General features: G+C 66.6%; 54 protein-coding genes and 3 pseudogenes (1 of these 57 cut by a window edge). 19 read left to right on the top strand and 38 right to left on the bottom strand.

What is annotated here, in order from left to right; translation table 11 throughout:
• Positions 1–677: the 5' portion of a ferritin-like fold-containing protein gene (locus AWC07_RS05515; protein WP_036416012.1), read on the bottom strand. The gene continues 19 nt to the left of window position 1, outside the view; the window shows 677 of its 696 coding nt (coding positions 1–677); its start codon is at positions 675–677; its stop codon lies beyond the left edge, outside the window.
• Between the two features lie 257 nt (positions 678–934).
• Here AWC07_RS05515 and AWC07_RS05510 point away from each other — a divergent pair, with 257 nt between their 5' ends.
• On the top strand, positions 935–2,449 hold the full coding sequence (locus tag AWC07_RS05510; protein ID WP_036416013.1) for a DEAD/DEAH box helicase: 1,515 nt from the start codon (positions 935–937) through the stop codon (positions 2,447–2,449).
• A gap of 15 nt (positions 2,450–2,464) precedes the next feature.
• Positions 2,465–3,688, top strand: a complete 1,224-nt coding sequence (locus AWC07_RS05505) for an Rv3212 family protein (protein WP_036416014.1) — start codon at positions 2,465–2,467, stop codon at positions 3,686–3,688.
• A 22-nt stretch (positions 3,689–3,710) separates the two neighbouring features.
• On the opposite strand, the gene AWC07_RS05500 is transcribed toward AWC07_RS05505, so the two are convergent.
• Positions 3,711–4,511, bottom strand: coding sequence for a ParA family protein (locus AWC07_RS05500; protein ID WP_036416015.1), 801 nt, complete (start codon positions 4,509–4,511; stop codon positions 3,711–3,713).
• Positions 4,512–4,587: 76 nt separating this feature from the next.
• On the opposite strand from AWC07_RS05500, the gene AWC07_RS05495 reads away from it, so the two are divergent.
• Genes AWC07_RS05495 through AWC07_RS05485 form a run of 3 tightly spaced genes read left to right on the top strand, consistent with a single transcriptional unit; the run spans position 4,588 to position 6,772 of the window.
• Positions 4,588–5,187, top strand: coding sequence for an acid phosphatase (locus AWC07_RS05495; RefSeq protein ID WP_085104985.1), 600 nt, complete (start codon positions 4,588–4,590; stop codon positions 5,185–5,187).
• Complete coding sequence (locus tag AWC07_RS05490; RefSeq protein ID WP_051507971.1) at positions 5,151–6,284, top strand: isochorismate synthase; 1,134 nt, start codon at positions 5,151–5,153, stop codon at positions 6,282–6,284. Before AWC07_RS05495 ends, AWC07_RS05490 begins: the two co-directional genes overlap by 37 nt.
• Positions 6,281–6,772 carry a GNAT family N-acetyltransferase gene (locus tag AWC07_RS05485; RefSeq protein ID WP_036412953.1) on the top strand — a complete coding sequence of 164 codons (492 nt, stop codon included), beginning with the start codon at positions 6,281–6,283 and terminating at the stop codon, positions 6,770–6,772. The genes AWC07_RS05490 and AWC07_RS05485 overlap by 4 nt, the downstream gene beginning before the upstream one ends.
• Here the strand turns inward: AWC07_RS05485 and AWC07_RS05480 are convergent.
• Positions 6,724–7,104 (bottom strand): hypothetical protein, encoded by a 381-nt coding sequence (locus AWC07_RS05480; RefSeq protein ID WP_051507970.1) that lies wholly within the window; start codon positions 7,102–7,104, stop codon positions 6,724–6,726. The genes AWC07_RS05485 and AWC07_RS05480 overlap by 49 nt on opposite strands.
• A 382-nt stretch (positions 7,105–7,486) precedes the next feature.
• Between AWC07_RS05480 and AWC07_RS05475 the strand changes: the two genes are divergently transcribed.
• Complete coding sequence (locus AWC07_RS05475) at positions 7,487–8,452, top strand: diacylglycerol/lipid kinase family protein (protein ID WP_036412948.1); 966 nt, start codon at positions 7,487–7,489, stop codon at positions 8,450–8,452.
• 275 nt (positions 8,453–8,727) lie between these two features.
• Positions 8,728–8,982 carry a transcriptional regulator WhiB1 gene (whiB1, locus tag AWC07_RS05470; RefSeq protein WP_023371700.1) on the top strand — a complete coding sequence of 85 codons (255 nt, stop codon included), beginning with the start codon at positions 8,728–8,730 and terminating at the stop codon, positions 8,980–8,982.
• Between the two features lie 58 nt (positions 8,983–9,040).
• On the opposite strand, the gene AWC07_RS05465 is transcribed toward whiB1, so the two are convergent.
• Together AWC07_RS05465 and AWC07_RS05460 are read right to left on the bottom strand one after the other, a co-directional pair.
• Positions 9,041–10,537, bottom strand: coding sequence for a sensor histidine kinase (locus tag AWC07_RS05465; RefSeq protein WP_085104984.1), 1,497 nt, complete (start codon positions 10,535–10,537; stop codon positions 9,041–9,043).
• Between the two features lie 46 nt (positions 10,538–10,583).
• Positions 10,584–10,799 carry a biotin/lipoyl-binding carrier protein gene (locus AWC07_RS05460; protein WP_036391739.1) on the bottom strand — a complete coding sequence of 72 codons (216 nt, stop codon included), beginning with the start codon at positions 10,797–10,799 and terminating at the stop codon, positions 10,584–10,586.
• A gap of 200 nt (positions 10,800–10,999) precedes the next feature.
• On the opposite strand from AWC07_RS05460, the gene AWC07_RS29700 reads away from it, so the two are divergent.
• A complete protein-coding gene (locus AWC07_RS29700; RefSeq protein WP_085976515.1) occupies positions 11,000–11,074 on the top strand; it encodes a 50S ribosomal protein bL37 in 75 nt (24 codons plus the stop codon).
• A 70-nt stretch (positions 11,075–11,144) separates the two neighbouring features.
• Here AWC07_RS29700 and rsrA read toward each other — a convergent pair whose 3' ends face one another.
• Together rsrA and AWC07_RS05445 are read right to left on the bottom strand one after the other, a co-directional pair.
• Positions 11,145–11,450 (bottom strand): mycothiol system anti-sigma-R factor, encoded by a 306-nt coding sequence (gene rsrA / locus AWC07_RS05450; RefSeq protein ID WP_036416178.1) that lies wholly within the window; start codon positions 11,448–11,450, stop codon positions 11,145–11,147.
• Entirely contained in the window at positions 11,447–12,097 is a 651-nt protein-coding gene (locus AWC07_RS05445) for a sigma-70 family RNA polymerase sigma factor (RefSeq protein ID WP_167380018.1), read from the bottom strand. The genes rsrA and AWC07_RS05445 overlap by 4 nt, the downstream gene beginning before the upstream one ends.
• Positions 12,098–12,416: 319 nt before the next feature.
• Between AWC07_RS05445 and AWC07_RS05440 the strand changes: the two genes are divergently transcribed.
• Positions 12,417–13,265 (top strand): SDR family oxidoreductase, encoded by an 849-nt coding sequence (locus AWC07_RS05440; protein ID WP_036416176.1) that lies wholly within the window; start codon positions 12,417–12,419, stop codon positions 13,263–13,265.
• Positions 13,266–13,393: 128 nt separating this feature from the next.
• On the opposite strand, the gene AWC07_RS05435 is transcribed toward AWC07_RS05440, so the two are convergent.
• From AWC07_RS05435 to AWC07_RS05425, 3 genes are read right to left on the bottom strand one after another with little or no spacing between them, the layout of a single operon-like run.
• A complete protein-coding gene (locus AWC07_RS05435; RefSeq protein ID WP_036416174.1) occupies positions 13,394–14,206 on the bottom strand; it encodes an alpha/beta fold hydrolase in 813 nt (270 codons plus the stop codon).
• A 3-nt stretch (positions 14,207–14,209) separates the two neighbouring features.
• Positions 14,210–15,910: a PHA/PHB synthase family protein gene (locus AWC07_RS05430; RefSeq protein ID WP_036416172.1), complete on the bottom strand. Its 1,701-nt coding sequence runs from the start codon at positions 15,908–15,910 to the stop codon at positions 14,210–14,212.
• A gap of 2 nt (positions 15,911–15,912) precedes the next feature.
• Positions 15,913–17,424, bottom strand: a complete 1,512-nt coding sequence (locus AWC07_RS05425; RefSeq protein ID WP_036416170.1) for a long-chain-fatty-acid--CoA ligase — start codon at positions 17,422–17,424, stop codon at positions 15,913–15,915.
• A gap of 142 nt (positions 17,425–17,566) precedes the next feature.
• Between AWC07_RS05425 and AWC07_RS05420 the strand changes: the two genes are divergently transcribed.
• Positions 17,567–18,790 carry a PucR family transcriptional regulator gene (locus AWC07_RS05420; RefSeq protein ID WP_051508115.1) on the top strand — a complete coding sequence of 408 codons (1,224 nt, stop codon included), beginning with the start codon at positions 17,567–17,569 and terminating at the stop codon, positions 18,788–18,790.
• Between the two features lie 146 nt (positions 18,791–18,936).
• Here the strand turns inward: AWC07_RS05420 and AWC07_RS28440 are convergent, their stop codons facing one another.
• The 3 genes from AWC07_RS28440 to AWC07_RS05410 are packed head-to-tail and all read right to left on the bottom strand — an operon-like array spanning position 18,937 to position 20,457.
• Positions 18,937–19,344, bottom strand: a complete 408-nt coding sequence (locus tag AWC07_RS28440) for a helix-turn-helix domain-containing protein (protein ID WP_244187496.1) — start codon at positions 19,342–19,344, stop codon at positions 18,937–18,939.
• Between the two features lie 5 nt (positions 19,345–19,349).
• Positions 19,350–19,664 (bottom strand): hypothetical protein, encoded by a 315-nt coding sequence (locus AWC07_RS28435; RefSeq protein ID WP_051508120.1) that lies wholly within the window; start codon positions 19,662–19,664, stop codon positions 19,350–19,352.
• A 28-nt stretch (positions 19,665–19,692) separates the two neighbouring features.
• Positions 19,693–20,457, bottom strand: coding sequence for an SOS response-associated peptidase (locus tag AWC07_RS05410; RefSeq protein ID WP_085104983.1), 765 nt, complete (start codon positions 20,455–20,457; stop codon positions 19,693–19,695).
• 72 nt (positions 20,458–20,529) lie between these two features.
• Here AWC07_RS05410 and aroA point away from each other — a divergent pair, with 72 nt between their 5' ends.
• Together aroA and rsgA are read left to right on the top strand one after the other, a co-directional pair.
• The gene (aroA, locus tag AWC07_RS05405) at positions 20,530–21,816 is read left to right on the top strand and encodes a 3-phosphoshikimate 1-carboxyvinyltransferase (RefSeq protein ID WP_139829557.1); all 1,287 of its coding nucleotides are present in this window, start codon (positions 20,530–20,532) and stop codon (positions 21,814–21,816) included.
• The gene (rsgA, locus tag AWC07_RS05400; RefSeq protein WP_036410765.1) at positions 21,813–22,805 is read left to right on the top strand and encodes a ribosome small subunit-dependent GTPase A; all 993 of its coding nucleotides are present in this window, start codon (positions 21,813–21,815) and stop codon (positions 22,803–22,805) included. The genes aroA and rsgA overlap by 4 nt, the downstream gene beginning before the upstream one ends.
• On the opposite strand, the gene AWC07_RS05395 is transcribed toward rsgA, so the two are convergent.
• The 9 genes from AWC07_RS05395 to AWC07_RS05355 all read right to left on the bottom strand — a co-directional run bounded on the left by AWC07_RS05395 (position 22,792) and on the right by AWC07_RS05355 (position 30,967).
• Entirely contained in the window at positions 22,792–23,295 is a 504-nt protein-coding gene (locus tag AWC07_RS05395) for a winged helix-turn-helix transcriptional regulator (protein WP_051507848.1), read from the bottom strand. The two genes, rsgA and AWC07_RS05395, sit on opposite strands and share 14 nt — an antisense overlap.
• Positions 23,296–23,318: 23 nt before the next feature.
• Positions 23,319–24,599, bottom strand: a complete 1,281-nt coding sequence (locus AWC07_RS05390; protein WP_036410750.1) for a fatty acid desaturase family protein — start codon at positions 24,597–24,599, stop codon at positions 23,319–23,321.
• Positions 24,600–24,689: 90 nt separating this feature from the next.
• On the bottom strand, positions 24,690–25,835 hold the full coding sequence (locus AWC07_RS05385) for a ferredoxin reductase (protein WP_036410749.1): 1,146 nt from the start codon (positions 25,833–25,835) through the stop codon (positions 24,690–24,692).
• Positions 25,836–26,037: 202 nt separating this feature from the next.
• Positions 26,038–26,400, bottom strand: a complete 363-nt coding sequence (locus tag AWC07_RS05380; RefSeq protein ID WP_051507846.1) for a hypothetical protein — start codon at positions 26,398–26,400, stop codon at positions 26,038–26,040.
• Positions 26,401–26,419: 19 nt separating this feature from the next.
• Positions 26,420–27,133 (bottom strand): thiocyanate hydrolase subunit gamma, encoded by a 714-nt coding sequence (gene scnC, locus AWC07_RS05375; protein WP_036410747.1) that lies wholly within the window; start codon positions 27,131–27,133, stop codon positions 26,420–26,422.
• Positions 27,134–27,149: 16 nt separating this feature from the next.
• Positions 27,150–27,986, bottom strand: a complete 837-nt coding sequence (locus tag AWC07_RS05370; RefSeq protein WP_036410745.1) for a nitrile hydratase subunit beta — start codon at positions 27,984–27,986, stop codon at positions 27,150–27,152.
• A 104-nt stretch (positions 27,987–28,090) separates the two neighbouring features.
• On the bottom strand, positions 28,091–28,603 hold the full coding sequence (locus tag AWC07_RS05365; protein WP_036410743.1) for a DUF6912 family protein: 513 nt from the start codon (positions 28,601–28,603) through the stop codon (positions 28,091–28,093).
• A 33-nt stretch (positions 28,604–28,636) separates the two neighbouring features.
• Positions 28,637–29,515: a polyphosphate kinase 2 gene (ppk2, locus tag AWC07_RS05360; RefSeq protein ID WP_036410742.1), complete on the bottom strand. Its 879-nt coding sequence runs from the start codon at positions 29,513–29,515 to the stop codon at positions 28,637–28,639.
• Between the two features lie 42 nt (positions 29,516–29,557).
• On the bottom strand, positions 29,558–30,967 hold the full coding sequence (locus AWC07_RS05355) for a WS/DGAT/MGAT family O-acyltransferase (RefSeq protein ID WP_036410740.1): 1,410 nt from the start codon (positions 30,965–30,967) through the stop codon (positions 29,558–29,560).
• A 217-nt stretch (positions 30,968–31,184) separates the two neighbouring features.
• Here AWC07_RS05355 and AWC07_RS05350 point away from each other — a divergent pair, with 217 nt between their 5' ends.
• Positions 31,185–31,709 carry an Rv3235 family protein gene (locus AWC07_RS05350; RefSeq protein ID WP_036410738.1) on the top strand — a complete coding sequence of 175 codons (525 nt, stop codon included), beginning with the start codon at positions 31,185–31,187 and terminating at the stop codon, positions 31,707–31,709.
• A gap of 17 nt (positions 31,710–31,726) precedes the next feature.
• Here the strand turns inward: AWC07_RS05350 and AWC07_RS05345 are convergent, their stop codons facing one another.
• Together AWC07_RS05345 and AWC07_RS05340 are read right to left on the bottom strand one after the other, a co-directional pair.
• Positions 31,727–32,872: a cation:proton antiporter gene (locus tag AWC07_RS05345; protein WP_036410736.1), complete on the bottom strand. Its 1,146-nt coding sequence runs from the start codon at positions 32,870–32,872 to the stop codon at positions 31,727–31,729.
• Positions 32,873–32,876: 4 nt separating this feature from the next.
• A complete protein-coding gene (locus AWC07_RS05340) occupies positions 32,877–33,359 on the bottom strand; it encodes a cation:proton antiporter regulatory subunit (RefSeq protein ID WP_036410735.1) in 483 nt (160 codons plus the stop codon).
• Between the two features lie 228 nt (positions 33,360–33,587).
• On the opposite strand from AWC07_RS05340, the pseudogene AWC07_RS05335 reads away from it, so the two are divergent.
• Positions 33,588–33,755 (top strand): annotated as a pseudogene (locus AWC07_RS05335) (methanethiol S-methyltransferase); the annotation flags it as partial.
• Between the two features lie 42 nt (positions 33,756–33,797).
• On the opposite strand, the gene AWC07_RS05330 reads toward AWC07_RS05335, so the two are convergent.
• The 4 genes and pseudogenes from AWC07_RS05330 to AWC07_RS05315 form a co-directional block, all read right to left on the bottom strand.
• The gene (locus AWC07_RS05330; protein ID WP_036410761.1) at positions 33,798–35,333 is read right to left on the bottom strand and encodes an HD domain-containing phosphohydrolase; all 1,536 of its coding nucleotides are present in this window, start codon (positions 35,331–35,333) and stop codon (positions 33,798–33,800) included.
• Between the two features lie 230 nt (positions 35,334–35,563).
• On the bottom strand, positions 35,564–36,145 hold the full coding sequence (locus tag AWC07_RS05325) for a DUF6431 domain-containing protein (protein ID WP_036410732.1): 582 nt from the start codon (positions 36,143–36,145) through the stop codon (positions 35,564–35,566).
• Positions 36,146–36,455: 310 nt separating this feature from the next.
• Positions 36,456–37,237: pseudogene (locus AWC07_RS05320) on the bottom strand (hypothetical protein).
• 110 nt (positions 37,238–37,347) lie between these two features.
• The gene (locus tag AWC07_RS05315; RefSeq protein ID WP_036410731.1) at positions 37,348–38,595 is read right to left on the bottom strand and encodes a PucR family transcriptional regulator; all 1,248 of its coding nucleotides are present in this window, start codon (positions 38,593–38,595) and stop codon (positions 37,348–37,350) included.
• A gap of 117 nt (positions 38,596–38,712) precedes the next feature.
• On the opposite strand from AWC07_RS05315, the gene AWC07_RS05310 reads away from it, so the two are divergent.
• Entirely contained in the window at positions 38,713–40,194 is a 1,482-nt protein-coding gene (locus tag AWC07_RS05310; RefSeq protein ID WP_139829552.1) for a flavin-containing monooxygenase, read from the top strand.
• A gap of 14 nt (positions 40,195–40,208) precedes the next feature.
• A complete protein-coding gene (locus tag AWC07_RS05305) occupies positions 40,209–41,111 on the top strand; it encodes an alpha/beta hydrolase (protein WP_036410759.1) in 903 nt (300 codons plus the stop codon).
• Here AWC07_RS05305 and secA read toward each other — a convergent pair.
• The 3 genes from secA to AWC07_RS05290 form a co-directional block, all read right to left on the bottom strand.
• Complete coding sequence (gene secA / locus AWC07_RS05300) at positions 41,108–43,957, bottom strand: preprotein translocase subunit SecA (RefSeq protein WP_036410728.1); 2,850 nt, start codon at positions 43,955–43,957, stop codon at positions 41,108–41,110. The two genes, AWC07_RS05305 and secA, sit on opposite strands and share 4 nt — an antisense overlap.
• Before the next feature lie 126 nt (positions 43,958–44,083).
• A complete protein-coding gene (gene hpf, locus AWC07_RS05295) occupies positions 44,084–44,758 on the bottom strand; it encodes a ribosome hibernation-promoting factor, HPF/YfiA family (RefSeq protein ID WP_425271218.1) in 675 nt (224 codons plus the stop codon).
• Positions 44,759–45,062: 304 nt separating this feature from the next.
• Positions 45,063–45,695 (bottom strand): ComF family protein, encoded by a 633-nt coding sequence (locus AWC07_RS05290; protein ID WP_036410725.1) that lies wholly within the window; start codon positions 45,693–45,695, stop codon positions 45,063–45,065.
• A 166-nt stretch (positions 45,696–45,861) separates the two neighbouring features.
• Between AWC07_RS05290 and AWC07_RS05285 the strand changes: the two genes are divergently transcribed.
• Together AWC07_RS05285 and AWC07_RS05280 are read left to right on the top strand one after the other, a co-directional pair.
• Positions 45,862–46,770 carry a L,D-transpeptidase gene (locus tag AWC07_RS05285; protein WP_051507847.1) on the top strand — a complete coding sequence of 303 codons (909 nt, stop codon included), beginning with the start codon at positions 45,862–45,864 and terminating at the stop codon, positions 46,768–46,770.
• A gap of 323 nt (positions 46,771–47,093) precedes the next feature.
• A pseudogene (locus tag AWC07_RS05280) lies at positions 47,094–47,207 on the top strand (IS21-like element ISAau2 family helper ATPase IstB); the annotation flags it as partial.
• A 253-nt stretch (positions 47,208–47,460) separates the two neighbouring features.
• Here AWC07_RS05280 and AWC07_RS05275 read toward each other — a convergent pair.
• From AWC07_RS05275 to AWC07_RS05245, 7 genes are all read right to left on the bottom strand, one after another.
• Positions 47,461–48,348 (bottom strand): alpha/beta fold hydrolase, encoded by an 888-nt coding sequence (locus AWC07_RS05275; protein WP_051507845.1) that lies wholly within the window; start codon positions 48,346–48,348, stop codon positions 47,461–47,463.
• Positions 48,349–48,843: 495 nt separating this feature from the next.
• Entirely contained in the window at positions 48,844–49,011 is a 168-nt protein-coding gene (locus AWC07_RS28430; RefSeq protein ID WP_167380017.1) for a hypothetical protein, read from the bottom strand.
• Positions 49,012–49,744: 733 nt separating this feature from the next.
• The gene (locus AWC07_RS05265) at positions 49,745–50,575 is read right to left on the bottom strand and encodes an LmeA family phospholipid-binding protein (protein ID WP_036410723.1); all 831 of its coding nucleotides are present in this window, start codon (positions 50,573–50,575) and stop codon (positions 49,745–49,747) included.
• Between the two features lie 60 nt (positions 50,576–50,635).
• On the bottom strand, positions 50,636–52,411 hold the full coding sequence (gene lpqB / locus AWC07_RS05260) for an MtrAB system accessory lipoprotein LpqB (RefSeq protein WP_085104990.1): 1,776 nt from the start codon (positions 52,409–52,411) through the stop codon (positions 50,636–50,638).
• Positions 52,411–54,090, bottom strand: coding sequence for an MtrAB system histidine kinase MtrB (mtrB, locus tag AWC07_RS05255; protein WP_036417862.1), 1,680 nt, complete (start codon positions 54,088–54,090; stop codon positions 52,411–52,413). Before mtrB ends, lpqB begins: the two co-directional genes overlap by 1 nt.
• Positions 54,091–54,151: 61 nt before the next feature.
• Positions 54,152–54,838, bottom strand: a complete 687-nt coding sequence (mtrA, locus tag AWC07_RS05250; RefSeq protein ID WP_036417860.1) for a two-component system response regulator MtrA — start codon at positions 54,836–54,838, stop codon at positions 54,152–54,154.
• 69 nt (positions 54,839–54,907) lie between these two features.
• On the bottom strand, positions 54,908–55,552 hold the full coding sequence (locus tag AWC07_RS05245) for a dTMP kinase (protein ID WP_036417858.1): 645 nt from the start codon (positions 55,550–55,552) through the stop codon (positions 54,908–54,910).
• Between the two features lie 223 nt (positions 55,553–55,775).
• Here AWC07_RS05245 and AWC07_RS05240 point away from each other — a divergent pair.
• A partial coding sequence (locus AWC07_RS05240; RefSeq protein ID WP_085104989.1) for a PE family protein occupies positions 55,776–56,773 on the top strand: 998 nt, incomplete at its 3' end.

Genomic DNA, 56,773 nt, shown 5'->3' with positions numbered 1-56,773 from the left:
CGCATCCGTTGGTCGTGTGTCTGCTGCAGACGCTCGAAGAAGGCGCTGAGCTGGCCCAGGCCACCGGAGCCCGCTACCACCAAGTCGACTAGCTCGTCGTGGTCGGCCAGCAATAGTTGAGCTTGCGTGATTGCCTCGCCCAGCAGTCGGCGTGACCACAGCGCAAGCCGGCTGCGCTGTTTGCCGCTGGCGGTGACCGCCGCACGTACCTCGGCGACCACGAACTGGGAGTGCCCGGTCTCCGCCAATGCCGCCCGCACTATGTCGGCAACCTCGTCGGGTAGTGCGTCGGCGATCTGTAGGTACAAGTCCGCGGCCAGCGCGTCACCGACGTAGGTCTTCACTAGGGCTTCCAGCCAGGTACTCGGCATCGTCAGCCGGTGGTAATTCTCCAGTGCCGACACGTACTTCGATATCGCCGGCACCACGTCGACACCCCGACATTCCAACGCGTCGCGCAAGAGCTCGTAGTGAGCCATTTCGGCGGCCGCGATGCTGGCCATCGAGATCCGCCCTTGCAGATTCGGCGCCATCCGCGCCTCGTCGGTCAGCCGGTAAAAGGCCGCCACCTCGCCATAGGCCAGCAGCGCGAACAACTCGTTGACGCCGGGATGGTCCGCCGGTAACCGTGGCCTGGTCGAATCGGCCACCTGATCGGCGGATGTGGGCGAAGTCATGGCAACACTCTAGTCGCCGGAACCACTCGCATACCGGTGGCAGTTGGCCAACCGGCTATCATGGGATTTGGTAGTGGCTGGATCTGTGCTGCTGCTACCGGAAATGTGCGTGCACGTAGCTGCGCCCGCCCAGATCGAGCAGCGGGCCGGCCTCTCGGCGACATATCGGAGTCGGAACTCGTGCGCGCGATGAACCGCGACAAAGAAGTACCGACACCAGACCGATACTCGTCACCGAAAGGCTCTTCACCCCCCTAATGACCGCACTCAAAAGCACAACCGAACACAGCTTTGCCCAACTTGGAGTCCGCGACGAAATTGTGCGCGCACTGCGGGAAAAGGGCATTGAGCATCCCTTTGCCATCCAAGAACTCACCCTGCCGTTGGCGCTGGCCGGCGATGACGTGATCGGCCAAGCGCGAACCGGCATGGGCAAGACCTTCGCGTTCGGCGTACCACTGCTGCAGCGCATCACCTCCGACACCGCGGTGCGGCCGCTCACCGGCACCCCCCGGGCCTTGGTGGTGGTGCCCACCCGCGAGTTGTGCCTGCAGGTCACCGATGACCTCGCCACCGCGGCCAAGTACCTCACCGCCGAGGAAACCCGTCGCTTGGCGGTGGTTTCCATTTACGGGGGGCGGGCCTACGAGCCCCAGGTCGAGGCGCTGCGCGCCGGCGCCGACGTCGTCGTGGGCACCCCGGGCCGGCTGCTGGACCTGTCCCAGCAGGGCCACCTGCAGCTGGGCGGACTGTCGGTGCTGGTGCTCGACGAAGCCGACGAGATGCTGGACCTGGGCTTTCTACCCGACATCGAGCGCATCCTGCGGCAGATCCCGGCCGAGCGGCAATCGATGCTGTTCTCGGCGACCATGCCGGACCCGATCATCACCCTGGCCCGCACCTTCATGGTCCAGCCGACACATATCCGAGCCGAGGCACCGCACTCCCTGGCCGTGCACGACACCACCGAGCAGTTCGTCTATCGCGCCCACGCCCTGGACAAGGTGGAGCTGGTCAGCCGGATTCTGCAGGCCCGGGACCGCGGCGCGACGATGGTCTTCACCCGCACCAAGCGCACCGCCCAGAAGGTTGCCGACGAGCTGAACGAACGCGGTTTTGCGGTGGGCGCCGTGCACGGTGATCTCGGGCAGGTGGCCCGCGAGAAGGCGCTCAAATCCTTCCGCGCGGGCGAGATCGACGTGCTGGTCGCCACGGACGTGGCCGCGCGCGGCATCGACATCGACGACGTCACCCACGTCATCAACTACCAGTGCCCCGAAGACGAGAAGATGTACGTCCACCGCATCGGGCGCACCGGCCGGGCCGGACGCACCGGCGTCGCGGTCACCCTCGTGGACTGGGACGAGCTGGACCGCTGGACGATGATCGACAAGGCACTGGGGCTGGGCTCTCCCGACCCCGCCGAAACCTACTCCAGCTCACCGCACTTGTATGCCGAGCTGTCCATCCCGGCTGAGGCCGCGGCCGCCGTCGGTCCCCCGCGCGGATCGCAGCCCAAGCGCCGCGCCACCGATCAGGAAGGCCGGCAGTCGGTAGCCGCTCGCTCCGGCGCGAGGCGTCGGCAGCGCACCCGCGGCGGCAAACCGATCACCGGGCATCCCGCCACCAGCCCGGCGAATGAGGCCGCGGCAGAGCCGGGTTCCGGTTCCGCGTCGAGCTCTCCCGCAGCGAACGGCGGGGCCACCCGGCGCCGGCGCCGGCGCCGCAAGCCCGCCTGCGTGGCCGACAACGCCGCCGCCTCGGCCAACTGAGGCCGACGCTCGAGCATGGTCAAACCGGAGCGGCGCACCAGGGGCGATATCCTGGCCGCCGCGGCCATCGTCGTGGTGGTTGCCGTGGCTGCGGCATTGATCTGGTGGACCAGCGACGCCCGGGCCACCATCAGCCGGCCGGCTGCGACTCCGGTGCCCAACCCCACGCCGGCCCGGGAAGTCCCGGCCGCACTGAAGCAGCTCTGGAGCGCCCCCAGTCCGGCCAGTCGCGTCCCCGTCGTGGTCGGCGGGACCGTCGTCACCGGCGACGGACGCCAAGTGGACGGGCGAGATCCGGCCACCGGTGAGACGCTCTGGAGCTACGCCCGCGACACCGGCCTGTGCGGGGTGACCTGGGTCTACCGCTACGCCGTCGCCGTCTACCGCGACGACCGCGGCTGCGGCCAGGTCAGCACAATCGACGGGTCGACCGGACGCCGCGGACCCGCCCGCAGCAGCTACGCCGACCCGCGGGTACGCCTGTCCTCTGACGGCACGACGGTGTTGTCGGCCGGCAATACCCGCCTGGAACTGTGGCGATCCGACATGGTCCGGATGCTGTCCTACGGCGAGACCGACGCCCGGGTGAAACCGTCGAACCGGGGTCTGCACTCGGGATGCACGCTGGAATCGGCCGCGGCCAGTTCGTCATCGGTGGCGGTTCTCGAGGCTTGCGCCAACCAGGCCGATCTGCGGCTGGTCCTGCTGCGCCCGGGCAAGGAAGAGGACGAACCGGAACAGCGGATCGTGCCCGAACCCGGGATTCGGCCGGGATCGGGCGCTCGGGTGCTGATCGTCTCGCAGAACAACACCGCGGTGTACTTGCCCGGTCAATCCGGCGCGCAGCCACGAGTCGAGGTGGTCGACGAGACGGGGACCACCGTGGCGAGCACGCTGCTGCCCAGGCCGCCGTCACCCGAGGCCACGGTGTCGCAGAGTGGCAACCTGGTGACGTGGTGGACCGGCGACGCACTGCTGGTTTTCGACAGCGGCAAACTGACTCAGCGCTACACCATTGCCGCCGGGGAGACGGCGGCGCCGTTAGGACCGGGGGTGATGATGGCAGGTCAGCTGATCGTGCCGGTCACCGGCGCCATCGGTGTCTACGATCCGGTCAGCGGCGCCAACAACCGTTACATCCCGGTGGACCGTCAGCCGAGCGGCTCGGCGGTGATCCCGGTGGTTGTGGGATCGAGGGTGATCGAGCAGCGTGGCGGCGCCGTGGTGGCGTTGGGCTGAGCCTGCCGCCGGGCGGCTAAATCTAAAGCTCCACCGCGAAGGTGGGCAGCGGCTTGCCCGACTTCCAGTGCTTCAGTAGCGCCTGGGCCAGGTCGCGATAGGCCACCGCCCCCTTGTTCTTCCGCCCGGCCATGACCGACGAGCCCGATGCGCTGGCCTCGGCGAAGCGCACCGTGCGCGGAATCGCCGGGGCCAGCACCGGCAGGCCGTAGCGATCGGCGACATCGAGCAGTACGTCGCGGGTATGGGTGGTTCGTGAGTCATAGAGTGTCGGCAATGCCCCCAGCAACCGCAGATTCGGGTTGGTGATCTGCTGAACGTCAGCGACGGTGCGCAGCAGCTGTCCAACACCACGGTGGGCCAGCGTCTCGCACTGCAACGGAACAATGACTTCGTCGGCGGCCGTGAGTCCGTTGAGCGTGAGCACACCCAACGACGGCGGACAGTCGACGATGACCACGTCGAACTGGTCGGAGAGTTTGGCCAGCGCCCGTTTGAGCGCATACTCGCGGCCGGCACGCATCAACAACATCGCTTCGGCGCCGGCTAAGTCGATGTTGGCCGGCAGCAGCGCCATTCCTTCCATGGTGGTCACCAGCGCGGTGTTCGGCTCCACTTCCCCGAGCAGCACCTCGTGCACGGACACCGGTAGCTTGTCGGGGTCCTGGCCAAGCGAGAACGTCAAACAACCCTGCGGATCGAGATCGACGAGCAGCACCCGCCGACCCTTATCCACCATCGCCGCGCCGAGCGAGGCGACCGTCGTCGTCTTGGCCACCCCGCCCTTCTGGTTGGCCACCGCCAGTACCCGGGTCTCCGTCACAGTGCCATCCTGGCATGTCCCCGGCAGTCTGGTAGGGGCGACGGGTCCGGCATGTCGTCCGGCACAATCGGTCGGCATGGGCATACACGAACACCGGCTGCTGCTGGTCCGCCACGGCGACACTGAGTGGTCGAATTCGGGCCAGCACACTGGCCGAACCGATATCGAGTTGACCGAAGCCGGCCGGATACAGGCTGAGCTGGCCGGAAAGGCTCTGGGCGAACTCGAACTCGACAACCCACTGGTGATCAGTAGCCCACGTAAACGGGCGTTGACCACCGCCGAGTTGGCCGGGCTGACGGTCGACGAGATATCTCCACTGATCGCCGAATGGGACTACGGCGCCTACGAGGGGCTGACGACCGCCCAGATCCGCGAGGTCGAACCAGACTGGCTGGTGTGGACGCACGGATGCCCCGACGGTGAGAGCGTCGCGCAGGTCAGCGAGCGCGCTGACCGGGCTGTCGCGCTGGCACTGGAACACCTGGCGTCACGCGACGTCGTGTTCGTCGGCCACAGCCACTTTTCGCGGGCGGTGATCACCCGCTGGGTCGAGCTACCGCTCGTCGAGGGCAGCCGCTTCTACATGCACACCGCTTCGGTCAGCATCTGCGGGTTCGAACACGGGATACGCCAGCTATGCGCGCTCGGAGTGAAGGGGCGTCCCGGCAATTGAGCCCCCTTGAGCCGCCCTTCGCGCTCTGCGAACCCGGACGAACTCTTGTTGCCGACGGGGTGCGTACCCGTTACAGCGAGGTGGACGCTGCGCAAGCGGCGCTGCGCTGCGGAAAGGAGCCAATGATATTGGGGGCGTTACCTTTCGACGTCAGCAGACCCGCTGCGTTGATGGCCCCGGAGAGCGTACAACGCCTCAAAGCACTGCCCAGCTGGCCAACCGGCCCGCTGCCGGCGGTTCACATCATCGGCGCCGTCCCGTCGCTCGCCGACCACCGCGCCCGAATCAGCTACGCGCGGGATTGCCTTGCTGCTCCGGACAATCCGCTGCACAAGGTGGTACTGGCCCGTTCGCTGCGGCTTGTAGCCGATGCTCCGCTGGACGCCCGTGGCATTCTGCAGAGATTGATGACGGCAGATCCAGCGTCTTATGGCTATCTCGTCGACCTGACCTCCGCCGGTGCCGACTACGCTGGGACGGCGCTGGTGGGCGCCAGCCCGGAACTGCTGGTCGCGCGATCAGGCGATCGGGTCAGCTGCCAACCATTCGCCGGCTCAGCCCCCCGTGCTGTCGACCCCGACGTCGACGCCGCCAACGCGACCGCGCTGACCGGCTCGGCCAAGAACCGTCACGAGCACGAGCTGGTTATCGACACGGTGTGCGCCGCCCTGGAACCACTGTGCGACGACCTGCAAATCGCCTCCGAGCCCCAACTGAACCGCACGGCGGCGGTCTGGCACCTGTGCACCCCGATCACCGCGCTGCTCCGCGACACCTCCACTACCGCAATCGATTTGGCGCTCGCACTACATCCCACGCCCGCGGTCGGCGGCGTCCCGACGAGCGCTGCCGGCGAACTCATTGCGGCGCTGGAAGGCGACCGCGGCTTCTATGCGGGCACCGTAGGTTGGTGCGACGCGCGCGGTGACGGCCAGTGGGTGGTTGCGATCCGTTGCGCTCAGCTGTCAGCCGACCGTCGTACCGCGATCGCCCACGCCGGCGGTGGAATCGTCGCCGAATCCGATCCTGATGACGAAGTTGAGGAAACCACAACGAAATTCGCGACGATGCTGACCGCATTGGGAGTGCAGCAGTGACCGAGAACATCCGCCGCGCCATCCCGGACGACATCGCCGATATCGTGGCCATGATTCACGATCTCGCGGAATTCGAGTGCGCCGCCGATCAATGCACTGTCACCGAAAAACAAATGTTTGCAGCACTTTTCGGCCCTTGCCCGACGGTTCGAGGGCATGTTGTCGAGAGCGACGGCCACATCGCGGCAATGGCGTTGTGGTTCCTCAAATTCTCCACTTGGGACGGTGTCGCCGGCATCTACCTGGAAGACCTCTATGTGCGGCCGAGCTTTCGCCGCCGTGGCCTGGCCCGCAGGCTGCTGGCCACACTGGCCGGTGAATGCCTCGACAACGGCTACACACGGCTGTCCTGGGCCGTGCTGAACTCGAACTCCGATGCCTCCGATGCCGTAGCCCTCTATGACGGCATCGGTGGACAGCCGCAGCGCGAGTGGACCACCTATCGGCTTTCCGGGCCGGGCTTGGTTGCGTTGGCCGGACCGCGGTGACCGCTGCCGGCCACCCAGCGCAGCGTCGGCGGGCTGAAGAGCAGTGCCAGAACGGTCAGCGCCACGATCGCTATCGGGATCCCGAACATGGGCTGGTGCGAGCCCCCCGTCAGATACCACGCCACCGGCAGCAGTAGTAGCTGGGTAAACACGCCCAGGCCGCGGCCCCAGCGCTTGCCGGCCACCAGGGCGCATCCGGCGGCCAGTACCCCGCCACCAATAAGCACGAACCAGACCGCGGTTCCGAGGCCATTGACGACGTGCTGATCGGCCCCTGCGAACCCACGCACTACCAACACCGCAGCGATCACCAGGGCAGTCGTGCCCTGCATTGCGACGATCAGTCCCGCGCAGCGCACGGTGGTCGGAGCAGTCACAGCATCAGCGTAGCCAGAGCAGCGTTGGGGGACCGTCGCCGCGCTTCAGTTGGAACTCACTAGCCAATCGTGTCACTTTAGTCGCAATTGTCACGCGAGCCGCTACGGCGGGAGGTGCCCAATTTGCCCAGCCCCGAGCGACAACTCGCCATCACCTCCGACACTCATCACAGCGTGACACCGGTGCGGTTGTCGCGGAAAGCTGGGCAAAAGGACGCCGGCCACCGTGCGTCCAATGAGGCAATGTGGCGGATGTGAGCCCCTGCGGTCGCTGGCCCAGCCGCTCCTCAACGGGCCCCACCGGCCCGCATCGTCGCACGGCCTAGGCTCATGCCTCATGCGCGCCGTGCTGATCGTCAACCCCACCGCCACTTCCATCACACCGGCCGCCCGCGACCTGGTCGCCCACGCACTCAAGAGCCGTCTCCAACTCACTGTCGAGCACACCAATTACGCCGGACACGGTGCCGAACTCGGGCAAGCGGCCGTCGCCGCCGGGGTGGACGTGGTTGTCGTGCACGGCGGCGACGGCACGGTAAGCGCGGTGGTCAACGGCATGCTGGGCCGCCCGGGTTCCACCCCGTCGGGCCCCATACCGGCGGTCGGGGTGGTACCCGGTGGCTCTGCCAACGTCCTGGCCAGAGCGCTGGGAATGTCGCGCGACCCGATTGCTGCCACCAACCAGCTCATCCAGCTACTCGACGACTACTGCCGGCGTCCACAGTGGCGCCGTATCGGACTGATCGACTGCGGTGACCGGTGGGCGGTGTTCAACACCGGAATGGGCGTTGACGCCGAGGTTGTCGCGGCCGTCGAGGCCGAACGCAGCAAAGGTGGCAAAGTCACGGCGTGGCGCTACATCCGGGCCGCGGTTCCCGCCGTGCTGCGCTACCGGAATCGCGAACCCGTTCTTACGCTGGAACTTCCGGGCGGTGAGCCGATTCCCGGGGTGAGCTTCGTCTTCGTGTCCAACTCGAGTCCGTGGACCTACGCAAACGACCGGCCGGTGTGGACCAATCCCGGCTGCACGTTCGAGTCCGGCCTGGGTGTGTTCGCCCTCACGACCGTGAAGACGATCCCGACGCTGCGTATCGTCCGGCAGATGTTCGCCAAGAGGCCGAAGTTCGAGTTCAAGCATCTCATCACCGACGATGACGTGGCGTGCGTACGGGTCACCAGTACCGCGGCTCCGGTTGCCTGTCAGTTCGACGGGGATTACCTCGGCGAGCGTCAGTCCATGACGTTCCGGGCGGTTCCCGACGCGTTGGCAGTGGTCGCCCCACCCCCCAAAAAATGGTTCTGACCTGCGGCGATCTAAGCCGTGACAAGCTTGCGACGCAAATGTGGGGCACAATTGGGAGGCAGTGTAGTACAAATGAGTAAGGGCTTTCGTAAGAGAACGTCAAAGTGAGATAGCCCACGCGCTACGTAACACTATTGACATCTGTTGAGCCTGTGAAACGATCAAAAGGTTGCATGCAGAGACATGTAGGGGTACGGATACCTTTCTTGTGCACGCGTTAAGCCAAGGAAAATGCCCGTGCGCCTTGCTGCGCGTTTAGTGAGGAGTAGTGACTAATGGATTGGCGCCACAAGGCGGTCTGCCGTGACGAAGATCCGGAGCTGTTCTTCCCGGTAGGGAACAGCGGCCCCGCGCTCGCGCAGATCGCTGACGCGAAACTGGTCTGTAATCGGTGCCCGGTGACCACGGAATGCCTCAGCTGGGCCCTGAACACCGGCCAGGACTCGGGCGTCTGGGGCGGCATGAGCGAAGACGAGCGGCGTGCGCTGAAGCGCCGCAACGCCCGGACCAAGGCCCGTAGCGGAGTCTGACGACTCGGTAGCACAGCTCTACGGCCCCGGCAAATGTCGGGGCCGTATTGTTGCGCCCTCATTGCACCATCAACCGGCCCCGCCGCCCGATCGGCACCCGCAACACCACATCGGTTCCGCGCTCAGGAGCCTCGCGCATACCTAAGGAACCGTCCAATTCCGCTGAGACCAGCGTCCGCACGATCTGCAAACCGAGACTGTCGGACTTCTCCAGGTTGAACCCTTCAGGCAAACCCCGTCCGTCGTCGTGAACCACGACATCGAGCCAACGCGCCGAGCGCTCGGCTCGAATCGTCACAGACCCACCTTGAGCGGCAGGGTCGAACGCGTGCTCGATCGCGTTCTGCACCAATTCGGTGATCACCATGATCAGGGCCGTCGCGCGGTCGGAGTCCAGCACACCGAGGTCACCTACCCGGTTGATGCGGATCGGCCGGTCCACCGACGCCACGTCGTTCATGATCGGCAGAATCCGATCGATGACCTCGTCGAGATTGACCTGCTCGTCCACCGACATCGACAGCGCGTCGTGGACCAAGGCGATCGACGACACCCGACGCACCGACTCGATGAGGGCTTCCCGACCTTCGGCATTGGCGGTCCGCCGGGCCTGCAGCCGCAGCAGCGCCGCTACCGTCTGCAGGTTGTTCTTCACCCGGTGGTGGATTTCCCGGATCGTCGCGTCCTTGGATATCAGGGCCCGGTCTCGCCGTTTCACCTCGGTGACGTCGCGGATCAGGATGGCGGCACCGGCGCTGGCGCCGTGGACCATCAGCGGCAACGTCCGCAGCAGCACCGTGGCACCGCCGGCGTCGACCTCCATCCGCATACTGGGCCCGCCGGTCAGCAGGTTGCGCACATGCTCGGCCACCTCTTCGGCCTCGAACGGATCTGAGATCAGCGGCCTGGTGACCTCGACCAGGTTGTGTCCCTCCAATTCCGTGGTCAGGCCCATCCGATGGTAGGCCGACAGCGCATTGGGGCTGGCGTAGGCCACCACACCGTCGACGTTCAACCGAATGAAGCCGTCGCCAGCACGGGGGGTCGAACGCGACATAGCCACGTCACCGACGTCGGGAAATGTGCCCTCGGACAGCATGTGCAGTAGGTCGATAGCGCACTCCCGGTAGGCCGTCTCGAGGTGGCCGGACGCTCGTTGTGCCGCCACCGCCGTTTGATGCTGCGTCAGCACCGCCACCACCTGGCCGCCATACCGCACCGGGGAGGCCGCAACGTTGGGACCTGGCAATTCGCCCGAATGACATTCGGCCGCCCATCTGGCGGTGCCTGACGCGAAAGTCTCGGCAATCAGCGGCAGCTTGTCGCTGGCGACGGTGGTGCCCACCGCGTCGGTCTGCAGCACCGTCGGAGCGGTGTTGGGCCGGCATTGCGCCACGCATACCAGCACGCCGTCGTCGCGACGAACCCACATCAAATAGTCGGCGAACGACAAGTCGGCAAGGAGCTGCCACTCCCCCACCACCGCATGTAGGTGGTCGACGGCGCTGCCCGGCAGGACCGTGTGTTCGGCCAGTAGGTCACCGAGAGTGGACATCAAGAACTCCCGAGTCGCTCCCGGTTGGCGGGTATGGGTCCAACGGCTAACTGATCACCGCGATGAGATCGCCGGCCTGGATGACATCGCCCACGGCCACGCTTACCTTGCTGACGGTGCCGTCGACCTCGGCCAGGACGGGAATCTCCATCTTCATCGACTCCAGCAGCACCACGACGTCACCCTTGCCGACTTGGTCGCCTTCGCTAACCACGACTTCGAGCACGCTGGCCACGATCTCGGCGCGAACATCCTCGGACATCTTCACCCCACTCGTTCCGGCCATTTCCCATGCTGACTGCTGGTCTGTCGGGCTGCGATCAGCTCATGTACATCGAACCATAAGGCCTGCGAGGGTTGCGGCGCGCGGGCTACCACTACCGCGTCGGTGACCGCGTGAGACACTGGACCCCAACCGCGGGCCCGAGTTGCCCGCTTCGGACTCGATACGGAGGTTCGGTGATGGCCAAGCGTGGCCGAAAGAAGCGCGACCGCAAGCACAGCAAGGCCAACCACGGCAAGCGCCCGAACTCCTAACCCGGCAACGATGCAGACCGCGTAGCGCAACGATGCAGACCGCGTAGCGGTCTGAGGAGGAGCCGGGTAATCACTCGCTACGACGGATGATGGTTGTCCGGCGTATCTCCAGCCGCACCCGCTCGCGCAGGCCCTCGGGTGCCTTCTCGCCTTTGCACTTGGTTGCTATCAGCAGCTTGATCCGCTCCTCCAGCCCGTAATGCTTCAGGCAGCCGGGGCAGTCCTCGAGGTGTTGGCGTAGCTTCTGGCGGATCTCCGCTGTGCACTCACCGTCGAGGAGGGTCCATACCTCGGCAATTACCTGCGCACAGCCAACGTAACCATGGGAGTCCTCGCGGTCCGGACTCGAGTCGCTTGAGCTGACTACATCGCTCATGACGACACCTCCTCGTGGGGTTGGTCACCGCGGACAAAGCCCCGCTCTTTGGCGACGTCAGCCAACAGAGCCCGCAGCTGACGTCGACCGCGGTGCAGTCGCGACATCACCGTCCCGATCGGGGTATCCATGATCTCGGCGATCTCCTTGTATGGAAAACCCTCGACGTCGGCGTAGTAGACCGCCATCCGGAAGTCCTCCGGCAGCGCCTGCAGCGCCTCGTTGATTTCGGAGTCGGGCAACGCCTCGAGCGCCTCGACCTCAGCCGAACGCAGCCCGCTCGAGGAATGCTCGGCGTTGGCAGCCAGTTGCCAGTCGGTGATCGCCTCGGTCGGATACTCCGCGGGTTGACGCTGTTTCTTGCGGTAGCTGTTGATGTAGGTGTTGGTCAGGATCCGGTACAGCCAAGCCTTGAGGTTGGTGCCCTCCCGAAAGGAGCGGAATCCCGCGTATGCCTTCACCATGGTCTCTTGCAGCAAGTCTTCGGCATCGGCCGGATTACGGGTCATGCGCAGCGCGCCACCATATAACTGGTCGAGCAGTGGAATCGCGTCGCGCTCGAAGCGCGCGGTCAGCTGCTCGTCGGTTTCCGCATGTGGCTGGGGACCGGGAACCTCCGACCGGGTCTCGCCATCGATGTCGGCCATCTTGATTAACACGGTCCCTTCGGTTGCGGTGCCATCGGACAACGCCAAGGGCGATGCCGGATTCGCAAGGAAGCGATCCAACTGCTCCTCACATAGCAGGCTCGTCGCAGTTGACACCGGGCTCCCTTCCCCCAATGTAGAGGTCGCGACCGACAGCATGTGCCTCGGTCCGCACGGACCGCATCAATCAACGGCGTGAGCAGGCACCCTATTTCCGAGCCACACCTCCGGGCGGGGCCCCTGGAGGCTCATCGAGCTACCGAGGCGCCGGGGACGTCCCGCAATTAGGATGGGTCGCCGGTCACGTTAGTGTGACGCCATGTCCCTTAACGGCAAGACCATGTTCATCTCTGGCGCCAGTCGTGGCATCGGCCTGGCGATCGCCAAACGCGCCGCACAGGACGGTGCCAACATCGCCTTGATCGCCAAGACCGCCGAACCCCACCCGAAGCTGCCGGGCACGGTGTACACCGCCGCCAAAGAGCTGGAGGAAGCCGGCGGTCAGGCCCTGCCGATCGTGGGGGATGTCCGTGACCCGGATTCGGTCGAGTCCGCGGTCGCCCAGACCGCCGAGCAGTTCGGCGGCATCGACATCTGCGTCAACAACGCCTCGGCAATCAACCTCGGGTCCATCACCGAGGTCCCGATGAAGCGCTTCGACCTGATGAACGGCATCCAGGTGCGCGGCACGTACGCCGTGTCGCAAGCGTGCATCCCACATATGACGGGTCGGGAGAACCCGCACATTCTGACGCTGTCGCCACCGGTGTTGCTGGACAAGAAGTGGCTGAAGCCGACGGCCTACATGATGGCCAAATTCGGCATGACACTGTGCGCGCTGGGGATCGCCGAGGAGATGCGCGACGAGGGGATCGCGTCGAACACGTTGTGGCCGCGCACCCTGGTGGCCACCGCCGCGGTGCAGAACCTGCTCGGCGGCGACGAGGCGATGGCGCGCGCCCGCAAGCCCGACGTGTACGCCGATGCGGCCTACGTCATCCTCAACAGGCCTTCCCGCGAATACACGGGCAACTCGGTGCTGTGCGAGGACGTTCTGGTGGAATCCGGAGTCACCGATTTGTCGGTGTACGACTGCATACCGGGGGCCAAGCTCGGCGTCGACCTGTGGGTGGAAGAGGTCAACCCGCCGGGCTACGTCCAGCCTTGATCCCGCCTGGCCGAACCGGCAACACCGGGCATCGCTGCGTGTGCCTGGACTTGACCGCGCGAATGTAACGCCACGGCGAAAAATGCGGCGGCGATTTTTCGCCGTAGCGTTACGCTCGCGAACCCGGCTCAGCCCAGGAACTCTTCGATGACGGGAGCGAGTTCGACCGCGTTGTGCACGAGGTCGATGTGACCCCCGGAATGCAGGTGCAGCCGCGAACGAGGCAGCAAGGCGTTCATGATGTGAGCATTGGCGACCGGAATGATCGGATCATCGGTGCCCGCCACGATCAACGTCTTCTGGCGCACCGCCGGTAGCGCGAACAGACTGGTCCACACCGAACCGGCGAGCAGCTGGTGAAGGTAGCCGATCTTGGATCCGGCACGCAGTTGCCGCACAAAGAGTTGCGCCACGTCGTCGCCGTGGGCGCGGACGGTACCGCCGTAGAGCTCAGCGGCGATGGATGCCGCATAGTTTGGGTCCGAAAAGCGGCGTGGGGTAAGCATTTTCGCCAGAACCCGGGGGTGGCCGGGAACCATGACCACCCCCGTGCCCGTGGCGACCAATACCAGGCGACGGCATCGGCGCGGATTCTGGAAGGCGAACTGCTGCGCCAAGGCGCCTCCCCAGGACAGTCCGAGTACATCCACCACCCCGAGATCGAGCTTGCGCAGGAGCCTGCCCAACACCCAAGCGAGGTAGGGAAACCCATAGGGCAGAACGGATGTGGGTGATCCGCCGGTCCCGGGAACATCGAATCTGACGACCGTGGAGTCCAGCTCCTCCACCAGCGGATCGAGCACTTCCAGGCTCGCCCCGATTCCGTTGCACAGCACCAGCGGCACGCCGGTTCCTTGGCGTACGTTGACTCGGATCCGCTGTCCGCCGGCGAAGACATGGCGCTCTTCGCCGTGTGCGCTCGTGCGGTGGGTACCAGGCATCGCTCACTTCTCCTTCACATAGGTTCCCGGCGCCGGGCCTAGCGGTGGCAGACCCTTTCCGCCAAGCGTTGTCGGCGCGTCAACCTCCGGGCCGCTGCGCTCGGCGAGCCAGCTCACGTAGTCGGGCCACCACGAGCCCGCGAACTGCTGAGCAGCGTCAAGCCACTGTTGGGGATCCTCTGCATCGACCGGACCCGTTCGGAACGACGCTTTCGGGTTGCCGGGCGGGTTGACCAGAGCGGCGATGTGACCGCTGGTCGACAAGACGTAACGATTGTCCTTGCTGCCCAGCAGCCGGGCGCTGCGGTAGGTCGCCTGCCACGGGGAGATGTGGTCCGCGACGCCGCCGATCACATACGCGTCGGAGGTGATGCTGGCCAGGTCGACCGGGCTGCCCAGCATGGTGACTTCGCCGGGGGTCACCAGCGCGTTCCGCAGCCCCATGAGCACCATGTCACGGTGCAGTGCCGCGGCCATCCGGGTGGTGTCGGCGTTCCAGAACAAGACGTCGAAAGCCGCCGGCTTGCGGCCCTGCACGTAGTTGTTCACCCAGTACCGCCACACCAGGTCGGTGGGTCGTAGCCAGGCGAACATCTCGGCCATGTCGCGCCCGTCCAGGTAGCCCTTTCTGGCCGAAACCCGAATTGCGGTCTGCGCGGCGCGATCGCTCATGGCCGCGACGGCAAGACCGGCGCGGGTCTCGTCGAGCACGGTGACCGCCAAGGTAAGCCCAGCCACCCGATCGGCCTCACCGACATGGGCGAGGTGGGCCGCCGTCATCGCCGCGATGATGCCGCCCGAGCAGCTTGCCAGCAGGTGCACGCTGTCGGTGCCGGCGATATTCTGGACCGCGTCCATTGCCTCCACGATCGCCCCACCGTACGCGTCGAAACCCCAATCCCGATGGCGCGCCTGGGGATTACGCCACGAAATTGCGAAGACCTGTTGGCCCTGCGCCACGAAGTACTCGATCATGCTGCGTCCCGGTGCGATGTCCATGATGTAGAACTTGTTGATCACCGGCGGCACCATGAGCAACGGGATCGTGTTCACCTTCGGCGTTTGCGGGGCGTACTGGATCAGTTCGAACATCGAGGTCTGCAGGACCACCGCCCCTTTGGTGATGGCGACGGTCTCCCCCACGACGAAGGCGTCGGGCTCGACCATTGCCGGCACGCGTGGCTTCGAAAGCATGTCCCGGACAAAGGCTTTCACACCCCGCAGGGCACTCAGGCCACCGGTGTCGATCAGCGCCTTCCAACCGAGCGGACTGATCAGCGGGTTGTTGCTGGGCGCCAGGCCCTCCACCAGGTTGTCGACGACAAACTGCATCTTCTCTTGGTCGCGCCAATCCAGCTCAGCGTCGGCAAGCAACCCTTCGGCCGTCTCGGCACCGGCCAGATAGGCCTGCATGACCCGGTGCAGCAGCGGATTCTGTTGCCAGGCAGCGTCACTGAAGCGCTTGTCGGTCCGCGCCGGGGCACGGTGCGACTTCCCCGCCGCGATACTGCCAAGCTCACGGGTAAGCGTGGCGGCGCGGCCGGCCACGGCGCCGGGGCGCTGGGCGAGGTTGGCACCGAGCCGGGCCCAGGTGGCGTCGGGCATCATCCGGCTGGCAAACGGCCGGGTGGCGCTGGTGAGCAACAGGTCCAGCGGTGCGGCCAACTCGTCGGGCGCGGTGGTTGGTTTCGGAGATTCGGCCATGGTTATCGTGTGCTTTCACTTGTCGGAACGGTGATTTCGCGTTTGAGGACCTTGCCGGTCGGTCCCTTGGGCAGCGCCTCGACGAGCCAGACCCGGCGCGGGTACTTGTAAGCGGCGATCCGGTCCTTGACGTAGTCACGCAACTCGTCAGGACTGACCACCGCCCCCTTCTTCAGCGCGACTGCGGCGCCGACCTCCTCACCCAGGGAGTCGTGGGGTATACCGATGACGGCGGCCTCGGCCACCGCCGGATGCTCGTAGAGCACCTCCTCGACTTCGCGGGGATAGACGTTGTAGCCGCCGCGGATGATCAGGTCTTTGGTGCGGTCGACGATGTAGAAATAGCCGTCGTCGTCGACGCGTCCGACGTCTCCGGTGGCCAGCCACCCGTCGGGCGTTATCGTGGCCTTGGTCGCCTCCGGAAGGTTCCAGTAGCCCTTCATCACGTTGTGGCCACGGATCTGGATCTCGCCGGTTTCGCCGAGTGCGACCTCGGCGCCGCTCGGGTCAACGACCCGCATCTGGACGCCTTCGATCGGCGTGCCGATAGACCCGGCCTTGCGCGGCCGGTCCGGATGATTGAACGCCGCGGCCGGAGAGCTCTCGGAAAGTCCGTAACCCTCGAGAACAGTGCAGCCGAAGGCCGTTTCGAAATCGGTGAGGACCTGGACGGGCAACGCGGCGCCACCGGAGACGCAGACCCGCAGACTCTGCGTAGCCTCCGATTTGGCCGCATCGACCACGCCGAGCAATGCCGAGTACATCGTCGGCACGCCTTGGAATACGGTGACGGCGTCACGCTTGATCACCTCGAGCGCCTTGCGTGGGCTGAACCGCGGAATAAGGGTCAACGTCATGCCCCCTACAACGCAAGCGTTGAGTCCGCAGGTCAGGCCGAAGACGTGGAACAGCGGCAGGCATCCCATCATCACGTCGTCCGGCCCGGGCTCGATCAGCGTGCGAATGCTCACCTCGGCATTGCGGCCGAGGTTTGCGTGAGTGAGCATGGCGCCCTTGGGTTTTCCGGTAGTGCCGGATGTGTGCAGGATCACCGCGACGTCGTCGTCGCCGCGTTCCACCGGGGACGCTTGCGCCGGCAGATCGTCAATCAGGCTTGCCAGCCGGGCGTCGTCGACCAGCCAGCATTGAGCGCCTGCCTCGGCGGCGCCGGTGCTGGCCTCGTCGGCGAAGGCAGGTGTGGCGAACAGCACCGTGGCTCCGCTGTTGGACAGGTAGTAGGACACCTCGCGGGCCTTCAGCAGCGGGTTCATCGGGACCGCGACGGCGCCGCGGTACATGATCCCGTAGAAGGCGATGGCGAATGCGGGGATGTTCGGCAACATCACGCCCACCCGATCACCCGGCTCGACACCGGCCCGCTCCAGCAATGTCGCCACCCTGGCGGCGGCGGCGTCGAACTCGGCGAAGGTGAACTGCAGATCATCACACCGCAGCGCAATGCGTTGGGGATAACGGTCTTTCGATGCGATGAGGTTGGCGCTCAGGGTGGCCATCAGGTGCCTCCGAAGGTGCTTGGGTTGTTGTTTCAATGGTCAAGCCCGAGGCTCCGGGTCACAATGTCCGCGCATACAACAGTCGGGGCGGTTCGGTGTGACCGCGCACATCGGCAACCGGTTGGGGCATAAAGTTCGAAGGATGAGCGCGGCGACACATTCAGCCGGCGTCCGGCATGGCGCCACACCCGATCCGCACGTCATCGAGCTCGGGAAGCTCCTGCTGACGCGCGCCCCGGAACTGGGCGAAGCGATGGCGGAGCTGCTGTGCCGGGAAATCGACGCATACCGTGACGGCACCGTGGTCACGAAGGACGAAGTACGCCAAAGCTGCGAGGCGAACGTCACGTTCATCTTCGACTCACTCGCCGGCGACGCCGATGCGGACGTCTCACCCGCGGAGCGCACCGGCACTATCCGCGCTCTGGCCGGGGTGCCGCTGCCGGCGGTGATGACCGCCTACCGAATCGGTTTCCGATTCATCTGGGAGCAAACCCTTGCCTCCGGCCGCGCCGCGGGCATGCCCACGGAGTCGATCCTGGATGCCACCGCGCGGGTGTTCCTTGCGCAGGACACCTTCACGCAAGCGATGGCCAGCGCGTACCGCCAGCAGCTGACCACTCAGATCCTCGAGCTGGAGGAAGAGCGCTCGGCGCTGGTCGAGGCGCTGCTGTCGCGGCGGATCACCGACAGTCATAGTCTCTGGGAGGCGGCGGACCTGTTGCGGTTGCCCACTTCGGGGCCGTACGTGGTCGTGGCAGCGGAGCTGCCGGCGATCGGGAAGTTGGGATTGCCCACCATCGAAAACAAGCTCTCCGCCCGCGACATCCGGTCGGCGTGGCGGCTGTTGCCGGAATTGCAGGTCGGCATTGTCCATCTGCGCGGCCGGGATTCCGCCGAGACCCTCGACATCCTTGTCGAGGTGCTGCGGCAATCCGCCACCGCGCGCGTCGGGATCAGTCAGCCGTATCACGAACTCGCCGAAACCAGCGACGCATTGCGCTGCGCCCGGCTGGCGGTCACCGGAAAGCCATTGGGCGACTCGCTCGTTGCCGTCTTCGACGACGCCCCGCTCGCGGTCGCGGCGGTCAGCGCCCCGGACGTCATGGCAAAGGTCAGGGCGTCGGTGCTGGGCCGGCTGGATGCACTGCCGGCCGAGGAGCGCTCGGTCCTGCTCGACACGTTCCAGGCTTGGCTGCAGGCGGGCGGCTCTGCCACCCAGGCCGCCGCGACGATCTTCTGCCATCCCAATACCGTGCGGCACCGGCTGCGCCGTATCGAGGAGCTGACGGACCGGTTACTCTCGCGCCCAACGGATCTCGCTGAGTTGTGTCTGGCCCTCGAGGTCCAGCGGCGGCTGCCCTGAACGGCACACCGGCCGCGACGGCTTTGTCGCCGGAAAACAAAACCGGGTCGTAACTTCGTCGGTTGACGACATTCATGCGCCCAAGCGCAGTCGGTATGTTTTCCAGTCAGCGCGCTGACCAGAATCGCGCACTGAGACAACGTCGTTCACCTCTCCACTACCGAAAGAAATGTGAGCCGATCATGCAGTACCTGACCATCGCCGGAATGCTTGTTCTCATCCTGTTCCCGCTCCTCGTCCCGGCGATCATCACCGCTGTGCACGCCTTCACGGCCCCGGCCGCCGAGTAAGCCTGCCGGCCGGGCTATTTCGGTTGCAGCACCGCGGCGCCATACCAGTGACAGGCGAGCAACGCGAGTTCTACGTCGAGCCGGTCGCTGCCGATCTTCCGGCCGCCGGGCAATGGCGCGGCCGACACGATATTTCACCGTGTTGAAGTGCATGTTGAGCTCCGCGGCGGCCATCTTGTAGCTGGCGCCGCAACCCAGGAACACCCGTAGCGTCTCCCGCAGGCGCCCGTCGTTTTCGTCGTCCCTCGCCAGGTCTCCGAGCACCCGGGCTACCCAGTCGGGGGTGCCGGCCAGGTCGCCACCAAGACGCGCCGCGACGGACAGTCCCGGTCACGTGCGGCGACCACGGTCGCTGCGCGGCGATTGCCGGCGATCGCGACTCGGTGGGCCTCGCTCGCTTCCCGGTGGGTGCGGCGGAAGCCCTCGACGCCGCCGGCCGTGCTTCCTATGGCCACATCTGGTGAATTCACGGTGGGCGCTTGGACACGTTGGACCGCAATGTCGTAGCGCAACGCGTGCAGCATCGTGTCCACGTTGCCATAGCGACCCACCTCGACGTCGCCGTCGAGGCGCGAATTTTCCACGGTCCCGCCGTTAGCCGCTCAAGCGACATTAGAGCAGCGTGATCTGTTCGGGCTCCGGCTCGGCGGGCTCCAACAGCTCGGGCCCGTTGTTGCGCACGCTGTTGACCAACGTCGACACCCGACGCAGCTCGATGTCGCGCACGTCCGGCGGACGGGCCAGTAACTCCGGATCCAGCGGCGCGTCAGGATTCAGCCAGGCATCCCAGTCGCCTTCGGCCAGCATCAGCGGCATCCGGTCATGGATCTCGGCCATCTTCCCCACAGCGTCGGTGGTGATGATGGTGCAGCTCAGCAGCGGCGCAGCAGCCTTGTCCGGCTTCCAAACCGACCACAATCCGGCCATGAACACCAGTTCGCCGTCGCGGCGGTGCAGAAAGAACGGTGTCTTGGCGGTCCTGCGCCCCGAGGCAGCATCGGGATTGGCGCGCCATTCGTACCATCCGTCCATCGGCACCAGGCAGCGTTTGCGCTGCGCCGAATTCCGGAACGCGGGGGACGTGGCGACCTTGTCGGCGCGGGCGTTGATCAGCGACGGACCCTTGGTGTCGGGCGCGCCGTCCGGCGCGGCCTTGGCCCACGGCGGGATCAAGCCCCAGCGCATGAGCCGCACCCGGCGCGATGACTGGTCGTCCGGCTCGCTGTGGCGCGACACGACCGTCATGATGGTGTTGGTCGGCGCCACGTTGTAGTTGGGCGCCTCGGCGCTGGACCCGGCTCCGGTGGCTTCGTCGATCGCCTTGATTTTCTCGGCCAGCCGCGCGGGATCGGTGGTGACCGCGAATCGTCCGCACATGAGTCCCATGGTGCCTGGTACCCACGACAACCGCCGACACGGCAGGATGTAGCCGTGAGCAGCACCGAGCCCCTGAAGGCGTGGCGGGCCCCGTCCGCGCCGGCACCGGTGCACGCGACGGTGACCGTTCCGGGCTCGAAATCGCAGACCAACCGGACGCTGGTGCTGGCTGCGCTGGCGGCCGCGCAAGGCCACGGACCCTCGACGATCAGCGGCGCGCTCCGCAGCAGGGATACCGATCTGATGATCGCCGCGCTGCGAACTCTGGGCCTGCGCGTCGACGGAACGGGCTCCGAACTGACGGTCAGCGGCCGACTTGGGCACGTCCCCGACGCCCGGGTGGATTGCGGCCTGGCCGGCACGGTCTTGCGTTTCGTTCCGCCGTTGGCGGCGCTGAGCGCAGCCGTGGTCACGTTCGACGGCGACGAGCAGGCCCGGGCCCGGCCCATCGCACCACTGCTGGATGCACTGCGCGGTCTGGGCGTCCAGGTCGACGGTGCGGGTCTGCCTTTCCGCGTCCGGGGCACCGGATCGGTCGCCGGCGGCACGGTGGCCATCGACGCATCGGCGTCATCGCAGTTCGTGTCGGGCCTGCTGCTGTCCGCGGCATCGTTCACCGACGGACTGACCGTGCAGCACACCGGTGCGGCGCTGCCGTCGGCACCGCACATCGCGATGACGGTGGCGATGCTGCGCCAGGCCGGCGTCGACGTCGACGATTCGGTTGCGAATCGTTGGCGGGTCGAACCTGGGGCGGTCAAGGCACGCCGGTGGGACGTCGAACCGGATCTCACCAATGCGGTGGCATTCCTGGCGGCGGCCGTGGTCAGCGGCGGCACGGTGCGTATCACCGGCTGGCCGGCCGAGAGCGTCCAGCCCGCCGATAACATCCTGAGCATCCTGAGACAGCTGAATGCCGTTGTCACCCATAGCGATTCATTCCTGGAAGCGCGAGGGCCGAGCGCGTATCGCGGGTTCGACGTCGACCTGCGCGATGTCGGTGAGCTCACCCCATCGGTAGCCGCGTTGGCGGCGCTGGCCACGCCGGGCTCGGTGTCGCGGCTGACCGGCATCGCCCACCTGCGCGGCCACGAGACCGACCGGCTGGCCGCGCTGAGCACCGAGATCAACCGCCTGGGCGGTGACTGCCGGGAAACCGCCGACGGCCTGGTGATCACCGCGAGGCCGTTGCGGCCCGCTCTCTGGCGCGCCTATGCGGATCATCGGATGGCGATGGCCGGCGCCATCGTCGGGCTGCGGGTGGCCGGAGTCGAGGTGGACGACATCGGCGCCACCACCAAGACGCTGCCGGAGTTTCCGCGGCTGTGGACCGAGATGGTCGCGGAGCCCGGCGCTTGAGGCCCGGCGACTACGACGAATCCCACGTCAAAGTCCGCTCCGGCCGAGGTTCGCGGCCGCGGACCAAAACCCGTCCCGAACACGCCGACGCCGAGGCCGCCATGGTGGTCGGCGTCGATCGCGGCCGGTGGGGTTGCGTGCTGGGCGGCGACCCCGAGCGCCGCATCACCGCCATGCGGGCACGCGAGCTCGGCCGCACGCCCATTGTCGTCGGAGACGACGTCGACGTGGTGGGCGACCTGTCCGGCCGGCCGGACACGCTGGCCCGCATCGTCCGCCGGGGTCCGCGACGAACGGTGTTGCGCCGCACCGCCGATGACACCGACCCCACCGAACGAGTGGTGGTCGCCAACGCCGACCAACTGCTGATCGTGGTCGCGCTGGCCGATCCCCCGCCGCGCACCGGCCTGGTCGACCGGGCACTGATCGCCGCGTACGCAGGCGGGCTGACGCCCATCCTGTGCCTGACCAAGACCGACCTGGCCCCACCCGAACCGTTCGCCGAGCAGTTCGCCGACCTGGACCTCACGATGGTCGTCGCGGGCCGCGACGATCCGCTGCTCGCAGTGGCCGGCTTGCTCGACGGCAAGATCACCGTGCTGCTGGGGCATTCCGGAGTCGGCAAGTCGACCCTGGTCAATCGCCTTGTGCCGGAAGCTGATCGAGCGGTCGGAGAGGTCACCGACATCGGCAGAGGCCGGCACACCTCGACACAGTCGGTGGCTTTTCCTCTAGGAGAGCCCCTTGCGGCCACCGGCTGGGTGATCGACACCCCGGGAATCCGCTCGTTCGGGTTGGCCCACATCAAGCCTGACGACGTAATATTGGCGTTCGCCGATCTGGCCGAGGCGATTCACAACTGCCCGCGCGGCTGTGGGCATATGGGGCCGCCGGCCGATCCCGAATGCGCATTGGACAGCTTGTCCGGGCCCGCCGCGCGGCGGGTCGCCGCCGCCCGCCGACTGCTCGCGGTACTCAGCCAGACGTGACCAGCCGAATACCCAGCTCGCTGGGCGATACCAGATGCCCTTTGCCGCACCGCATTTCGATCTGCGCGGCGGCGCCGCAGCCCAGATGAGTCAGTTGCAGCCGGTCGCCGCCCGCCAGATGCCGCTTGCCCCACTGGAACATCGCAAAGACCACCGGCAGGAAATCGAAACCGGCTTCGGTGAGCACATATTCGTCGCGGCTGCGCTGTCCGAGCTCGCGATAAGGCCGCCGGGCGAGTAGTCCGAGGGTGACCAGTTCGGCAAGCCGGGCCGAGGTCGCGGCCTTGGTGATGCCGACACGGCGGACGAAGTCGTCAAACCGGGTGGTGCCGTAATAGGCCTCGCGCATGATCAGCATCGCGGATTTGGCGCCCACCACCGCCATGGTCTTCTCGATCGGGCACTCCCCCACGGCCGACCAGCCGTCGCGGTCGGTGGTAGCAGGCGCCGAGCGTGTTCTCGCTGCGAGAAAAACGCCAAAATCTCGCAGTGATTGCACGCTGGCGACCGAGCTTAGGCCGCCAGGTCGTCTGTGGCCGGGCCGACCTCGGTACGCCGGCCGCGCCGCCAACCACGCACCGCCGCAATCGCGGACTTGAGACCACGCCGGCGCCCGGTCGCCGGATCAATGCCCGCGAAACCCGGTTCCAGCTCGGCGAACATCCGCTCGCTGCGCGTCTCCGGCGCGTCGTCGGCATTGTCGCGCAGATACTTGTTCGGCAGCGACAGCTTGGCCAGCGTGCGCCACGTCTTGGCGTACTGCACCAGGAACGGACCTGTGGTGTAAGGCAAGTCGTACTTGTCGCACACCTCGCGCACCCGTACCGAGACCTCGGCTAGGCGGTTGCTCGGCAGGTCGGGATATAAGTGATGCTCGATCTGGTGGCACAGGTTGCCGCTCATGAACTGCAATGCGGGCCCGGCGTCGAAGTTGGCACTGCCCAGCATCTGCCGCAGATACCACTGGCCCTTCGTCTCGCCGATCATGTCAGTCTTGGTGAACTTCTCGGCGCCGTCGGGAAAGTGCCCGCAGAAGATCACGGCGTTGGACCACAGGTTGCGGATCACGTTGGCCACCGCGTTGGCGGTCAAGGTGGACCTGTAGGTCGCGCCGGGCGACAACGAGGTCAGCGCCGGGAACGCGAGATAGTCCTTGACCAGCTGGCGGCCGGCCTTGCCGGAGAACTCGCGCAGCCGGATCTTGGCGGCGTCACGGTCTGCCCGGCCCTTGAAGATCTTGCCGATCTCCAAGTGCTGCAACGCAACTCCCCACTCGAAGCCAATCGCCAGAATGGCGTTCCACACCAGGTTGAAGATGTTGAAGCGCTTCCAGCGCTGATCCCGGGTGACGCGCAGCACGCCGTAGCCGACGTCGTCGTCCATGCCAAGGATGTTGGTGTACTTGTGGTGCACGAAGTTGTGGGTGTAACGCCAGTGCTTGGACGACCCGCTCATGTCCCACTCCCAGGTCGAGGAGTGAATCTCCGGGTCGTTCATCCAGTCCCACTGGCCGTGCATCACGTTGTGGCCGATCTCCATGTTCTCGATGATCTTGGCCACGCCCAGAGTCGCCGCACCTGCCCACCACGCGGTGCGCCGCGAGCCGGCAGCCAGTATCAGCCGGCCGCTCACTTCCAGCGCGCGTTGGGCGGCAATGGTGCGGCGGATGTAGCGGGCATCGCGCTCGCCACGAGAGTCTTCGATGTCCTGGCGGATGGCATCCAGTTCTACGGCCAGGTTTTCGATGTCGGCGTCCGTAAGATGCGCGAATTCGTCGACGTCGGTTATCGCCATTGTCTTCTCCCTACGTCGTACGTTTCTTTGAATCGATTACGTACCTACGCCATCGTAGGCTACGTACCCGTAAGTTACCAACGGGTAGCTTTAGATGTCGACCACACAATCGCCCGAGGCGGCCGACACACAGGTCTGGATTCGAGTGCCGGGCTCGTGCTCCTGACCGGTCCGCAGGTCACGGACGTGGCCCTCGACCAGGTCGACCACACACGATTGGCAGATGCCCATGCGGCAGCCGAAAGGCATCTGCACGCCGGCACCCTCACCCGCATCCATCACCGATGTCGCGGCATCAACCGCCGCGGACTTGCCGCTGCGGGCGAACGTGACCGTGCCGCCCGCGCCGGCGGATGCCGCCTTGGACACCGCGAACCGCTCCAGGTGCAGCCGGTCGCTGATACCGGCCGCGGACCAAACCTTTTCGGCCTGGTTGAGCATGGCGGCAGGCCCGCACGCCCAGGTTTGCCGGTCACGCCAGTCCGGCACCTGCTCATCGAGCCGGGCGAGATCCAGTCGGCCCTCGGTGCGGGTCTTGCGCAGCGTCAGCCGATAGCCGCGATGATCGTCGCTCAGGGCGGCCAGCTCGGCACCGAACATCACGTCAGCTTCGGTGGGCGCCGAATGTAGATGCGCGATATCGGTGATCTGGTTGCGGCGCACCAATGTTCGCAGCATCGACATCACCGGGGTGATCCCGGACCCGGCGGTGATAAACAGCATCGAGGGCGGCGCCGGGTCGGGCAATACGAAGTTTCCCTGTGGAGCGGCCAGTCGCACCACGGTCCCTGGTTCGACACCGGCCACCAGGTGGGTGGAGAGGAAGCCTTCGGGCATCGCCTTCACGGTGATGGTGACGGTGCGCGCGGATCCGGACGTCCCGACGGGGCTCGACGTCAGCGAATACGAACGCCAGCGCCAGCGCCCGTCGACCAAGAGGCCGATCCCGATGTACTGGCCCGGTTGATAGTCGAAACTGAAGCCCCAGCCCGGCTTGATGACCAAGGTGGCCGAGTCTTCGGTCTCGCGGCGGACCTCGAGGATACGGCCCCGCAACTCGCGCGCCGACCACAGCGGATTGGCCAGCTGCAAATAGTCGTCGGGCAACAGCGGTGTCGTGATGCGCTCCGCAATCTTGCGCAGTGCGTGCCAGCCCGGATGCCGGTCCGCCCCGGCGACGGTCGGCCGTCTGGTGTCGGCGACTTTGGCGTTGATCACCGCGTGTTTCTTACTCATACGAAGCTCCTGATTGCGGCGCGGCCGTTGGCTTCCGCCGGGGTAGCGGGCAATCTCAGGCCCACGTCATGTTGGCTACGGTACCGTAAGTTACGGTTGCGTAGCTAGGTCCGAATGTGCAAGTTGCGTCACAGGACCGTCTAGCGGGGTTGCAGACGTTGTCAGCGGCTGTGGCCGGTGTTTCCCGGTGACCGGGAACCGGTCAGGCTTCCAGGCGCTTTCGGATGTCGCAGAGCCGTTGTGCCAGCTCCGCTTCATCGATGATCCCGCGAGCGACCAGCGAATGAGCCAGCGCCACCAGCTGGTTCTCCGGGTAGGGCAGGCTGGCATAGCGGCTCGCCGAGAGGATGTCTTCCTCATCTCGTCGCTGCTTGAAATCAGGGATGTCCGCGCTGCAGGCGGCGCGGTCGAGGGCGTCGCACAGGCCGTCCAGGCTGGTCTTCCACGGCGGCACGGGATTGGTCACGCCGTACTTTTCGGCCATCCGCGACCAGACCTGGTTGCGTTCCACGATCTGCTGCAACGGCGCGACGGTGCGCTGCTCGATCGGATCCGGTGGCCTCATTTTCTGTATCTTCTGCCCGTCACTCGACTGGATGTATCGCGGCCCGGGTGGCGGTGATGACGTTGCTGGTGACACCCGGCTTGGGCAGTGCCACACCGATCAGACAGTCGCGGGTGACGATCTCGGCCAGCTGATCCTCGTCCCAGCCCTCGGTTCCCTGCGGGCGTATGGGCATGACCATGAAGCGATGCTTCTGGTTGGAGTCCTCCACCCGGATAGCGACGTCGTCGGGCAGATAGAGCCCGAATTCCGCAAGCACCTGACGTGGCCAGCGGACCAGCCGCCGGCGATAGTTCGGGGTGCGGTACCACTCCGGCGAGTTCCCGAGAATCGGCCGCGGATAACACGAGCACAATGCGCAGACGATCACATGGTGCAGCGTCGGTGTGTCCTCGAGAATCTGGAACGCGGTGAAGTCGCTGGGCGTACCGAAGCCGGTGGGTTCCATCCAGTCGACGCCGACCTCCTTGCTGGCGGCCAGCGCATCGGTGAGCGCGAGTTGCTTGAACTCGGGATCGAGCCACGCGCGCGCCACCAGGCGCGCGGCCGGCGTCGGGTTGATCTGCTCGGCGAACTCGGTAAAGTGCCGATGCTCCTCGGCGGTGAAAATGCCCTTCTCGATGCACAATTCGCGCAGCGCAATCTCGAGTACCTCGAAGTCGGTGATCTCGTCCACCGTGGGGGCAAGTGCCCGCTCGTGGTCGTGATCCTGGTCGTGATCCTGGTCGGTCATGTCGAAACTCCTACCCTCAGGCCGCCGCCAGCCACCGCTCGGGAAGCTCCGTTTGCAGGGTGTCGGTGGCGGTGCCGGTGTATCCGTGCCATAGCTCAGACAGGTTGAACCGGACGATGTAGAACCACTCCGGCTGCGAATCGGGCCGATCCCACGCCTCGTCCTCGGGGGCCGGGCTTTCGTACGCGACCGACGCGATTTCGCCCGTGGCGCCACGTACGTATTCCGGGGTGCGGGTGTACAGCAACGCGGGCAGTTCGCGCACCACCACCGGGTCGCCGACGCGGAACCTGGGCTGCCCGGCCTTACCGGCATACACCTGCGGATCGCCCTTGCCGACCGCGTGGGTGTGGTGCGCATTGCGGATCACGCCGGTGCCGTTACCTTCTGAACTCGGTTGCGCCTCAAGCTTTTTCCCGTCGAGGCCGCTGGCGTAGCGGGCCTTGACCGCTGCCATTCGTTCACTGAGCTCGCCCAGGCTGATGTGATGCTTTTCCACCAGCACACGTGCGACCGCCCAGAGCCAGCGACCGTAGTAGGGGAAGCCGAGATAGACCGCGCGTCCCACGTCGACGTTGCCGATCCGCCGGCGCTCCTCCGACAGCCAAATGCCGCGCCACGCAAGGACTTCGCAGAGCACATAGGTCATGTGCTCCCAGTACTCGTACTGCTTGTTCTCGTAGTTCATGGGCGCGTCCGGCTCACCACCGACGTCGTGGTTGGTCTTCATGTACGCCCAGAAGCGATCGTGGTCGAGCAGGTCGGGAGTTGGGGCGTCCGGAAGCTCGGGATAGGCCGACTTCAGCCGGGCAACCAGGTCGAGCTGACGGGCACGGTCAGCGGCGGTACTCATGACCACTCCTCTGGCATCGGAGCGTGGGACGGTGCAGGTGATGCTACTACCCAACAGCACGACCAGTCTGAGACCGAGGCCGGTTGACACCTGGCAATGCGCTGTCAAAGCAAGTCGAGCAGGAACGGCAACTCCTGGTTGGCATACCACGCCAAATCATGGTCCTGGGCATCACCGACAACCAGGTCGGCGTCCTCGTCGCCGAGATCGGCGGCGTCGATCACGGCTATCGCCGCGGTGACGGCCGGTTCGGCGGCGGCGTTGTCGACATACGCGGCGACCACCCGATCCATCTCAACGGGTGCGGTCAGTCTGACGACGGCGTCGTCGAGATCGGGCCGCAACGCGACTTCGTCCGCTTCAGCGTCCACTTCGGCGGCAATCACCACGCGTCGCGGCGGCAAACCCTCGCCTCCGTCGTCGGCCAGCAGCCGCAGGGACGCCAGCGCGGCCTCCTGCAGCGCCACTTCCGCAAGTTCGTCGTCGTCGCCCTCGGCATATGACTCCCGCAATTTCGGCGTCACCGCGAAGGCCGTGCCGTTGACCGGCCACAGCGAACCGTCGGCGACAAGTTGCCGCAGCATGGCCAGGGTGGCCGGGACGTAGACCTGCATCACGGGCTGAGTCGCCGAGCCCGCATGATCGCCGCGCTAACCATCGATCAACGTCGCCGCATAGTCTTCGACATAATTGGACAGTTCACGCGGCGGGCGCTGGTAGTTGCCGCTCACCAACGGATGTTTGGGCAACTTGACCTTCGGCTTCTCCACGTCGCGGTAGTCGATGGTGGACAACAGGTGGGCCATCATGTTCAGCCGGGCATGCTTTTTGATCTCGGATTCCACCACATACCACGGGCTGGTCGGGATGTCGGTGTGCACCATCATCTGGTCCTTGGCGCGGGAGTAATCCTCCCATCGGTACAGCGATTCCAGGTCCATCGGGCTGAGCTTCCATTGCCGGACGGGGTCGCTGCGCCGGGCTTTGAAGCGCCGCAACTGCTCCTCATCGGAAACCGAAAACCAGTACTTGCGCAGCAAGATCCCGTCGTCGATCAACATGTGCTCGAAGATCGGCGTCTGCCGTAAGAACAGCGCATGCTCTTGCGGCGTACAGAATCCCATGACTTTTTCGACGCCGGCACGGTTGTACCACGACCGGTCGAAGAGCACGATTTCGCCCTTGGCGGGCAAGTGTGCGATATAGCGCTGGTAATACCACTGTCCGCGTTCCCTGTCGGTCGGGGAGGGCAACGCCGCGATGCGGGCCACGCGCGGGTTGAGGTATTCGGTGATCCTTTTGATGGTCCCACCTTTGCCGGCTCCGTCGCGGCCCTCGAAGACAACCACCAGGCGCGCCCCGGAATGCCGCACCCACTCCTGCAGTTTCACGAATTCCGTTTGCAGCCTGAATAATTCGGCATGGTAGACGTTGGCCGGGACCTTGCGCTTGGCCGGCGGATTTGACTTCATCTTCCTCGCCGTCTTGGCCGTCTTGGCCGGCGCGCCGTTGGTTATCGCAGTGCTCACAACAACGGATGGTATCTCCACTAGCCATTTCGACTCTGATAATTACCGAGACGCTTCCAGCAGCTCCTCGAGCGATTGGCCGAGCAGACCCGGCAACAGGTCGACGTCGCTCATCGCGTCGCGGTCGGCATTGATCCCGAAATACAGCATGCCGTTGTAGGACGTCACGCTGATGGCCAGCGCCTGGTTGTGCAACAGCGGCGGCACCGCGTAAGCCTCCAGCAACTTGGTGCCCGCGACGTACATCTGCGATTGTGCCCCGGGGGCATTGGTGATCAGCAGGTTGAACAACCTCGCCGAATAACTGGTCGCGACCCGGACACCCATCGCGTGCAGGGTGGGCGGCGCGAATCCGGACAGCGTGACGATGGTTCGGGCGTCGACCAGACTCGCGGCCGTCGGGTTCGATTCGGTGGCGTGCGCGATCTGGGACAGCCGCACCACGGGGTTGCCCTCCCCCACCGGCAGATCGATCAAGAAGGGCGTCACCTGGCTCATGGCCTGGCCGGGACCCGTCGAATCGAGTTGGTCATCGACGTACGCCGCCAGCGGAGCCATCGCGCGCACCGTCGCCGTCGGTGCCACCGTCTCACCGCGTGACATCAGCCAGTCGCCCAGCGCGCCGGCGATCACGGCCAGCACCACATCGTGGATGTCACAGTTATAGCGGGCACGTACCGCCCGATAGTCCTCAAGCCGGGCGCGCGCCACAGTGAACCGTCGATTGCGCGAAACGGTGGCATTGAGCGGACTATTGGGTGCGGTGCCGCGCGCCACAGTGCGCGCGACATCCAGCACGCGGCGGCCGGCGTCGACGAGTTGGCCGTAATTGGTGACCGCGCCGGCGACCGCGGATCCGACGGCCTGCAGCTGCGCTCCCGGCCCGATAATCCAGTCACCGATGGCGCCCATCACCAAGCGGGTGTGGCCGGGGTCGCGTTCCGGTATCCAGATGTCTTCGGGGAAAGGCGGTGGACGCCGCGTCCGATCGGCGATGACGTGGCCGATGGCCAGTGATGTCACCCCGTTGATCAGAGCCTGGTGCGACTTGGTGTAGAGGGCAATGCGATTCTTTTCCAGCCCCTCGACAAGATACATCTCCCACAGCGGCCGCGACTTGTCCAGCGGCCGGGCGGCCAGCCGCGCGATGAGTTCGTGCAGTTGCTCGTCGCTGCCCGGCGACGGCAACGCGGAGCGCCTGACGTGATAAGTGATGTCGAATTCGGGATCGTCCATCCACACGGGGCGGGCCATGCCGATCTTCACCTCGCGTATCCGCTGCCGGTAACGCGGTATCTGCGGCAACCGCTGCTCGACGGTGGCCAACAGCGTCTCGTAGCTCAGTCCGGCCCGCGGCCGGCGCAGGATCATCAGCGACCCGACATACATGGGGGTGGCGGTGTTCTCCAGCCGATAGAAAGACGCGTCCGTCGTGGATAACCGGGTCACCATTTACGGCCCTGTCCTCCTTGTCGATTCGTCGTCAATCTGGCGGTTGGACCGATGTGACTCACCGTAACCACTCGACGCGGCCACATCACGGGGCGGGTACACGCCGGCGTGGTGTGTGCAATGATGACCGGCAGTTTGTCTGTCACTCTCCAGCAGGCGCGCAGTCCTCACCGTCTCGTTGGCATCATTTGACCTGGCTTGATCTGGAGAGTGCCCGTTGAGTATCAGTCCCATTGTCGACCCGCCTCATCGTCCGACTTTCGCCGTTGTCCCGGTTGTCGAGTACGAACCGCCAACGGGAACCATCCCCCGGTGCCGACAATCAGCGCACCCACCTTTACGCCCGCGCAGTCTACGGCCGCCCCGCCGGTCCCGCAGCGAGCAGCCGACAACCGAGGGCGTGTCGGAGCCCATGCGCCAGGCGGCCGTGTTCACCGACGCGGCACTGCGCCGGGTGCTCGAAGTCATCGACCGCCGTCGTCCTGCCACACAGCTGCGTTCGCTGCTGGCGCCCAACCTGGTCGACGCGGTGCTGTCGGTCAGCGAAGCGGTGGCCGGTCGGCACGGGACGGCGGTGTTGCACCGGGTGCGACTGCAACCGGTCGGGTCCTCGGACACCGCGGCGGAGGTGTTCGGCAGCTACCGCCGCGGAGACCGGATCCACGCAATCGCCTGTCGGGTGGAACGGGTGACCGCCGGCGGCGGAGGGCGCTGGCTGGTCGTCGCCTTGCACATCGGCTGACGGACTTCGTCATGCGCTCAGGCGGCGCTCGGCAGCGGCCCGCCGGTGTAGCGCGCCGCCACCGGGCCCACGATCGCCATGATGAAGACGTACGACGTTGCCAACGCCGCCACCGTGGGGATCGACGCGCCGACCAATCCGATGATGATCAGCGAGAACTCGCCTCGAGCGATCAGCGCAGTGCCCGCGCGCAACTGGCCGCGCCGTGCCACCCCGTCACGGCGGGCGGCGAACATCCCGGTCAGCACCTTGGTCGCGGCGGTCACCGCGGCCAGCACGACGGCCACCGGAAGCATCGGAAGCAACTCCTTGGGGCCCACCGATAGCCCGATCGCCAGGAAGAAGATCGCGGCGAACAGATCGCGTAGCGGACCCAGCACCCTGCGCGCCCGCTCGGCCGTTTCCCCGGTCAGGGTCAGGCCCACCAGGAACGCGCCGACCGCGGCCGATGCGTGCAACGACTCGGCCAGCGCCGCGACCAGCAAGGTGATGCCCAAGATCCGCAGCAGCAGTTGCTCGGAGTCGGGGTGCGCCACCAGGCGGCCGACGTGATGACCCCAGTAGTAGGACGCCGCAAACGCCGCAACAAGGGCGCCGATCGCGGCCAGTGTCCCGCCGAGCGCATCCAGCCAGCTGCCGCGCAATGCCAGCACCGTGAACATCGGCAAGTAGCCGGCCATCGCGAAGTCTTCGAGCACCAGCACCGACAGCACCGCCGGGGTTTCGCGGTTTCCCAGGCGGCGCAGGTCTTCGAGCAGTCGCGCGATCACACCCGACGATGAGATGTAGGTGACGCCGGCCAGCGCCAGGATGGCAACGCCGTCCAACCCGAGCAGCCAGCCGGTCACCGCGCCGGGCGTGGCGTTGAGGACGATGTCGGCACCCGCCGACGGCAGATGATGGCGCAGGCTGCTGGCGAATTCGGTCACCGAGAACTCCAGACCCAAGGTCAGCAGCAGCAACACGACGCCGATTGGTGCGCCGGTGCTGACGAAGTCGGCGGCGGTGGCCACCGGCAGGACGCCGCCCTTACCCAGCGCTAGGCCCGCCAACAGATAGACCGGGATCGGCGACAATGCGAATCGGCGGGCGAGGGCGCCGAGCAGGGCAAGCATGACCAAGAGGGCGCCGAGCTCGAATAGCAGCGCCTCCGAAACATCCACCGGCTCAGCCTTTGTCGACGATCTGCCGGACTCCGATGATGCCTTCTTCGGTGCCGATCACAATCAGGACGTCGCGTGCCCGCAGCGTTTCCGCGGGGCTGGGCGAAGCGACCACGTCGTCGCCGCGGACGATCGCGACGATCGAGGCGCCGGTGCGGGTGCGGGCGCGGGTGTCACCCAGCGGCCGGCCGACGAACGGACTCTGCGGCTCGATCGAGATGTGACCTGCCTCGAGCCCGGGTACCTCGCGCGTCAGCTCGGTGAACCGCTCGGCGATTCTCGGTGCGCCGAGAATCGCGGCCACGGTGTCGGCCTCTTCGCCGCTGAGGCGAAAGACCGGCCGGCATGCGTCAGGGTCCTCGGCGGTGTACAGCACGATGTCGAAATCGCCGGTGCGCCGGGCGATGATGCCGATCCGCTCACCCTTGTGGCTGGTGAACTCGTACCGCAGACCGACGCCCGGCAGCAGCACTTCCTTGACATCCATGCCGCCAATACTCGACGAAATGGCATCGAGAGAGAAGTCCCACCGGCCAATCTCATAGCCGATGGCGTCCTTGAGCCTGGGCCCGAGGGCAGTCCCGCGTCAGAAGGGTGGGGGTTCGTCGTCGGGTGGGGCCGGTCCGGCATCCCGGGCGGACTCGGCTCGCCGGTTCAGGTGGGTGGTGCGGTTTTTGGGGCATTCGGTGGCCACCCGGTGGACGCGGTCTTGGGCGAGTGGCGAACGATGCCCACGGTCATCTGGGACGTGCGGCAGCCGGTCGCCCGGGTGGCGTTGTGGGCCGTGTTCTGGCTCGGGTGGGCGATCGTTTTCGCGTCGACGTTCATGATCAACCACTTCGACCTGGTTGGGCTTCGGCAGGTGTATTTGGCTTGGCGCGGGTTTCGCCTATAGGCCAATTGCCTCAACTTCGCTCCGCGGAGCCTAGTTGTTATTGACTAGTCCATGCCGAAGCGCGTACATGCTGGCGCCGATTCGGTTGGTCACCCCGATCTTGGCGTAGGTTCGCTCCACGTGGTTGCGGGCGGTTTTTTCGCTGATCACCAACGCCGCGGCGATCTCCTTGTTGGACGCACCACGGGCGACCAGGCAGAGCACTTCGACCTCCCTGGGCGTGAGCCCGTGCGGGCGCAGACTCGACCGGTCGGCACGGTGTCCCGCGGCGTGCAGCACCGCCTCGGCGGCGACCGCGTCGAGCTCGCCGGCTTGCACCTGGCGCCGCAGCCGCCGCGTCGCCGACTCCGGCGTCAGCTGTTCCCGATATGGCCTTGGCTCACGAGCGCATTGGTAGCTGACCGCGGCTGCCAGAACGCGGTCCGGCAGGCTCAGCGCGGCTTCAGCCAGCCCACGCGGGTATCCCGAGCCGTCAAGGCGTTCGTGGTGATTGCCGGCGACCTCGGCCAACTTCCGGAACCCGGGAACCTGGTTGAGGATTCGCACCGTGAAGTACGGATGCAACCGGACTCGCTCGAACTCCGCCGCGCTCAGCGGCCCCTGTTTGGACCAGATTTGATTGGAAACTCCGATGCGGCCCAGATCGTGAACGTGGCCCGCACGCCGGGTCAGCACCGCCGCGTCCGCATCGAGCCCGGCGGCAACTGCGGCGTCACCCGCCAGCTGGGCCACCGTTCGCGAATGTCCCAGCGTGAATGGGCATTTCAAGTCGACGAAGTCGCCCAGTGCGACGAGCAGCGCGTCCAGCGCCTGGTCGTCCAGCGGCTGCTGGTGATCTGGCGAGGCTCGCAGGGCCGCGGCCCACGCATCACCGGTGGGCGGGCCGGCCAGGATCGCCTCCGCATGGTCGACAAACGTGTCGACCACCTCAGGATCGAATTGCCCGCCCCGCCTGCTGCGCGCCATGGCGACGGCGCCCTCGACACCGTAGGCGCGGTGGTGAACCTCCACCATGTCGGCGAGCTGGGCGACGCGCATCTGGATCGGGATGGCGTCGCCGCAGACACCCGTGGGCAAACCTCCGCCGTCGTAGCGTTCGAACGTGAACGCCACCGCGGCTTGCACGGTGGGGTCCAGGCCGATTCGATCCGCCAGCAAAGCCGCAGATGTGCAGTGCGAGTGGATCAGTTGGGATATGTGGCCGCGCGCGTTGATGAACAGCGTCGCCATCGTGCTGCGCCGGTGCGCCAGCGGCTGACCGCGACCCACGTTGCCCGCCAGGAAACGCAGATACGACAACCCTGACCAGTCGACCAGATAGGAGTCATGGCGTACGGCAATGTCATCGCCGAACCACCGCGCGTACTCGTGCGAGTCGGCGTGGCACCCGATCCACATGATCAGGGTCGTGTAGTAGGTGGAATCCCGCTGCTGCCTGCTGAGCCCGAGTCGATCGGCCAGTCTGGTCGCAATCAGCGCGGACCGCAGCATGTGTTCGGCCGGCTGGCCCAAGCCGAGATCGATCGCGACCGACAGCGCCGCCAGCAGCTCCGCACGGGTCGGCAGTTCGGCGTCCGATTGCCTCGGACGTTCTGGTCGCGACGCTGTTGCCGGGCGTTCAAAATGAGCATGAGAGCGGCACTTTCGGTGAGGACGAACGGCCGTAGTTGGTGTGCATGCTGACGGTTTCGTGTTCACGATGCCGGGCGTGAGGTCGACGTTGGTGTTCATGGTGACGCCCGGAGCCGGGCATGCGGAACCGCGGGCCCGGCGGCTGGGCCGGGCCATCGAAGGGCTCAGGCGGGCGGTGCGAGCAGGCGCCCACCGGTATACAACCCGATGAGAGTCCACACGGGCTCAGCGATGCCGAGCCGTCGGCGCGCCCACCAGGCCGCAGCGGCCAGCATTGTCAAGCAGTCGAGCAGAAGGTTGCCGGTGCCGGCAATCGCGTTGAACGCGTCTGCGTTGAGACGGATCAGCTCTTGCGCCCCACGCTGCCAGAGCCGGTTGAGATGAGCGCGGTCGCGGGCTCGACGCAACCAGCGGCGGACGGTGGACGCTGAGCGGCCCAGCGTAGCGGCGATCCGCCGGTATCCCAGGCCTTTAGCCTTGCTGGCCAGTGCGGTGCCGACCACCTCGGTGGAGTCCGCCCGACGTGGCTGCAACGCGGCCGGCAGCAGGACCTGTGTGGCTCCACAGCCGCGGCAGCGCACCCGCCGGGGCTGGACGTCGATCGGCTCCGTCCCCAGGCCGCGGACGCGTCGGCGCCGGCCGTGTCCCCAGCGCTGCAGGGTGTCGCCACATCCGTGGTGGGGGCAGCGCATCGTCCTGTCGGCCAGTGCCTCCTCGGCCGACTCGGCGGCGCGAACGATGATCATTGAGCGATACGACCGGCATGAGGCACCAGCGTGGTCTATCACGGCCTCGCCGCGGAAGGGGCCAATTGGTGTTGGTCGTAGACGGTTCGGAATCGGCTCTGCGCGACTGATCTCCTCACGCCGGCCACCGTCACCGTGAACACCGACCCGGCACCTGGTATCCGCCCGTTCCTGGGCTGCCCCTGATCATGTTCACCATGCCGCCGCACACGACCGCAGCTCTCATCCCCACCCACAGTGACGCGGTGATCCCCATATCGAGTACCGTTCAACACGCCGCCCGCGATGCCATGGACTCATTGTGCACTGGTCACCGGATCGGGACAGTGCCGTTGACGGCATCATGACGGCCCGGGTCGAACGTTTCGAAATGCCCTGAGCCAACCACGAACAAACCCCGCTGCGGGGGCCGGAAGCCGGCGAGCCGCAGCTGACGCTGCAGCGGTCCCACCGGTCCGAGGTCCACGCCGCGCAATACGGCGCGCGACTGTGCCACCGCCCAAACCCGCGCGGGGGCAATCATGAACCGCTGGCCGTTCGGCGCGGTCCCGGAAAGCCGGATCTGCCCGGCCCGCAGCATTGTCCCCGCGGCCCGGCCCAGCACACTCAGAGCCGCGCGGTTGGTCCACGCTCCGGCCGGCAGCCGCGCTCCGATGGTGCTCATCAGCCGCGTCGCCAACGTGGTGCCGATGTCGATCTGCCACTCAAGCAGTCCCGGAATCACGACGACCAAGGACCACGGGGTGACCCACGCGACGTCAATCTCGCACTGGACCGCGTCATTGCGGGTCACTGAGCTGAAGTAGCGGGCGCAGCTCTGCGGACCCGGCGTCGTCGCATAAAACGTCCAGCTGCCTTGCGGGTCGCGGTGCCACACCGACCGGTAGCCGGGTGAAAACGACGTAGCCGGAAAGTGCCGCAAGGCAAGGTAGTGCCCACTGCTGAACGGGGGGCCCATCACACCGAACCCGACGAATCGTTCGTCGTCGCTGGCAGGCAGGGGGGTCGTGCAGGACGGCCGCGGCGGCGTCCAAAGGGGGTGAGCGATGTGTTCATACCTGGATAGTCGGCGCCTCGGCGGCACCCGCGCATGAGGCGGGTGCCTCAACCCGGCCAGGGCGGCCTGGAACCGCGACCTCGCCGGTGCAACCGATCCGCACAATGGCCGCGGGGACGTTTCCGTCGGCAGTTCCGACGGCGGATCAGGGCCTGGTCAGCACCCGCGGGCCGATGTGATGGGCAAGTTCGAGAGCGAGTTCGACGGCGAGCCGGCGCTCGCCGGGATGGTGGCCGAGCAGTTCAGTCGCGCGCGCAACCCGCTGCAGGACCGTATTGCGGTGGGTGTGCAGACGAATGCCGGCGCGCGGCGCGTTCTCGGCTTCGTCGAGGAACACCCGCAAGGTCTCACGCAACCGAGCCGCACCGGGTGTGTCCGCCGCGAGCGGGCCCAGTGTGGTGGTGACGAATTCTGCTGCCCGGTCCTGGTTTTGGGCGGCCAATGCGGTGACTTCTAGGTCACGGTGGAACGCGATGCGCTCGCCACCGGAGTGGCCGCTGAGCAGACGCTGGACGACCAGCGCGGCGGCGTGTGAGCGGCGAAAGCCGGTGATTCCGGGTTGCGTGGGGCCCACCGCGACCCGGACGGTGGGATCCGCCGAGCGAACCGCGTCGCGTAACGCGTCCAGGGCAGGGGTTGCGGTGGTGCCCAGCCACGCCCACAAGGTGGCGGTTCCCGACGGCAGCGTCAGCGGCGGCCGCGCCCGGGCGGCTCGTGCCAGCAGGGTTGCGGCGGACTCGAGGACGCCCTGGATTTCGCCGCGGGGTTCGGCCCACAGCACCAGCGCCGTGTGACGACGGTCGAGTTCGTACCCCAGGCGCTCACTGGCTCGGCGGCGATCGATCGGCGCACCGTCGAGGATCAAGCGGACCGTTTCGGTACGCCGTGCCATCGCGCCGCCCAGAAGTTCCTCGCGCTCGTGTTGCGCGTCGGCGATGACGCGGCCTATCACCTGGTCGACGTAGGAGAACATCAGCTGTGAGGTCACCTCCAGCAGCTCCACGAGTTCCGGGCCGGGCGCGACGACTTGAGCGGCGTAGGCCATGAAACGTTGCCAAGCGACGTTCTGTCCGCGCCGATACGCCTGGAAGATGACATCCAGGTCGATGCCGCGACGCACGACGGTGCGCACCACGTCCAGCGCCTCGGGTGGCACGTCGGCCGGTGCGCCGCGCCCGTCGCGTCGGGCAAGTGCGGTGAGCAGGCGCACGGCGTTGGCGCGGTTGCTTGCCGACATCTCCGCGGCAATCGCGGCATCCGCGCCCATCACGGGGGCGATCTCCACCACGGCGGCATCCATCCCGGCGACGAGCCGATCGATGTCGTTCAGCATCAAGTCGGCAACGTCACCAACCAGCTCGACCACCGTCGGCGGCACCGTAATCCCAGCCATCTAGCAAGTGTGCCATCGCACATGTTCATCCTGAAAGTAGCGACGAACACACATAGTGTCCGACGGCTCGCGGCCCTAGCGTGAATCTCATCGTCAACCGCGACAGGAGCCCTCCCAATGACCACCACCACACACTTCGACGTGCTCATCGTTGGTGCCGGCATTTCCGGTATCGGCGCCGCATACCACCTCAAGACCTACCGGCCCGGCACCACGTTCGCGATCCTGGAAGGTCGCGAATCGATCGGCGGCACCTGGAGTCTGTTCCAGTACCCCGGCATCCGGTCGGATTCCGACATGCCCAGCTTCGGCTACGGGTTCAAGCCGTGGACACACCGCAAGGCGATCGCCGACGGGCACGTCATCATGGACTATCTGCGCCAGACCGTCACCGAGAACCGGCTCGAAGAGCACATCCGTTTCGGCTACCGGGTACTCGGCGCGCAGTTCTCCTCGCCGGAGGGGCTGTGGACGGTCACTGCCCGCCACCCGGGCAGCGACGAGACGGTGCAGTTCAGCGCGCGATTCCTGTTTCTGGGCACCGGGTACTACGACTACGAAGCCGGCTTCACTCCCGAATTCCAGGGCGTCGAGGATTTCGCCGGTCAGGTCGTCCACCCTCAGCACTGGCCGCAGGATCTCGACTACACCGGCAAGCGCGTCGTCGTCATCGGCAGCGGCGCCACCGCCGTCACGCTGATCCCGTCGATGGCCGGCAGGGCCGCGCACGTCACCATGCTGCAGCGCTCGCCCAGCTACGTGTTCTCGATACCGGCCGAGGACGCGATCGCCAACGTGCTGAACAAGGTGGTCGGCCCCCGGCGCGCCCACCGGATCACCCGGCGCAAGAACGTCATGCTCAACCGCGGGATCTACCAGGCCTGCCAGCGCGCCCCCAAGTTGATGCGCAAGCTGCTGATCGCCAACGTGCGCCGGCAATTGCCCAAGAACTTCGACGTCGACACCCACTTCACGCCGCGCTACAACCCATGGGATCAGCGGCTGTGCATGGTGCCCGACGGCGACCTGTTCAAGGTGATCTCGGCCGGGCAGGCTTCGGTGATCACCGACCGGATCGAGCGGTTCACCAAGACCGGCATCCTGCTCGAATCGGGTCAGGAGTTGGCCGCCGACATCATCGTCACCGCGACCGGCCTCAACATGCTGCCGTTCGGAAAGATCCAGCTCGACGTCGACGGTCAACCGGTGAACCTGCCCGACACCACGGTCTACAAGTCGATGATGCTCAGCGGGGTGCCCAACCTGGTGTTCGCCGTCGGCTACACCAACATCTCCTGGACGCTGAAGGTGGACCTGGTCTGCGAGCACTTCTGCCGACTGCTCGACCACATGGACGCGCACGGCTACCACACCGTCGAACCGGTGCTGCGCGATCCTGACATGCAGCGGGTCCCGCTGCTGGACATGAGTTCGGGTTACGTCCAACGCGCGATCGCGAAGTTCCCGCGCGGCGGCACCAGCGGTCCGTGGACGGTCCAGATGGCCTACGAGAAGGATGTCGAGCGGCTGCGCCGGGGTCCGGTGACGGATCCGGCCCTCGAGTTCTCCGTCCACCAGGCCGCCCGGCTTGCTTCGTGATCGGGCTCGACGACATGAAGAACCTCACCTTCCCCAGCCACGGCGTCAGCTGCGCCGCCTGGCATATTCCGGCCCGCTCGCAGGCACTGACCGGCCCGTCCGGCCGGCCCGGCATCGTCATGGCGCACGGTTTCGCCGGCACCCGCGACACCGGCTTGCTCGACTACGCCGAGGCATTCGCCGACGCCGGCATCGACGCGTTGGTGTTCGACTATCGCGGCTTCGGCGACTCGGAAGGCAGTCCCCGCCAACATGTTTCGTTCCGGCGACAACGCCAGGACTACCACGCGGCAATCGCGGCCGCCCGGCAGCTGCCCGGCGTGGACCCGGCCAGGATCGCGGTATGGGGCACGTCGTATTCCGGGGGCCACGTCGTCGCGGTCGCCGCGCAGGACCCCCGCATCGCCGCAACGGTGTCGATGACCCCGGCCACCGACGGACTGGCCGCCCTGGTGCAGCTGGTCCGTTACGCCGGCCCGGGTCAACTGGCGCGCACCGCCGCGCACGGCTTGCGCGACGGAACCCGTGCCCTCACCAACCGTGCGCCGCACCGGATTCCGGTGGTGGCCCGACCCGGATCGGTCGCGATCATCAGCACCCCGGGCGCCGCGGAGGCATACACCTCGATGGCCGGACCGACCTGGCGAAACGAGGTGTGCGCGCGCACGGCGCTGCAGATCGGATTCAACCGCGCCACCGGTTTCGCGCGGCGTCTGCGGTCACCGATCCTGGTGCAGCTGGGTTCCAACGACCGGGTCGCCCCCGCCGCCGCGGCGCGGCGGACCGCCAGGAAAGCGGGACCGCTGGGGCAACTGCGCGAGTACCCGGTCGATCACTTCGACGTCTATGAAGGTCGTTGGCAGCGGCAGGCGCTGGCCGACCAGCTCGGCTTCCTGAGAAGCGCGCTGGCCAGCTAGCGCTTCTTCGCCGATTTCGGCGGCTTGGGGCCGCGACCTTGCCGGCGCGCGGCTTCGCGCCGTTCCCGCCGGCTGGCACCGGCCGGCACCCCGGCCGGCGTCTTCTGCGCGCCTCCCCCGTTGCGCTGCACCTGCGCCGAGCCGTCCTCGGACGGGCCGGAGTACGTCAGCGCGGGCGATTCGTCCTCAATACCCTTGGCGCGCAACTTACTTGGAGCCTCCTCGGGCACCGCTGCGCCACTGCCACGCTGCTGGGCGGCAGCCGCCGCGGTGGCGAACTCGGCCAGGTCTTCTGGTTCTTCGACCGGGGCGACCTCGACCTGCGGCGCCGGGACCGCCTCCACCGTGACGTTGAACAGGAACCCGACCGATTCCTCTTTCATGCCTTCGAGCATGGCCATGAACATGTCGTAGCCCTCGCGCTGGTACTCCACCAGCGGGTCGCGCTGGGCCATCGCCCGCAGCCCGATGCCCTCCTTGAGGTAGTCCATCTCGTAGAGGTGCTCGCGCCACTTGCGGTCGATCACGTTGAGCAGCACGTTGCGCTCCAGTTGGCGCATCGCGCCCTCACCGGCAAGTTCCTCGAGCTCGGCTTCCCTTGCGGCGTAAGCACGTTCGGCATCGGCCAGCAGCGCTTCGAGCAACTCCTCGCGGGTGAGGTCGTCACGCTCGGAGTCGGCGTCATGGTGGGTCAGCGACTCGTGATCGATCCCCACCGGGTACAGCGTCTTGAGTGCCGTCCACAGCGCATCCAACTCCCAATCCTCGGCGTAGCCTTCGGCGGTGGCGCCGTTGACGTAGGCGGTGATCACGTCGCGAACCATATCCGTCGCCTGCTCTTTGAGGTTCTCGCCTTCGAGGATCCGGCGCCGCTCGGCGTAGACCACCTTGCGCTGCTGGTTCATCACCTCGTCGTACTTGAGGACGTTCTTTCTGATCTCGAAGTTCTGTTGCTCGACCTGGGTCTGGGCGCTCTTGATGGCCCGGGTGACCATTTTGGCCTCGATCGGCACGTCGTCGGGCAGGTTGAGCCTCGTCAACAAGGCTTCCAGGGCCGCGCCGTTGAACCGGCGCATCAGCTCGTCGCCCAGCGACAGGTAGAAACGTGACTCGCCCGGGTCGCCCTGGCGGCCGGACCGGCCGCGCAACTGGTTGTCGATGCGTCGCGACTCGTGGCGTTCGGTGCCCAGCACGTAGAGGCCGCCGGCCTCGATCACCTCGGCGGCTTCTTTGCCGGCCTCCTTCTTGACCTTGGGCAATTCCTCGTGCCAGGCGGCCTCGTACTCGTCGGGGGTCTCCACCGGGTCCAGGCCGCGCTCGCGCAGCCGCTGGTCGGTGAGAAAGTCGACGTTGCCGCCCAGCACGATGTCGGTGCCGCGGCCGGCCATGTTGGTGGCGACGGTGATGCCGCCGCGGCGGCCCGCGACGGCGACGATGCCCGCCTCCTGTTCGTGGTACTTGGCGTTGAGGACGTTGTGCGGGATGCGTCGCTTGGTGAATTGCCGCGACAGGTACTCCGAGCGCTCCACGCTGGTGGTGCCGATCAACACCGGTTGGCCCTTCTCGTACCGCTCCGCGACGTCGTCGACCACCGCGACGTACTTGGCTTCCTCGGTCTTGTAGATGAGGTCGGAGCAGTCGGTGCGGATCATCGGCTTGTTGGTCGGGATGCTGGCCACGCCGAGCTTGTAGATCTCGTGCAGCTCGGCCGCCTCGGTCTGGGCGGTGCCGGTCATGCCGGCGAGCTTGTCGTAGAGCCGGAAGTAGTTCTGCAGCGTGATGGTGGCCAGCGTCTGGTTTTCGGCCTTGATCTCGACGTGTTCCTTGGCCTCGATGGCCTGGTGCATGCCCTCGTTGTAGCGGCGTCCGTAGAGCACGCGGCCGGTGAACTCGTCGACGATGAGCACCTCGCCGTCGCGCACGATGTAGTCCTTGTCGCGGTTGAACAGCTCCTTAGCCTTCAGCGCATTGTTGAGATAGCTGACCAGCGGCGAGTTGGCGGCCTCGTAGAGGTTGTCGATGCCGAGCTGGTCTTCGACGAACTCCACGCCCTTCTCGTGCACACCGACAGTGCGTTTGCGCAGGTCGACTTCGTAGTGAACGTCCTTTTCCATCAGCGGCGCCAGCCGGGCGAACTCGACGTACCAGTTGGAGGCGCCGTCGGCGGGACCGGAGATGATCAGCGGGGTGCGGGCCTCGTCGATCAGGATGGAGTCGACCTCGTCGACGATGGCGAAGTTATGCCCGCGCTGCACCAGGTCGTCGAGCGAGTGCGCCATGTTGTCACGCAGGTAGTCGAAGCCGAACTCGTTGTTGGTGCCGTAGGTGATGTCGGCGTTGTAGGCCACCCGACGCTGGTCGGGGGTCATCTGGGCGAGGATGACGCCGACGTCGAGGCCCAGGAAACGGTGCACCCGACCCATCCACTCGCTGTCGCGTTTGGCCAGGTAGTCGTTGACGGTCACGATGTGCACGCCCTTGCCCGCCAGCGCGTTGAGGTAGGCGGGCAGCACACAGGTCAGGGTCTTACCCTCACCGGTCTTCATCTCCGCGACGTAGCCCATGTGCAGGGCGGCCGCACCCATCACCTGGACGTCGAACGGTCGCTGGTCGAGCACCCGCCAAGCTGCCTCGCGCGCGACGGCGAACGCTTCAGGTAGCAGGTCGTCGAGGGTTTCCGGGTTTTTCTCGTCGGCCAGGCGCCGCTTGAACTCGTCGGTCTTGGCTCTCAGCTCGGCGTCGGTGAGCTTTTCGACGTCGTCCGACAACGTGTTGACGTAGTCGGCCACCTTCCTGAGGCGCTTGACCATGCGACCTTCACCAAGGCGCAGCAACTTCGACAGCACAGCTATATCCCTTATGGGTAGGAGTCTTCTTCGATCAGGCGACTCCCATCGTAGGTGACGCCGTGGTATTGGCCGCCGATCCTCAAGCCGGCCGATTCTCGAGCCAGCCTGATCAAGCCAGCCGGATCAAGCCAGCCGGATCAGGCCATAGTCGTAGGCGTGCCGGCGGTAGACGACGGTGGGCCGCTCGGTCTCCCTGTCGAAGAACAAGAAGAAGTCGTGTCCGACAAGCTCCATCTCGTAGAGCGCGTCGTCCACCGACATGGGCTTGGCCGGGTGTTCCTTGACGCGGACGATGCGTCCCGGTTCGTAATCCAGTTCGGCGCCGTCATGCTCGTGTGGCTCGGCCGGCTCCGCGTCGAAGGCCCTTTCCGGTGGCGGGGCCGCCGCGGTGGCCTCGGCCAGTGACACGGGGGTCTTGTCGCCGTAGTGAACTTTGCGGCGGTCTTTGCTACGGCGCAACCGGTTCTCCAGTTTGCCGACGGCGGACTCGAGGGCGGCGTAGAAGCTGTCGGCGCAGGCCTCGCCGCGGACAACGGGTCCCCGGCCGCGAGCGGTGACCTCTACTCGCTGACAGGATTTGCGTTGGCGACGGTTGCGTTCATGGTCGAGTTCGACGTCGAACAGGTAGATCGTCCGGTCGAAACGTTCCAAGCGAGCGAGCTTCTGCGAAACGTAGATGCGGAAGTGGTCGGGAATCTCGACATTGCGGCCTTTGAACACAATCTCGGCGGTCGCTTGCGGTTCTGCCTGTTCATCGGTTTCGGCCGGCGCCTGATCCACAACCTGGTCGGAATCCACGGTAAACCTTGACATTCGTGACAACTCGTTTCTCTTTTCACGTCGCACGCACCCTGCGTGCCGGGCATTGAGATACGCCCCGACGAGGTTAGAGCGGTGTCAACGAAGGTCACCGCCGCAGGCTGCCCGCCGGAGCAAGATGTCGAATACTCACCTCCTACCGCGGGTGCTGCTCAACCTGGCAAGTTCGGCGACCGTAAGCTGGGGGTCTGGTGTCGACGTTAGACCTTGTTCGCCTCAACTTGCCACCTAATTCGCAGACCTGTTGCGAGTTCTTCACGTGGTCTCACCGAGTTCATTTCTGTCATGCGGCAGCGATCGCGAGAACCGCGGCCACCCGCACGCCGGCGGCCTGTAGCACTCCAACCGATTCGCGCGCCGTGGCCCCGGTGGTGATGATGTCGTCGACGATCAACACCTCGGTGCGCGGCTTCGGACCGCGCAGCCGTACCCGGCCGGCGATGTTGCGTTCGCGGGCCGAGGTGTCCAGGCCAACCGAGTCGCGGGCCAGGGCCCGCATCCGCAATGCGGCGGCGACGGTGATGTCCGGGTGGGCCGCCACCGCAGCCCCCGCTATCCGGGTGATGGGATCACCGCCGCGTCTGCGGGCCGCAGAACGCCGCGTGGGCGCCGGCACGACCGTCAGCGGGGTGTCCACCATGCTCCAGCACAACAACCGGTGAATGCCGACGGCCAAGACCCGTGCCAGGGGTGAAACGAGGTCGCCGCGGCCGCGCTCCTTGAGCGCCAGGATGGCCTGGCGCCGGACACCGGTGTAGCGGCCGAGGGCGAACACCGGGACGTGCGGGTCAACGCGAGGGGTCACTACAAGCGGTTCGCCGGGTTTGACCACGAGTTCGTTCATGCACGCCGGACACCATCGGGTGGCCGGGGCTCCGCAGCCGCCGCACTGCAGCGGCAGGACCAGGTCGAGCATGCAATGAGTGTCGCAGCTGGGGGTGACAAGCCCGGACGGAGACCGACTTGTAACCGAACACTGACCGACTTGCGCACGCGCGCTTCCATTTTCGCGCTGGCGACACCCCTAACATCAAGCAGACTTGTTACCCATCCAACCAATTACCCAAATGGGAGAGAAAACCATGCGGGCGGCAATCCGGTCTCTGCTGGTGTTCATCGCCATTGCTTCGGCGGTGATCGCCGGGCGCGCCGGCGTCACGCTGACGGCGGCGACCAGGTCGAGTGACTACTTCGACATCGCCGCGATCCTGCCTGTGCGCGGTGCCGTAGTGGGGGTCGCGCACCCTGTCATGGTGACCTTCGGCGGTCCGGTCGCCGACCGGGAGGCCGTGGAGCGGGCTATCGAGGTGACGTCGGTACCCCCCATGAGCGGCAACTTCGAGTGGCTGGACAGCAATGTCGTGCAGTGGGTTCCCGACCGGTTCTGGCCTGCGCACACCACGGTGGCGCTCTCGGTGGGCGGCCTGCGAACCGAGTTCCAGACGGGTCCCGCCGTCGTCGGCGTCGCCGACATCGCCAATCACACGTTCACCGTCAGCATCGACGGAGTCGACGCGGACACGCCGCCGCCTGCCCTGCCGGCGCCGCATCACCGGTCGCACTTCGGAGAAGCCGGCGTGATGCCGGCCTCCATGGGGAGGCCGGAATACCAGACGCCGGTGGGCACCTACAGTGTGCTCGCCAAAGACCGCTCGGTAATGATGGATTCGAGCAGCGTAGGCATCCCCGTCGACAACCCCGACGGTTACCGGCTCCAGGTCGACTATGCCGTCCGCATCACCAACAGAGGTTTGTACGTCCATTCGGCTCCGTGGGCGGTCTCAGCGATGGGCGTTGAGAATGTGAGCCACGGTTGCATCAGTTTGAGTCCCACCGACGCCGAGTGGTACTTCAACACGGTCCACGTCGGTGACCCGGTCATCGTCAAGGCAGGCGTTCCGGCCGTGATCAGCGACAAGGAAGCCGACATCGGCAAGAAAGCCGACCCGGTTTCGTCCCCCCCAGAAGGGTTGGGGTTCGTCGTCGGGTGAGGCAGACCTGCGGCGGCCATCCACGTTTGGCGGCTCTCACGCCGTTCGGCGACGACGCGGTAGGCACGTCCTTGCGCGGGAGTCCGGGCACCAACGGGTCGCGCTGTCCGCAGTAGGCACCCGGCGGTGGGGCTTCGGGGTCGGGCATTTCGCCGAACGCCCGGCACAAGCTGGGAAACAACAACGCACTGCCCTGGGGTGGTGACGTGGTGTCCCCAGCTTGGGCCGCGTGCCCCCGGTGAGTTGCTTTCATGGGTAACCCCAAAACGTCTTCATCAGGCGATGGGTACGATTTGCCGACATACACTCAAACGGCCCTGGGCATCCGCGTTGGACGTTTACCGGCACGAAAATCTTTGGAGGAGTTAGACTTCGACCATGCCCGCGGGCTCGAACGCGACACCCTCGCCCACCTGAGGACCCTTGATTTCGTCACTGCCCGCGACACCGTCGTCGTCCCGGGCACCGGCCAAACACATTGTGAGTCATGCGATTTCAGCTCCCACCGGGGCGCGGCCTTCGGAACCCTCGCAGGAATTCACCGTTCACCGCAGCAGATCCGCCTGAACAGGGGTCACGTCCCAACATCACCAGTTCATTCAACTCGAGCCGCACGGATCAGCGCAGGACCGCCACCCGAAAAACACCACCCACCCAGGGTGGTGCCTTCGCAGCAACGGGTCTCGATCGTTACGTCGTGCCGTGCGGGTTGTTGGGTGATAGCTCACGCTGGTGGCTGGCGGTTCGGATGATCTCGTCAGCGACTAGTAGCGGTTCGGTGAGGACCACTTGGTGATTGGACCGCGTCGCCTCGACATGACGCGCATTCAGCCTCGCTGCGGTCCGGCGGTGCGCCGCCACGAACTCCTTGCGGATTGACCTGTCGAAGATCGTCGACTTCATCCCTGAGATGACCGTGACCGGCATGTCGCCGAGGGCAGGCGGATTGCGCCGCAGAGTTCGCAGGCCCTCGATGAAGAACCGTTCCTCCTCGTCGGCCGCCTGGGCGGCGCGCGAGCTGAGATCCTCAGTGATCAGATCGTCCAGCACGTCGGCAGGCATTCCCGGCATGGCCTGCCGGACGGCCAGCGATATCAGGCGCAGGCGCCTTAATGCGCCGACCACCGACCGTCCGGCCAGCGCGATCCTGCGCAGGCGTTTGAGCGGCGACCCGCAGCAGGTGTTGACGTGTTCGTCGGCGTGGTCGATGAGCACCAGCCCCGCGATCTTGGATAGATTTGTCGCGGCAGCAGCCAGAGCGATTGTTCCGCCGTAGCTGTGCCCGGCCAGGACGTACGGGGCCTCATCCAGAGCTGACAGCAGCTGGGTCAGATCGCCGGTGATGCGTTCCAGTGTGCGTGGCTCCGGATCTGCGTCGCTGCGACCTAGATTGGCCCGGTCGTAGACCACGGTACGGAATCGCTGCGCCACACGCGGCTGCACGAGTCCCCACTCCGATCGCGAGGCGCCTAAACCGGATTCAAATACCACGGTGGGGCCGCCGGTCCCTGCCGTCATGTAATGCAGCTTGCGCCCGTCAGGTAGGTGGATGAAGTGACTGCTGCCCAGGGTGTGCATCAACTATCTTCTTCCCGTCCCAAAGTTCACCAGGCCCCAAAGGTTCGTCGGCAACTGCGCCTTCTGCCAGAGCGATTCGGCTACCCGGCCGTTTATTCGCAACGACGATAAGCAGGCCAGGCAGGAGGTCAGCAAGCGCGGCGCCCCCCACGACGACATCTGTCCTTTTTGCCAATGAAACGCCCCGGGTGGCCATCCGAACCTATACCCCCTTGGGCTATAAGCCAAGCGCGCCATCACCTGTCGACATCACCGGCTAGTGGCTTGCGGACCGCCTTCGGCAATTCGTTGGTGATGCGCGATGGCTGGCTTGTGTCGAATCCTCAAGCGGCAAGGCCGCCGAATCGCGATCGCCGCCAAACTGCTCGCGCGCGGCACTGCGCCGCGACAGGGCCGAGGCCGTCGAACTGCGCTCGCGGTGAGCACAATGCGGCAGCGGGCTGGCGTCGTGGCCGATCGGTGAAACCACCAAGTGAACTTTCCACAGAGTGGCTCTTACTGCGCCGGCACGCCCACCGCCCCGCACGCAGGAAAAACCGTCGTGGTCCCTGCCAGCACAGCCGGGATGGACGCCGCGGGCACCTCGGCAGCCACCGCCTGTGGCGCCGCCTGCGGACCAGGCAGCACAACCGGTTCGGGGGTCTTCCCGGCTGCGGGAGTCATTGGGGCCCCCTTGCCCGTGCCGGCCTGCGTCGTTATCGGGGCAGCAACCGGCGCACCATCGACCCCTCCCGCCGTACCAGCGATCGGAGCCACCGGGACTACCGGCACTGCGGCAGGCATGACTGGCACGGGTGGCACCGGCGGCACCACGGGTACCGGTGCCACGGGCACCGGCGGCACCACCGGTACCGGTGCCACGGGCACCGGCGGCACCACGGGCACGACCGGCGCGATGGGCACCGGACCGGGCAGAACCACTGGCGCAGCGGCTATCGGCGCCGCACCGAACCCCACTTGCTGCTCAATGCAATTCGCGCCGCCTGTCCGCAGCGGAGTCGCAACCGCGCCCGGACTCAACGCGAGAGCAGCCGCGCACAACCCCGCGCCGGCAGCAACTGCAACGCAGCACCGATCAACAAGCCGCAACGCCAACTCCGTTCATTCCTGCCCAAGCCACCCGCGAACACCGCGACAATGGGGAACCGTATCGCTGCGCCGAATCCTTGCCTAGATCAAGGCTTATTGGTTGCCGAACCGATACGGCACACCGGCCGCGTCGTGATCCAGGATCTCCCAAATAGTGACTTAGGGACCGTTTTTCACGTTCGCCGCGCCGCCGAGCGGACGCATAGTCGGCCACGCGGAATCCCGCGGTGAGTCGCCCGCGCCCGATCGGGATGTCGTTCTGGCAAATTTTGGCAGCTCCGGAAGCACGGGGTCACCTCGGCGCCGATCAGTCCGAGCCCCGCAGCAACGAAGGCCAGGTGAAGTTGAGCGCCCCTTGACTCAACCGGGTGATCAGATCCTCGAGATGTCGCAGCGGCAACTCCATTCGCCACTCCGGCAGCAGCGCGGACAGGTGCAGCGAATCCGGGCCAAGGTCGACGTCGGTCAGCAGCAATCCATGGGGCAGCTTGGGCAGCGGCACCCGGTACGCGGGTATCCGGATCGGCAGGGGCCACCGCCGGTGCCCGGTGATCACGGCGCGCGGCCGCAGCCACAACGTCGTGCCCACCACGTCGGCGTCCACTTCCACCCCGCCCCAACCGGGCCGGCGTGCCCAACGCAGCCGGGCAGTCCCGTCCCCGCACAGCTCACTGCGCAGCTGCGGAGCCGCCTGCTGCAGCACATCATCGAAGATGTCCGCCGACAGCACCGACGACAACCGGGCCGGAGCCGCTACCACCAACGGGGGCACGCCCGGACGAATGTGCACGTTGCGCAGGACGGCGACCGCGGTCTGCAGATGGTGCTGATCCCATCTGACGTCGCGCGCGGCGACGCGGACCTCGCCGAGCTGACCGACGGGCAATCCCTGCGGGTCGAGCTCGGCGTCCAACTCGGTGACGGTCAGCACCACATCGTCGCCGCCGATGCGCACCGTGACTTCCTTGTCGACGAGCAACTGCTGCAGCGTCATGAACAAGGTGCGGTACGGCATGGCGACCGCTTGGGCGGCTCCCGCGCTCACCGACGGCAACCCGGTCGACGACCACAACGAGGCCAGCATGTCGAGGGCGCGGAACGGATCGTCCCAACGCAGGAATGGAACTCTGGGCGACATCGACAAGCGCCTCCTCACTGCGAGGGTAGCCGGTGAGATCAGCCCAGCCCAGCACAGCACTCATCCCGGCAACACCGGCGCCGCCCCCGCCACCATCAGGCCCGGAACCTCCGCCCAGCCCTGTTGACCGTCGGCGGCCGACGCCGAATACATCAGCACCCCTTGCGGGGCGGCAACGTAGACCGTCGAGGGGTTGGCGGCGATGGCGAACAGCGGTATCTGCAAACCCCTGGCCGGGGCGTCGGAATTGACCCCGTCGAGGTTCACATACGACACCGGATGTGTCGCATCGTTGCGGGTCACCACGATGTCGTCGCCGGTTCGCCAGGACAACGACACCACCGAGGTGCCCAGCCCGAAACCCAGCCGCCGCGGATAGGTCAGGCCGAACTGGCCGGCCTGGGTCTGCTCGACACCGGCGAGGATCACCTGCCCGTCGATCACCATCGCGGCCCGCGTCCCGTCGCGAGACAGCTGCAGGTCGGTGATCGCGCCCGGAAAGCGACTGGACACCGCGGTGGAATCCACCGGGATCCGCGCCGGTTGTCCCGATGCGGTTTCCTGGATCGCCCGCAGCACGACGTTGGTGTCGACGACCACCCACACCGCGTCGTCCAGCGACCAGCTGGGCCGCGAAAGATTGTGGCCGTCGGCCGACTGGACCGCCTCGCCGCCGAGGTCGCCGATCCACAAGGAGGCCGCCACATCGGGGGCGCCGCGGCGCAGCGTCACCACCGAGGCCACCTGGCGGCCACTGCGGGACAGTGCTGCCCCGGTCTGGTCGCCCATCCGTCCGAAGGCGCCGGGCACGGTGGTGATCCGCTGTCCGTCCAGCGCCACCAGTGAACCGCCCACCAGGGCGTGCAGGCCCGCGCCCGCACCATCGGCCACGCCCGGGTCCGTGGCGGCGACGTCGGAGGTGTTCCATCCTTCGGCAAACCTGTCGTCGAGCGGGGCGCCGTCGGCGTTGATCACATACGGTCCTCGGATGTCGGCTCGGGCCAACGTCCAAATGATTTGGGCGGCAAGCAATTGCCTACTGTGCGGATCGGTGGTGGACAGCTTCTCCAGGTCGATGCGCGCCCCGCCGTACCCCTTGCCGATGCCGCTCTTGCCGCCGTCGGCACGGGTTACCGGACCGCGCAGCCGCAGCGGCGGAGCCAGCAGGTTGCGCACCGTGTGGGTCATCTCCGGACGCGGCCCCGACAGCAGCTTGGACACCAACTCGGTGGCCAGCTGGTCGTGATCGGACACCGCGACGTAGCGCGGGTCGGGAACCACGGTCTTGCCGGTCGGGTCGGCGAAGTACAAGGTGTTGCGCTTGTAGGTCGCCTGGAACTGCTGCCAGTCCAGAAAAACCCCGTTGGGCAGCCGGTCGATGCGCCAGCCACCGGGCGTCTTGACCAATTCGATCGGACCCGGATCCGGCAGCTGGCCCTCGGCGGTCTCGAAGACCCCGACATCAGAGAGCGAGCCCAGGATATCTGCCCGCATGGTCGCCGAAACCCGTTCCGCACCACGGGTTTCGACGAAGACCACGTGGTCGATCAGCAGCGCGCTGCCGGCGTCGTCCCAGGCGTTGGACGCCGACTGGGTAAGGAACTGGCGTGCCGCCAGATGCCGGTTCGCCGGGTCGGCCGTGGCCTTGAGGAATTCGCGCAGCAGCACGTCGGGATCCATGCCCGGGGTCGGCTTGGGCAAGTTCGACGGCGCCGGACGCTCGACGGTGCCGATGGCTTGCGGCGCCGACGAACTGGGCACGCTCGCGCAGCCGCCGAGCAGCACCGCCATGAACAACAGGGCTGTGCTCGCCCGGATCGCCCGGATCCGTCGCATCAGCCGCTCCACTCCGCGGGTTCACGCTGGTGCTGACGATCTTTGTGTTCTGGCGCGTTCGGCTGTGGGACGGGTTGCGGGATCGGTTTCATGGGCAAGGGGCTGGTGGTCACCTTGTGGCCGCGCACCAGCGGCAGCGTCAGCCGGAAGCAGGAGCCCTGGCCGGGTTCCCCCCAGGCTTCCAGCCGGCCCTGGTGCAGCCGCGCGTCCTCGATGCTGATCGCCAGACCCAGCCCGGTGCCTCCGGAGCGCCGCACCCGCGAGGGATCGGCGCGCCAGAACCGGCTGAACACCAGTTTCTCCTCACCGGGCCGCAGCCCCACCCCGTAGTCGCGCACCGTGACCGCCACCGTGTCCTCGTCGGCGGCCATCCGGATCCGCACCGGCTTGTGCTCGGCGTGGTCGATGGCGTTGGCAATCAGATTGCGCAGTATCCGTTCTACCCGGCGCGCGTCGACCTCAGCGATCACCTCGTGGGCCGGCAACTCCACGAGCAACTCGATACCGGTCTCCTCGGCCAGGTGCCCCACATTGCCCAGGGCGTTCTTGACGGTCGTGCGCAGGTCGACCGCCTCTACCGACAGCTCCGCCACCCCGGCGTCGTGCCGGGAGATCTCCAGCAGGTCGTTGAGCAGCGACTCGAACCGGTCCAGCTCGCTGACCATCAGCTCGGTGGAGCGGCGCAGCGTAGGGTCCAGGTCGGCGCTGTGGTCGTAGATCAAGTCGGCCGCCATGCGCACCGTGGTCAGCGGGGTGCGCAGTTCGTGGCTGACGTCGGAGGTGAAGCGGCGCTGCAGGTTGCCGAACTCCTCGAGTTGGGTGATCTGGCGGGACAGACTCTCGGCCATGTCGTTGAACGACACCGCCAATCGGGCCATGTCGTCTTCACCGCGCACCGGCATTCGTTCCGACAGATGCCCCTCGGCGAACCGTTCGGCGATCCGCGAAGCCGAGCGGACCGGGACCACGACTTGGCGCGACACCAGCAGCGCGATGCCGGACAGCAGGACCAGCAGCACCAGACTGCCCGTTGCCATGGTGCCGCGCACCAGCGCGATGGTGGCCTGCTCGTTGGCCAGCGGAAAGATCAGGTACAGCTCCAGGTTGGCCACCCGCGACGACGTCGGCGTCCCGACAATGAGCGCCGGCCCGGAAAAGCCGTCGGTGTGCACCGTGGCGTACTGATACGCGGCCTGGCCGGCCTTGACGAAGCCTCGCAACGCGGCGGGCACCTGGTCGACGGGTCCGGCCGTGGAGGCGGCGCGCGGCCCGTCACCCGGGACCATCAGCACCGCATCGAACGCACCGGCCTGGCTGGTACCGGAGGCGGGATCGGTTTTCGAGGTCAGGGTGTTGCGCGCGAGCTGCAGGCTGCTGTCCAGCGAGCGGGTCTCTTCGCCGTTGACGATGCCGCTGACGGTGTTTCGCGCCCGCTCAGTCTGGTCGATGGCGGCCTTGAGCTTGATATCGAGCACCCGGTTGGTGACCTGGCTGGTCAGTACGAAGCCAAGCGCCAGGATCACTGCCAGCGAGAGTCCCAGCGTCAGCGCCACGACCCGCAGTTGCAACGATCGGCGCCATGCCACGGCAACGGCTCGACTCAGCGCACTCAAGCCGCGGGTCATCAGGCCGGAGCGCCCCCAACGACCACGAGTACGCCGCCGAGAGCCCCAGATCACCGGCGCCGCACTCCCCCGCCGGCGGACGGTACCCCCAGGGCATCGCAGTCGTCCGCGGGGATCACGGAGGTCCGGCCTTGTATCCCACTCCTCGAACGGTCAACACCACTGTCGGGTTCTCCGGGTCTTTCTCGACCTTGGCCCGCAGACGCTGGACATGCACATTCACCAGCCGGGTATCGGCCGGGTGACGATATCCCCACACCTGTTCGAGCAGCACATCACGAGTAAACACCTGGCGGGGTTTGCGTGCCAGTGCGACCAGCAGGTCGAATTCCAGCGGCGTCAGCGAGATCTGCTCACCGTTGCGGGTGACCTTGTGCGCCGGCACGTCGATGTCCACATCGGCGATCGACAACATCTCGGCGGGCTCGTCGTCGTTGCGGCGCAGCCGGGCCCGCACCCGGGCGACCAGCTCCTTGGGCTTGAACGGCTTCATGATGTAGTCGTCGGCGCCCGACTCGAGACCCAGCACCACGTCGACGGTGTCGGTCTTGGCGGTCAGCATCACGATCGGAACGCCGGAGTCCGAACGGAGCACACGACATACGTCTATGCCGTTCATGCCGGGCAGCATCAGGTCCAGCAGCACCAGATCGGGGCGCAGCTCGCGCACCGCGGTTAGGGCCTGGGTGCCGTCACCGATGACCGCGGTGTCGAAGCCCTCCCCACGCAGCACGATGGTCAGCATCTCTGCCAGCGAAGCGTCATCATCGACGACGAGAATCCTTTGCCTCATGGTGTCCATGGTGGCACTAGAACGGGACAAAACTGCGATTACACCCGGGCGTTTCGTCTTTGATATGGGCGAATAGTGTCAAAATCGATCATTTGAGGCCATCAGAGTCGCCGCCAGGCGATCCGGATCGACCTCGGATTCGACGACCAACCATCGTCCGTTCCAGTCCGCGGCGGCCAGTTGCGCATACACCGCGCCGGCGCGCTGTTGCAGTTCGTCGTCACGCTCGTAGCTGTCGCGCGGGCGCCCGGGGTCCGCTTCGGCCCGGCTGCGGGCCCGCTGTGCGGCGAGATCGGCAGACACCGCCAGCAGCACTTGCCAGTCGGGTGCGGGCAGCGCCAGCCTCTGGTATTCGAGGTACCGCACCCAGGCAACCGCCGGCCCGCCCGCGTCCTCGCGCAGCCGGGCCGCGCTGTAGGCGGCGTTGGAGGCGACGTAGCGATCCAGGATCACCACGTCGTAGTTCCGCCGCAGCTCCGCGATCTCCGCCGCCGCGCCGGCGCGGTCGAGCGCGAACAGCGTCGCCATCGCGTACACCGACGAGGCGAGATCACCGTGCCCCCCGTGCAGGGCCTCCGCGGCGATGTCGGCGGTGACCGAACGCCCGTAGCGCGGGAACGCCAGCGTGGCCACCGACTTCCCGACCGCGTGGAAGGCCGTGCGCAGACCCTCGGTCAGCGTCCGTTTGCCGGCACCATCGACGCCTTCGATCGCGATCAGCACGGCGCGAGCCTATAGCCGGATGCCGGACGCATTGTGAGAACCTGCCCGGGCAACGGCGCGGCGACGCTGCGCGCACGGGACGGACCGCCTCCGTGGAGGAGGTAGCGCAGTGCTTGTGGACACGACGACGGGAGCAAGAGTTTGCAGATATTTCCAAAGCGCCGGCGAAGCACCCGGATCGAACATACGATCCCCCTTGTTCTGAATTAGACAGGGAAACCAGATGTCGCAGCTGATAGCAACACCAGAGGTATTGGCCGGTGTGTCAGCAGATCTGAGTGGGATCGGACAGACGATCGGGGGGGCCACCGCGGCGGCGGCGACCGCCACCACCAGCATCCTGCCGGCCGCCCAGGATGAGGTGTCGGCGGCGATCACGCGGCTGCTAAGCGGCTATGGGCGGGACTTTCAGGCGTTGAGTGCCCAGGCGGCGCTGTTTCACTCCAGGTTCACCCAGCTGTTGTCCGCGGGGGCCGGCGCGTATGCGGCCGCCGAGGCCGCCAATGCCGCCAATGCCGCCAATGCCTCGCCGTTAGATGTCCTGTTGGAGGCGGGCCAGACGCTTTCGGTCTTTTCGCCGGTGAAGGCCTTGACGGGGCGCCCATTGTTCGGCAATGGCGCTGACGGTGCGGCGGGCACTGTCCCCGGCGCGGCCGGCGGTAGGGGCGGTGACGGCGGATGGATCGTCGGCAACGGCGGCAACGGCGGTGCCGGCGGGGCCGGCGCCGCCGGTGGCGCCGGCGGGAACGCCGGATTGATCGGCCACGGCGGTAACGGCGGAGCCGGTGGGGCCGGCCTGGCCGGCGCGGCCGGCGGTATTGGCGGGGCCGGCGGGTCGGCGGGCCTGTGGGGTCATGGCGGCAGCGGCGGAGCCGGCGGGGCCGGCGGCGCAGGAGGTGCCGCCGGCGGTGACGGCGGCGCCGGCGGGGCCAATGGCCTGATCGGTGGCGGGCCGGCCGGCTCCGGAGGTGCCGGCGGAGCCGGCGGGGCCGGCGGCGCCGGAACTGGGCAAAACGGTGGTGCGGGCGGTCAGGGCGGGGCCGGGGGTGCCAACACACAGCTGTTCTCGCTCAGAGGTCACGGCGGGGCCGGCGGAGCGGGCGGTACCGGCGGGGCCGGTGGTTCGGGCGCACCCGGGCTGGCGGACGGGGGGTCCGGTCTTGACGGCGGAACGGGCGGGGCCGGCGGGGCCGGCGGAGCCGGCGGAGCGAACCACACACT

The organism is Mycobacterium gastri (assembly GCF_002102175.1).
GTDB lineage: Bacteria > Actinomycetota > Actinomycetes > Mycobacteriales > Mycobacteriaceae > Mycobacterium > Mycobacterium gastri.
Note: the sequence above shows the minus strand (reverse complement) of the source record. Positions and strands in the feature narration are given on the sequence as shown.

What these genes read in the sequence shown, in the direction of transcription:
- AWC07_RS05510 (WP_036416013.1), top strand. Translation starts at nt 935, where the DNA reads ATGACCGCACTCAAAAGCACAACCGAACACAGCTTTGCCCAACTTGGA.
- AWC07_RS05505 (WP_036416014.1), top strand. Translation starts at nt 2,465, where the DNA reads ATGGTCAAACCGGAGCGGCGCACCAGGGGCGATATCCTGGCCGCCGCG.
- AWC07_RS05495 (WP_085104985.1), top strand. Translation starts at nt 4,588, where the DNA reads ATGGGCATACACGAACACCGGCTGCTGCTGGTCCGCCACGGCGACACT.
- AWC07_RS05490 (WP_051507971.1), top strand. Translation starts at nt 5,151, where the DNA reads ATGCGCGCTCGGAGTGAAGGGGCGTCCCGGCAATTGAGCCCCCTTGAG.
- AWC07_RS05480 (WP_051507970.1), bottom strand. Translation starts at nt 7,104, where the DNA reads ATGCAGGGCACGACTGCCCTGGTGATCGCTGCGGTGTTGGTAGTGCGT.
- AWC07_RS05475 (WP_036412948.1), top strand. Translation starts at nt 7,487, where the DNA reads ATGCGCGCCGTGCTGATCGTCAACCCCACCGCCACTTCCATCACACCG.
- whiB1 (WP_023371700.1), top strand. Translation starts at nt 8,728, where the DNA reads ATGGATTGGCGCCACAAGGCGGTCTGCCGTGACGAAGATCCGGAGCTG.
- AWC07_RS05465 (WP_085104984.1), bottom strand. Translation starts at nt 10,537, where the DNA reads ATGTCCACTCTCGGTGACCTACTGGCCGAACACACGGTCCTGCCGGGC.
- AWC07_RS05460 (WP_036391739.1), bottom strand. Translation starts at nt 10,799, where the DNA reads ATGTCCGAGGATGTTCGCGCCGAGATCGTGGCCAGCGTGCTCGAAGTC.
- rsrA (WP_036416178.1), bottom strand. Translation starts at nt 11,450, where the DNA reads ATGAGCGATGTAGTCAGCTCAAGCGACTCGAGTCCGGACCGCGAGGAC.
- AWC07_RS05445 (WP_167380018.1), bottom strand. Translation starts at nt 12,097, where the DNA reads ATGGCCGACATCGATGGCGAGACCCGGTCGGAGGTTCCCGGTCCCCAG.
- AWC07_RS05440 (WP_036416176.1), top strand. Translation starts at nt 12,417, where the DNA reads ATGTCCCTTAACGGCAAGACCATGTTCATCTCTGGCGCCAGTCGTGGC.
- AWC07_RS05435 (WP_036416174.1), bottom strand. Translation starts at nt 14,206, where the DNA reads ATGCCTGGTACCCACCGCACGAGCGCACACGGCGAAGAGCGCCATGTC.
- AWC07_RS05430 (WP_036416172.1), bottom strand. Translation starts at nt 15,910, where the DNA reads ATGGCCGAATCTCCGAAACCAACCACCGCGCCCGACGAGTTGGCCGCA.
- AWC07_RS05425 (WP_036416170.1), bottom strand. Translation starts at nt 17,424, where the DNA reads ATGGCCACCCTGAGCGCCAACCTCATCGCATCGAAAGACCGTTATCCC.
- AWC07_RS05420 (WP_051508115.1), top strand. Translation starts at nt 17,567, where the DNA reads ATGAGCGCGGCGACACATTCAGCCGGCGTCCGGCATGGCGCCACACCC.
- AWC07_RS05410 (WP_085104983.1), bottom strand. Translation starts at nt 20,457, where the DNA reads ATGTGCGGACGATTCGCGGTCACCACCGATCCCGCGCGGCTGGCCGAG.
- AWC07_RS05390 (WP_036410750.1), bottom strand. Translation starts at nt 24,599, where the DNA reads ATGGCGATAACCGACGTCGACGAATTCGCGCATCTTACGGACGCCGAC.
- AWC07_RS05385 (WP_036410749.1), bottom strand. Translation starts at nt 25,835, where the DNA reads ATGAGTAAGAAACACGCGGTGATCAACGCCAAAGTCGCCGACACCAGA.
- AWC07_RS05380 (WP_051507846.1), bottom strand. Translation starts at nt 26,400, where the DNA reads ATGAGGCCACCGGATCCGATCGAGCAGCGCACCGTCGCGCCGTTGCAG.
- scnC (WP_036410747.1), bottom strand. Translation starts at nt 27,133, where the DNA reads ATGACCGACCAGGATCACGACCAGGATCACGACCACGAGCGGGCACTT.
- AWC07_RS05370 (WP_036410745.1), bottom strand. Translation starts at nt 27,986, where the DNA reads ATGAGTACCGCCGCTGACCGTGCCCGTCAGCTCGACCTGGTTGCCCGG.
- AWC07_RS05355 (WP_036410740.1), bottom strand. Translation starts at nt 30,967, where the DNA reads ATGGTGACCCGGTTATCCACGACGGACGCGTCTTTCTATCGGCTGGAG.
- AWC07_RS05340 (WP_036410735.1), bottom strand. Translation starts at nt 33,359, where the DNA reads ATGGATGTCAAGGAAGTGCTGCTGCCGGGCGTCGGTCTGCGGTACGAG.
- AWC07_RS05325 (WP_036410732.1), bottom strand. Translation starts at nt 36,145, where the DNA reads ATGATCATCGTTCGCGCCGCCGAGTCGGCCGAGGAGGCACTGGCCGAC.
- AWC07_RS05315 (WP_036410731.1), bottom strand. Translation starts at nt 38,595, where the DNA reads ATGGCTGGGATTACGGTGCCGCCGACGGTGGTCGAGCTGGTTGGTGAC.
- AWC07_RS05310 (WP_139829552.1), top strand. Translation starts at nt 38,713, where the DNA reads ATGACCACCACCACACACTTCGACGTGCTCATCGTTGGTGCCGGCATT.
- AWC07_RS05305 (WP_036410759.1), top strand. Translation starts at nt 40,209, where the DNA reads ATGAAGAACCTCACCTTCCCCAGCCACGGCGTCAGCTGCGCCGCCTGG.
- AWC07_RS05290 (WP_036410725.1), bottom strand. Translation starts at nt 45,695, where the DNA reads ATGCTCGACCTGGTCCTGCCGCTGCAGTGCGGCGGCTGCGGAGCCCCG.
- AWC07_RS05285 (WP_051507847.1), top strand. Translation starts at nt 45,862, where the DNA reads ATGCGGGCGGCAATCCGGTCTCTGCTGGTGTTCATCGCCATTGCTTCG.
- AWC07_RS05275 (WP_051507845.1), bottom strand. Translation starts at nt 48,348, where the DNA reads ATGCACACCCTGGGCAGCAGTCACTTCATCCACCTACCTGACGGGCGC.
- AWC07_RS28430 (WP_167380017.1), bottom strand. Translation starts at nt 49,011, where the DNA reads ATGACTCCCGCAGCCGGGAAGACCCCCGAACCGGTTGTGCTGCCTGGT.
- AWC07_RS05265 (WP_036410723.1), bottom strand. Translation starts at nt 50,575, where the DNA reads ATGTCGCCCAGAGTTCCATTCCTGCGTTGGGACGATCCGTTCCGCGCC.
- lpqB (WP_085104990.1), bottom strand. Translation starts at nt 52,411, where the DNA reads ATGCGACGGATCCGGGCGATCCGGGCGAGCACAGCCCTGTTGTTCATG.
- mtrA (WP_036417860.1), bottom strand. Translation starts at nt 54,838, where the DNA reads ATGGACACCATGAGGCAAAGGATTCTCGTCGTCGATGATGACGCTTCG.